Genomic DNA, 40,557 nt, shown 5'->3' on the forward strand with positions numbered 1-40,557 from the left:
AATGGATTTGGTCGCAGAACAGTAATTTTAACACAATAATACCCCTTAAGGGGTTATCAGTATCGATGCCCTTATAGGGCTTTATGCAAGCCTCCGGCTGGGCCGGAGGTCATGACTTTTTACCGATTAGGTAAAATATAGGGCTTAAAATCAAATTCACCGATATTTTTTAATAAATATGAGTTTAACATGCACAAGGTCAACATCTCATATTCGAATTGAGCCATTACAAATGTCAGGGACCCTGCTGGCGGGTGTATACGGTCTCATGGATCCCGAAGAAGGAAGGTCGGTTTAAGATGAAGCCTTAACCGGGTGGGGCAAGCTTTTATCAAATTCTGTACAAAATAGTGCTTGGTTTTTAAGGGTTTCAGTAAGCAACTGAAACCCTTATTGGATTCGATACTGTTTCAGCGAAATACCCCCTTCGTTCGTCATATTTGATGTATTCGATGCCGTTATACTGGCAAATGATTGAAATTATGGGTAACCGGTTTCATTAGGATTAATCTCTACTTCCATTACACGCCAGACACGACGGGAATATCTCGAGCTTTGACTGAAATAAATCCGCCCCTTCCCTTGGTACAAATGAATAAGCCGGGCATGGTCACTTCCATAATAAAACGGGTTGAAACTTTTACCGGTTATATGGCCGGTAGTGGATGTTGGATCCCCAACCAATGCATAGACTTCCTCAAGGCTCATTCCTTTCTTGATTGCTGACAGGGAATTTTTACCTGACTTTCGTTTGCCTTTTGACTTTTTTGAGGCAGGCACGGGAGATTGGCCCTTGGCCAGCTTTTTCTGCATGGCCTTCAAATTCACACTGCCTTTTTTATAAGGCTTCTTAGCTTTCCCTGCCGGCATTTTATCCAAAGATTGCTTTGCATATTTCCGAACCTTGGAATGTTTGGCATTTTTAATAACGGTTTTAAGAACATTCCGATAACGAGTATTACCGGACTGTCCCAATGCCTTACATGCCCAGGCAAGGGCATCCACCCCTATCTGACTGGTATCGTTATAGGTCTGCAACAATTTTTCAGCCAAAACATCCAGGACTACCCGTTCTCTCAGTCCATTATGGTAAATACTCTGGGATGCCCTACGCAAAGAAGACATGCCACCACCAACGATCTGGTTAATATGTCGTTCACCAGTCGGGCTAACAGCCATTGCAGGAATAGTCGGAATTAACAGAGCCACCATAAAAATAAAAAATATTATCTTGCGCATTGTGAATACCCTCCTGAAAAAATTAAAAACATAAATCTTCTTCCCGTCATGATTTTTCGAGGATCGCATTATACAATAATTCCCCCTAAAATTCAACAAAATCCGTTTATCATTTAAAAATTATACGGTTATCTCGAAATTTTTTCAAATTCTATAGTGGTTGTCAAAAAAACGTTCCGTTATCGAAATGTTTTTTTCTACAACCACTGATACCGCAATTCCAAATTTCGGAACATATTTATGGCAAGCGGTATAATATCATTTCAGATCACAACCTGAAAGCTTGCCTATTATTCAGAATTCAGCTAGCGAAACTATCGGGTCCTTTAAATTTAAAGTAATATAAGCTTCGCGAATGCGAGGTGTTGTGGGGAAGAAGAGAAAATTTCTTTTACTCAATTAGGCTGTGCAAGAATGATGGGGGGTTGTTAAAACAGGTACGAAAACCGTATATAGTAGCATTAAAAAAATAAAGAATTCGGTAACTATCCGAACCCCTTATGGATAATACATTATTGTGTCGAAGGCCGGATTTACCAAATAGCATATGATTACAATAAGATACTGATTTACAAGTGAGTTTGTGTGAGTTTAAACGAGTTATTGTACGCTCCTGGCCGCATAATCGCATATAAATCGCATATTATAAAATAAGAAAAATCATTCAGGCAGGTTTATTCCCCACAAAATTTGGGTTGTCTGGTCTATTCTGCATAATTTCGCGAACTTTATTGAAGCTAACCGGATAAAAATCGTTATTATCAACCCCGATGTCCCATTGCTTGCCGATTGGCGGCAGTTTGCCGTGGGAATGACCGTATAGCTGCCAGCTGTTGTAGTGTGACCGAGGCCAGGCACGCATGGCGAAATGACATACAACCACATAAAACCCTTCTATTTCCTTCTCCCAGATGACTGTGGCTGACTTTTTCAGCCAATAATCGTGACTGCCTTTCAGAAAAATATGCGTTCCGTTAAGCTGCCGAATGTAATTTTCGGCAAAAGGTTTTTTAGAAAGGGTAAAGTCTCCTGCATGAACCACAACATCCTTCGGTCCGACCATTTCATTGTGGCGGCGGATAATTTGCGCATCCATTTCATCAACCGAGGTGAAAGGGCGGTTACAATACTTGATGATGTTTGCGTGCCCGTAGTGTTCATCAGCAGTAAAAAAGAATTTGGAGGTAGAGTTCATGTTTTTTCCGTTGGAGCGCGTCAGGTGATCGCTCTGGCGATGCTTTTTTTGTCGGCACCCATAGCCAGCAAGGATTTGATAAGAAGGTCCACAGAAACGCTCGGATCTCCCTTTTCAATTTTGGCGACCCTTGACTGGCTGGATTTCAGCATCTTGGCTAACTGTGCCTGTGTCATTTTTTTTTGTTTGCGGCGTTTTGTCAGCGCCTGGCTGAGTGCCAGTTTCAGCTCGATGAATTCCGATTCTTCTCTACTCAGTCCAAGAAACTCTTCCACAGATTCGACCTTATACCCTTTAGATTCTAAATTTTTCTTTTTTTTCTGATCCATTTTATTTTTCCCATTCTTTAACATCTTTTTCATAGCGTTTGATTCTTTGTTTGCAAATAGCAATAATCGATTTTGGGGTTTTGTTTGTCTTTTTTTCAAAAACATCTATGATCAAAATCGCATCGGTATAGATTCGATACATTATTCGCCACGTCAAATTTTCATCATTTATTCTTAACTCATGACACCGAGTTCCGATTGACGGCATTGGGCGTGATTTTGGTAAAGATAATTTTATGCCTTTTTGAATTTGCCGTAATAAGTATCCCGTTTCTATTCGAGCGTTTGAAGAAAAGGGCGGAGTCGTGACCTCACCATGCATCCATACCAGCGGTTTGTCATTTGAACTCATATAGTCGACAATATGTCAGATGTGACATATTGTCAACTTGTTTTTTAATCAGAATTGTCGGGGCTTTGATTGTGAATTAGTTGGTGAACAGAAGCTTTCTGGATTGCGCTGATAACCTTTGGTGATTATAGCAGAAGCAAAAAAGGCACTTAAAATAAATTTAAGTGCCATAAAAAATGGTGCCGAAGGCCGGACTTGAACCGGCACGGATGTAATCCACTACCCCCTCAAGATAGCGTGTCTACCAAGTTCCACCACTTCGGCACTATTTGAAACACTATTTTGCTTCACCCGACTTCTCAGGGGCAGACTTTTGCTCAATTGGAGCTTTGGCGTCCTTCATAATAGAGCTGCCTTTCTTATGGCTGGAGTTATAGGCCAGCCACAGAGAGGTCACCATAAATATGATGGCAGCGATAGTGGTTGCTTTACTAAGAAAAGTGGATGCCCCTGTTGAGCCGAAAAGCGTTTGACTGGACCCACCGCCAAAAGCAGCGCCCATATCAGCGCCTTTACCGGTCTGGAGCAACACAATCATAATAAGAGCAACACAAACAACCACATGGACGATAATAAGTATAAGTGACATAATATTTTTTTACTTTATTGAGTTTTAAACAAAACAATTTTACTGAAAGTTTCCGCATCAAGGCTGGCGCCTCCTACAAGCGCGCCATCAATATCGGGCATTGCCATGAGCTCTGAAATATTTTCCGGCTTGACGCTCCCTCCATACAATATTCTGATCGATTGGGAAAAGGAAGCTCCAAATATTTTTGCCAGCAAGGAGCGTAAAAATTGATGAACCTCCTGTGCCTGGTCTGCGGTTGCGGTTTTCCCCGTTCCGATTGCCCAAACCGGTTCGTATGCAACCACAAGTTTTTCCAACTGGTCAGAAGAAAAACTTTTTAACCCTATTGTCATCTGTTTGTCAAGCACAGAAAAAGTTTCTTTTAATTCCCGTTCTTTTTCGGTTTCTCCCACGCAAAAAACAGGAATGAGCTGTCCATTTATTGCAGAGCTTATTTTTTTATTGACCGTATCATCCGTCTCCGCAAAATACTGGCGTCGCTCGGAATGACCAATAATCACGTGGCTGCAGCCGGCCGCCAAGAGCATTTCGGCTGAAATTTCACCGGTATAGGCGCCTTCTTTTTCCCAGAAGAGGTTCTGCCCTCCCAGTGAAACCAGGCTGTCCCTGACAACTTCAGATACAGGCGCAAGGGCGGTAAACTGAGGTGCAATCATAATATCAACATCTTTGGCACCTGCCACCAGCTTTACCAGATTCCGGGAAGTTTCCACAGCTTCAGCACAGGTTTTATACATCTTCCAGTTTCCAGCGATAAGGGGTCTGCGACTATTCATCTATATTCTCCTTTAAATCTTTTTTTAGTTGGAGCTGTTTACGACATCAAGAAAGTTTTTTCCTGAATGCTTCAACAAATAGGGGGTTGTGATAAGAATAAGCATGCTGCCCAAAGGGCCGTTAAAAAGCAAAAGCGTGATGGCCAGCAGCCAAAAACTGTTTCCCATAATACAACCCGAAGCATTTTGAAATATAACAAAAAATGCAACATCGGCGATACACAACAAAATGATTCCCCACACGGCCCATTTCCTTAAATTCCATACACCGATCCCGAGGATAAGCAAAGGTACCATACAAATAAGAAATTTTATTGTTAACAGTTTTATCATCGGGTCCGGACAATTTGGACTGGTGGACAGCCAGATCACTGCTTTAAATATGGCCAGCCATCCCACCGCCCAGATTTGCCAGGGAAAATCTGTATACATTCTCCAGTCGGGTAAGATAACAAATGAAGGCTGTGTGTTGTTTTTTATAATATCGTTATCCGCTTTTTTGCGTTTAAAATCTTTTTCTTGTTTCTTTTTTTTGGACAAATTGTCTATCTCCGAACCTTGAAAATTTGCCAAACCTCATAAGTCCTTCTTTTGGCTGTATCTTCAATGGATATGTTAAAAAGATAATTTCTTTTAATTTTAGAGTGAAACTCGTAACACGCAACCCGCAATTCGAGTTTTAAGCTTAAAAATTAAGCAGTTAAGTGCCGGCGGCAACAAAGAAGTATATCATGCCTGTGATTGGTTACAATTGAGCCCCTACCATTGCCGCTAAATCAACCATTCTGTTCGAGTAACCGGCTTCATTATCATACCATGAGAGCACTTTTACCATATTATCTATGACGTATGTGGTGGGGGCGTCCACAATGGATGATAATGGTGAGCCATTATAATCGGTAGAAACCAGTGGTATATCACTGTAACCAAGAATTCCGGCAAGTGATTCTTCGCTGGCTTTTTTCAGGGCATCGTTGATATCTGAGACCGTGATGCCTGATTTTTCAATGTAGGCGACCAGGTCAACGATGGACACATTGGGTGTTGGAACGCGAATGGATAAACCGTTGAGTTTTCCTGATAGCTCCGGAAGCACCAGAGAAACGGCTTTGGCAGCACCGGTTGTGGTCGGAATCATGGAAAGCGCTGCGGCTCTGGCACGTCGAAGATCTTTATGGGGGAAGTCAAGAATACGCTGGTCTCCGGTATACGAGTGTATCGTTGTCATAAGCCCGCACTTTATACCGAAATTTTCCAGAAGTACTTTGGCCACAGGCGCGAGACAGTTGGTGGTGCAGGAAGCATTGGAGATAATATTATGTTGTCTGGGGTCATAGGAATTTGAGTTTACGCCCATGACAATAGTAATGTCAGGATTACCGGCTGGTGCTGAAATGATTACTTTTCGGGCGCCTGCGGTCAGGTGTTTGGATGCACTTTCACGGTCTCGAAACAATCCGGTACATTCGGCGGCAATTTCAACCCCGAAATCATTCCAACGGAGTTTTTCAGGGTCCTTGATCGACGTAATGGCAACCGATTTTCCATCAACCTCAATTGAATCATCCTTAGCAGAAATATTCATATCGAGTTTGCCATGAACAGAGTCGTATTTTAAAAGGTGAGCCATGGTGGTTGAATCCGTAAGATCGTTAATGGCCACTACTTCAATATCAGGGTGATTCAGTGCAGCCCTAAACACAATACGTCCTATCCTCCCAAAGCCGTTGATACCAATTTTTACGCTCATAATACTTTCTCCTTTTTCCTATTTGTAAATTTCGTGCTTTTTTGGCAAAGTATTTTTGTTACACCTTGTGAAGCCCTTGTGGATATGATGCTGGATACTCGATACTGGATATTCGTTATTGGATAACGGTTTCCGGTTAAAAACGAGTATCGAACATCAAGCATCGAGTATCCAGTATCCAGCATCGAGCTCCTAGCAAAAATATTTAGCTTCGCTTATTTCCTTTTAAAATACCACTGGCAAGGGATATACTTTTTTTGCCGAAAGTTTCCAGGGTGGCGGCAAGCTCACTCAGCCCCATCTTTTTGCGAGTATTTACCGCCTTTATCAGAATAGGAAGGTTTACGCCGGATATGACTTCAATGTGCCCTTCTTCAAGAAAGGAATAGCTTAAATTTGAAGGCGTACCTCCAAACATATCCGTTAAAATCAGCACGCCTTCTTTTCTGTTCACCTTTTTTATTCCTGCGGCAATTTTTTCCCGTAATTTATCTACATTTTCATTCAAGTCTATTGAAACGGAAACAGTCGCTTCGGGTGTGCTGCCTATAATGAATTCAGAAGCTTCAATGAATGCAGACCCGAGCCGGCTGTGTGTGACGATGACGATACCTATCATAATAACATCCTGCCTTTGGAAACCCGTTAAAGGGTGTCGTTTTTTTAGTGTTTGAACAAGCCCTAAGTGCCTATCGGTTAATATCTCTGTGCTTGACCTCAATCTGATTTCGGGCTTTGCTGATATGATCAAAAATATATCGCGCAATGGCCACTGAACGGTGACGGCCACCGGTGCAGCCAACCGCAACTGTTAGATAGGCTTTCTGTTCTTTTTCATACAAAGGAATTAAATAGTCAATAAAATCAATATATTTTTTTAAAAATAGCCGAGTTTCGTCATTATTAAGTACATAATCTTTTACTTCCTGTGTTTCACCATGCAGTTCTTTAAGGTCAGGAATAAAATATGGATTTGCCAGAAAGCGGACATCAACAACCAGGTTGGCGTCTAGAGGAATGCCATACTTGAAACCGAACGAAAGTATGTTTATCCGCATGGACGCAGGTTTTATGGCTTTTTGTGCGATGAGTAAAATAATGGACTTGAGCTCGTGGACATTATAACCGGATGTGTTGATGACGCTGTCACTTGCTTTTTTAAGTCCCGCAAGGGCTTTCTTTTCCGCCTTGATGCCGTCTATAAGGCTTTTGCCTTGAGAAAAGGGATGTTGCCTCCTTGTCTGGTTATAGCGTTGTAATAGTATTTCTTCGTCAGCTTCCAGAAAAATTATTTCAAATTTATAACCTTTTTTCTTTAGTGATTCAAACACAGGCACGTACTTGGAAAGAAAGCCTTTTTCCCTCAAATCCATGACAAAAGCAAGGCCTGTAATTTCAAGGTCGTTTTCTATAGGCAATTCCAGGAACTTGGGGAGAAGTGCGACCGGCATGTTGTCAACGCAATAAAAATGAGCATCTTCAAATGCGGCAATAGCGGTACTTTTCCCTGAACCTGAAAGCCCTGTAATAATGAAAATTTTCAGGTTTTTCACTTTTAATCAGGCATAAAAAAATACTTGTTGCTGGAGATGTTTCACTAGCGGTTAGTTGAAGCAGCCGCTAAAAGTCCTCATCCTCTTCCTTGATGATGGACAAGATTTCATCAGTGTTTCCAGCGTTCAGAAGTTTTTCTTTAATTTGATCATGTTTTAGGATTCTGGAAATTCGGGCGAGCATCTTTAAATGGAGACCTGTTGAATTTTCCGGTGTGACTAGAAGGAAAAATATATGAGTCGGTTGATTATCCATCGATTCAAAGTCAACACCTTTTCGGCTCAAGCCGAACCCAAGCGCAAGTGATTCGAGCTGTTTTAATTTCCCGTGGGGTATTCCGATACCTCCACCTATGCCTGTACTTCCAAGTTGTTCTCTATCCATTAGAACCCGTACAAGATCCTTATGGCTTACTCCGGTAATACGGGCGATCGGAGCAACCAGCTCCTCAAGGATTCCTTTTTTATCCTGTGATTTCAAGTCACTGATGATCGCTTCATTTTGCAGAACGTCAAGAATTTTCATTTTTTATTAACCAAACAAGAGCGGCAGGTTTCTTATAAAATTATTCGCTTAATCAAATAAGATAAGACTTTTTACCATATTGTCAAAGGAAACATATCAATTACCATCCAACGAATTTATCGCTACTCATAATGCGATTTTCTGAATCTATTCGTTTCGCCGTCACATAAGTGTTACGGGTTATGAGTTTAGAGTTGTTGATCGGAAATAATCCTTTTTACAACCCGTAACTCGAAACACATAACCCGCAACCGCTACACATGGCACAAAAGAAGCCGCTGCTAAATAGGGCTTTTGAGTTACGCTGTCGGGTTAAAGTTATCACTCAATTTTCGCGCCCCGGTTTGGCGGGAAGTAATGCCCTGACGGCACGTAATATATAAAATCAGATGTGAATCGAAACGGTTATATTTTTTCTGTAAGGGGATATGTGGGTCATCTATTACCCCTTTTCGCCGTGTCCGGATATTTGGGATAGACCGTCCCTTTTATATTGTTTAGCAACGGATAGACTTTATCCCAAATATCCGGACACGCTGCAACTGATTCAATTCATACCCCCTGGAAGAAAATAATATAACTGTCTCGATTCACACCCTTAACACCAATCGGCGCTTTAACAATTCCGGCTCCACCGCTGATAAGGGGTGCGAAACTTGAGTTATCACTAATTGCTGGGCTGAATAAGCCCGAGATGGCCGTCTTTTCGATGATAAAGTACGTTTATTTTTTCCGTTCTTGAATTTGTAAATACGAGAAAATTATAACTTACCAGATCGAGCTGCAAAACCGCCTCTTCTATATCCATCGGTTTATATTCGATATTTTTTATTTTAATCTGCCCTTCAGCTTCGTCTTCAAAAGAAGCTGTTTCATCTGCAATGGTTCTTTTTGCTCTTGCCTGTGAGTTTTTTCGACGCCCCCTGATTTTCTGTTTACTTCTTTTTATCTGTTTTTCAAGTTTATCCAAGACCATATCTATGGCTGAATACATGTCGTTTGTTTCTTCTTTGCCGTTTATATTCAGTTTGTCACCGATTATGTTAACCTCAGCAATGTGACGAAACTTTTCAACGGAAAGAACGACCTTGGCTTCCGCAGGATTATTAAGCAACCTGTCAAAACGATCCAGTTTGTCCGCTACATAGGATCTTAAATTTTCAGAAGGGTCAAGGTTTTTAAATGTTACAGATGTTTGCATATTAATTGTCTCCCTATATTTGTTTGCGCCTGTTAGATGGCAGCACCTTGAGGATTTCCCGATACTTCGCAACAGTTCTTCTTGCAATACTGATGTGTGACTCTTTTAATAGTTTGGAGATTTTGTCGTCGCTGAAAGGATTTTTAGGATCTTCACCGGCAATGATCTGCCTTATTTTTTCCTGAACACTGGCAGATGCGATTGTACCGCCATGAACGCGCCTGATAGAACTGTTAAAGAAATATTTCAATTCAAAAATGCCCTGAGGAGTATATGCATATTTGTTGGTAGTCACCCGGCTGATTGTTGATTCATGCATATCTATGTCCTGGGCAACGTCTCTGAGTACCATCGGTTTTAAATGTGATATTCCCTTTTCAAAAAAATCGCGCTGGAATTTTAGAATACTTTCCATTACCCGGTAAATGGTCTTTTGGCGCTGATGAATGCTTTTGATGAGCCAGGCAGCCGAACGGAGCTTATCCTGAATATAATCTTCGACTTCGCCGGTGACTTTGTTTCCACGGCTGATCGATTTTTTATAAAAGGAACTCACCCGAAGTTTAGGCATGCCATCATCGTTTAACATCACCACGAAATCATTTTCCAGTTTATAAACATAAATATCGGGGGTGATATACTGCGGACTTTCATCGGAAAACTCTCGGCCGGGTTTCGGTTCCAGTTCCTGTATAATATTTACCGTAGCAATTACGTTTTCCATGCTTGTTTTTAAAGCCTTGCATATGGCTTTGTAATTTCTTTTTTCAAGATGACCGAGATGGTCTGTAATGATTTGAGTGACCAGGGTATCGTCAATTTTAAAATGCTTGGTCTGAATCAGCAGGCATTCTTTAAGGTCTCTGGCGCATATCCCAATCGGGTCAAATGTTTGTAAGCGGGACAAAACGTTTTCAACCTTTTCAGTATCCGAGTTACTCATTCTGGCGATTTCTTCCACGGAGATCTCCAGATATCCGTCTCTATTAAGATTCCCGATAATAAGACTGCCGATTTTTTTTTCTTTTCTTGACGGGGATGTCATCAGAAACTGCCAGAGGAGATGTTCGCTTAAAGATTCTTTTGAAGCGATGAAGGCTTCATATCTTGGCGTATCTTTGCTTTCGGCTTCAAAATTGATTCTTCCGGGAGAATTGTATTCATCAAGGTAATTGCTCCAGTCGATATCATCGTTGATTTTTTCTTCTATGGCGACTTCTTTTACGGGGGATTCCTCTTTTTTGTCTTTGTCTTTTGGATCGGCGACCTGTTCTTCCACTAGATTCTCATGGATCTCTTCAAGAGCAGGATTTTCCTCCAGCTCCTGGCGAACTGTATCCACCAGCTCCTGTCTTGAAAGCTGCAGAAGCTTTATTGCCATCTGGAGCTGTGGAGTCATGATGAGCTGTTGGGTTAATTTTAGTTGCTGTCTTAATTCAAGTGCCATTTTATAAGGTGAATTCGTCTCCCAGATAAATCCTGCGAGCAGTTTCGCTGGTGGTTATTTTTTCAGGTGTGCCAAACTCAATCACTTTCCCTTCGTTCAGTATATATGCCATATCACAGGCGCCAAGAGTTTCCCTAACATTATGATCAGAAATGAGAACACCGATACCACGGTTTTTAAGGTGATCGATAATTTTTTTTATTTCTACGACCGCCAGGGGATCTATGCCTGCAAAAGGCTCATCAAGAAGAATGAAAGATGGGTTAGTCGCAAGTGCGCGTGAGATTTCAAGACGTCGCTTTTCACCTCCGGATAAAAAAATGGCTTTTTGCGTGGAAAGGTGTTTTATACCCAGCTCTTCAAGGAGTGTATCGGCCCGGTCATTTTGCTCAGTTTTGGAAATGGGGAGGGTCTCAAGGATTGCCAGGATATTTTGTTTGACGGTCAGTTTTCTAAATATTGAAGTTTCCTGGGGCAGATAACCGACCCCCCTGCGAGCTCTTAAATACATGGGATAACTGGTAATATCCTCTTCACCCAGAAAGACGTTCCCCGCGTCAGGTTTGATCAACCCGATAGTCAGATAAAAGGTGGTGGTTTTTCCCGCGCCGTTTGGACCTAGCAGACCCACCACGGTGCTGCTTTCAATAGTTAAAGTCACGGAGCTTACCACCTGTTTTCCATTATAGGTTTTGCTCAGATTTTTTAGAAGCAATGTCGCCATATCAACTAGTATTTATTCGAAACCTTTGAAAAAACGCCTCCTAATTTCCTTGAAACTCAGCTTCAACACGCTTGTTGCCGCTACCGGTGACTGTAATACCCTCTTTATCCATGTAAAGGATTATTTGTGATCCTGCAATAGAATTTTGTCCGCTAATCACTTTTGAACCATGACCCGACAACATGATGGTGCCGGTCTGTTTAGTATATATTGCCCGAGAAGATATGGCAACCAGTTCATCGGATTTTATATGTACATGGCCTGTTGCGATGATTTTATCAATCATTTCTTTGGCTTCTGCCGGTTTAGATTTTCCTTTAAATAGTTTGTTATAATAAATTTTAAGACTGTCGGATTTCATGCTTAACGATTCACCGGTCACCCTAACATTTCCCGTAAATTGAGCCCAGCCATCTTCCATGTTGGAAATGAGTTTGTCCGCATTAATATGAATGATCCGTTGCTTATTTTTTTCTGTATCAACCGGCAGTCTATCATCCGCATATCCAATCCGTGTGATCATCAGGGTGATCAACGGGGCTTGAAAAAGAAAAGCGGTGTATAAAACAGACCATACCAGGCAGCGGGCCAGATTAGATTGCAAAATTCTCACTGAAGGCGCCCTCTACTCTCCCTTCAAGCACTGTCTGGTTTGTATTCAAATCAAAAGACATCCTGTCAGCTTTAAGCTGATATGCATCCCCCACAATTTTAACCGGAGCCTTTGACAAAAGTTGACGTCCGCTGTGTTTATATTGTAATTGTTCGGTAAAAAGTCTGGAGCTTTTATTTTTCACCATCACGTTGCCTGTAATTTCAATATTCTTTGAGTCTGTTTGTAAAATTCCCTTATTTGCTGTGAGAAAAACTTCCTGCTCATTCTTAAGAAAAAAGGTGACGGATAAATCGGTTAAAACCACCTCTTTTTTGGTGGCAGTATAATAGGCGGAAGCGGCGTCAAGGGTAAATTCTTTTACTCCGTTTTTTGTTGATGTTTGATGAATTTTGCCTATGGAAAGATTTGCATCCACCGGAAGAGAAGAAATAAGCGTTTCAGGATTTTCTAACAAGTGGCGCTCACTAATAAAAACAGCAATCACAGCAGTCAACGCAATGACCATAAATGCAAGTAAAAAGATTTTCAGCTTTTTGGGATTTTTATGTTTTATGACAGACATTATGAATACCGTTTAATGATCTTTTCCCACAGTCCTTTTGCTTTGAGTATGGCTTCGCTGATTTCTCTGACAGCTCCCTGGCCTCCTTTGGCTGTTGTCACTATCGATGCTTTTTTGATAACCAAGTGGTGGGCATCGGCCACTGCAATTGGAGTGTCCACCATGTTCATAATGGAGAGATCCATGAGGTCGTCACCGATAAATGCCGTTTCCTCAGACGTTGATCCTGTCTGCTTAAAGATAAGTTCAAGGAGAGAGCTCTTATCCGTCACTCCTTCGAAAACATGGTCAATGCCAAGATTTTTACAGCGATGTTTAAGGGCATCCGATTTTCTGCCGGTGATAATGTAAACCTTTATTCCAGCCTCAATTAAAAGTCTTATGCCGAGACCGTCTTTTACGTTGAATATCTTTATTTCCTCACCTCGGTCATTGTATATGATACTGCCATCGGTGAGGACACCATCTACATCGAGAAGCAGGAGATTAATTTTTTTTAAATTATTTTCAAGCATAAAATAAATTTAACCTTACAACAACATCTATCTCTAACTGCGGTCGCCTTTTATAAATTGTTTGTTTGGTGATCACATGATATTAAAAGGAGTTTCTCATAAAAACCGGCAAATTGTGTTGCAGGATTAGCTGCTTATGGCCTTTCTAATTGCCTTTAGGCGGTTAAGCAGTTCTTCAAGGTCGTCAAGTTTCAGGGAATTGGGGCCATCACAAAGAGCCTTGTCAGGGTCTTTATGTACTTCCATGAAAATGCCGTCAGCTCCCGCAGCAACTGCAGCTTTTGCCAGTACCGGAGCAAATTCCCTTTGTCCCCCGGATGTTTTCCCGGCTCCTCCTGGAAGCTGAATACTATGGGTTGCATCAAAAATGACAGGTCCAGCAGTATCCTGCATGATCTTTATACTGCGAAAGTCCGCCACCAGATTGTTGTATCCGAACATTGCACCCCTTTCGGTAATCAGTATCCGGCCATTGCCGGTGGATCTAACTTTCTCCACTACATTTACAATATCCCATGGCGCGAGGAATTGTCCTTTTTTAATATTTACCGGTTTTTCCGCTTTTGAGACCTCTATGATGAAATCAGTCTGTCGGCAGAGAAATGCAGGAATTTGTATGACATCCAGAACCTGTGCTGCGTCGGCAACTTCACTGATACTGTGGACATCGGAAAGTACCATGATTCCCAGTTTCTCCTTGATATCGTTTAAAATTTTAAGGCCGTCAACAATTCCGGGTCCTCTGAAAGAGTGAATAGATGTACGGTTGGCCTTATCATAGGACGCTTTGAATATAAAGGGAATGTTCAGCTTGTCAGTCAGTTCCTTTAGAAAGGATGCGATCTCAAACGTCGTTTCATAATCTTCTACCACGCACGGCCCCATAATGAACGCAAGAGGAGCGTTTTGACCTATGGACAGGTCTTGTACTTTAACGATTTTGTTCATGGCTTATCTGCATCTATCCGCTTTAGTTTAAGTTGTTATTCTCCGGAAAGTTTTAATTCATTTATTTGATCCTAAAAAATTTTATCCCGATGGCTGTGAAAAGTCAAGAAACGAAAAACTTTACCTTGATTATCATCATTATTGCTGGTAATAATTTGATCTTCTTCAGCCATGGAATCGGAAAAATAGACCGATGTAACTAGTTAAATCAAAAAGGAAAAGCTTTAATGAAAGAATACAAAGTGAACAAGACCTTTCAGGAGATAAATGAAAAGATAAAATCCGGGGAAGTGGTTGTGGTGACCGCAGAGGAGATTATTGATATCGTAAAGGAAAAGGGACCCATAGCTGCGGCAAAGCATGTGGATGTGGTGACCACCGGTACATTTGCTCCAATGTGCTCTTCGGGCGCATTTATCAATTTCGGACATTCAAAGCCTGGGATAAAGGCGTCGAAAGTCTGGCTTAATAATGTACCTGCATACGCTGGAATCGCTGCAGTCGATTGCTATATCGGGGCGACTGAGCCATGCGAGGATGATCCGCTTAACAAAGTCTATCCCGGTGAATTCAACTATGGGGGCGGGCATGTGATACAGGATCTTCTGTCTGGAGAAAAAGTTTATTTAAAGGCAAAAGGTTATGGAACAGATTGTTATCCCAACCGAATGATCGAGAAAGAAATTACCCTGCGTATGCTCCCACAGGCCATGCTGTGTAATTCAAGAAACGCCTATCAAAACTATAACTGCGCGGTAAATTTGACAAAAAAAACAGTTTATACCTATATGGGTGCCTTAAAACCAAAAGCAGCCAATGCGAACTATTGTTCGGCAGGCCAACTCAGCCCGCTTTTTAACGATCCCTATTATAGAACCATCGGTATCGGAACCAGAATTTTTCTCGGCGGCGCACAGGGATATGTTACCTGGCATGGTACTCAGCATAAGCCTTCTGCAAAGAGAACCAAAAAGGGAGTTCCCGTCTCACCGGCCGGAACGATGATGGTCATGGGCAATTTGAAGAAGATGAGTCCAAAGTGGATTATGGGGCTGAGCATACAGGGGTACGGATGTTCGCTGGCGGTGGGACTTGGGGTTCCCATCCCCATATTAAACGAAAAAATGGTTAAGTACACCGCCATATCGGATGAAGAGATATTTACCCAGGTTGTTGATTACGGGCATGATTATCCAAACGGAATTTCCAAAAGCTACGGTCAGGTGAGTTACGCGGAACTTAAAAGCGGTCACATAAAATTTAAAGGTAAAAATGTGCCCACTGCACCGCTTTCCAGCATGGTAAAGGCCCGTGAGATTGCTGAAATTTTGAAGAAAAAAATATCAACCGGGAAATTTTACCTTGGAGAGCCGCAATTTACGTTACCTTCAAGATAACGAGTCATAGATGTCTGATACCATCAGAGCGTTTATCGCCATTGAACTTCCTGAAGAAATTATCGCTTTTATTGGTAAGATTCAGCAAGATGTAAGATCATATGGATTCAAGGCGAGCTGGGTACGCCCGAAAAATATTCATCTTACCTTGAAATTTTTAGGGCCAATAAATAGGGAAGATATCAAAAAAGTCGGGGATGTCATCATTGGTACCGCATCAGAGAATATCCCCCTGTCTCTTGGTGTAAAAGGCATCGGGGTTTTCCCGGGTGTCAAACGCCCTCGAGTAATATGGACGGGTATTGCCGGCCAGACCGAAGAACTTTCAGATTTGCAGAAAACCCTGGATGGAAAACTTGAGACCGTTGGATTTCCCAAGGAAAAGAGACCGTTTAGAGGGCACCTTACAATCGCTCGGATTAAAGGAAGTATTGATGCCCGGCGGTTGATTGATGCCATGAAACAATTGGGAAAATTTGAATCAAAAAAATTTAGCGTTAATGAAATTGTTCTATTTAAAAGTGAGCTTAAGCCATCGGGGGCAAAATATACCAAGCTGATAAATGCACCATTAAACGCCAAATAAAAATAGATTCCATCACAGAATTCCCCGAGAACGCAGAGAATAATTTTTTAATTGGCTATCTTGGTGACCTCTGTGATGAAATCGATTTCCCCGAGTCCAGCAAAATTAAATCCCGGTGTATCCGGGCATGATTAAGGTTAATCCAGGTTATAAGGAGGAAATAATGAGCATTTCACCTGACAAGGAAAAAGCAGTAGAAAGCGCAATAGGTCAGATAGAGCGGCAGTTTGGCAAAGGCTCTATTATGAAACTGGGAGACAGACCTATTGCAGACGTGCCGGTCATATCGACAAGTTCAATTGCCCTTGATAAAGCGCTGGGAGTCGGCGGGCTTCCAAAAGGGAGGGTCATTGAAATCTTTGGACCGGAATCTTCAGGTAAAACAACACTTGCCCTGCATGTGGTGGCAGAATCCCAGAAACAGGGCGGCATTGCAGCATTTATCGATGCAGAGCATGCCCTTGACATAGGTTATGCCAAAAAACTGGGGGTCAATTGCGAAGAACTTCTGGTTTCCCAACCGGATACCGGAGAACAGGCTTTAGAGATTGGTGATATGCTGGTCAGGAGCGGAGCCATAGATATTATAGTTATTGATTCGGTTGCGGCTCTTGTTCCGCGGGCTGAAATAGAAGGGGAAATGGGAGATTCGCACATGGGCCTCCAGGCCAGGTTAATGTCCCAGGCTTTGAGAAAGCTGACCGGTACGATTAGCAAAACCATGACCTCGGTTATTTTTATTAACCAGATTCGTATGAAAATAGGGATTGTATTCGGAAACCCTGAGACAACCACCGGAGGCAATGCACTGAAGTTCTACTCTTCGGTAAGGCTTGATATAAGGCGAATAGGTGCGGTCAAGGATGGTCAGGAGGTTATCGGTAACCGCACCAGGGTGCGTGTGGTCAAAAACAAAATGGCACCTCCTTTTACCGATGCCGAATTTGATATTATGTACGGAGAAGGAATATCCATAATAGGTGACCTCATTGATACCGGGGTTGAGGCAGGGATCATCGAGAAAAGCGGTTCCTGGTATTCATACGATGGTGAACGAATGGGTCAGGGACGTCAAAATGTAAAGAAGTTTTTAGAAGAAAATTCAGATATTTATAACGCAATTTATGTCAAAGCAAGAGAAGCCTTTGGCTTTTCCGTCAATAAGGAAAAGAAGGAAGATACTAAGGATAAGAACTAAAGATAACCGTTCACGGCTCACAACCATCAATTATGAACCAATAAATATATAAATAAAATTACTACATGGAGTGTTATATGACAGGAAATGATATACGCAGAAAATTTCTTGAATATTTTAAAAAACATGATCACCGGATTGTAAGGAGCTCATCCCTGGTTCCTCAGGATGATCCCACGCTACTTTTTGTGAATGCCGGAATGGTCCAGTTCAAGCGCGCTTTCTTGGGGGAGGAAAACCGCGGATATCTGAGGGCGACCACTTCCCAAAAATGTGTACGTGCCGGAGGGAAACATAACGACTTGGAAAATGTGGGCTATACTGCCAGGCATCACACTTTTTTCGAAATGCTGGGTAATTTTTCATTTGGTGATTATTTCAAGGAAAAAGCACTGGAATATGGCTGGGATCTTTTAGTGAACGGATACGGGCTTCCGGAAGATAAACTGTGGGTTTCGATTTACCTGGATGATGATGAAGCCAACGATTTGTGGCAAAAACACATCGGCGTTCCGGAAGAAAGAATTGTACGATTCGGGGAGGAAGACAACTTCTGGGCTATGGGTGATACCGGGCCGTGCGGGCCATGCAGTGAAATACACCTGGATAGGGGAGAGGCATTCGGTTGCGGCAGACCTGAGTGCAAGTTAGGCTGTGAATGTGACAGATATCTTGAAATATGGAACCTGGTTTTCATGCAGTTCAACCGGGATGCCGACGGAAAAATGACACCCCTTCCGAAACCGAGCATTGACACAGGTCTGGGGTTGGAGCGTATGGTTTCCATCATTCAGGATGTACCGACAAATTATGACACAGACCTTATGATGCCCATTATGCAAAAGGCCCAGGACCTTTCCCACCATAAATTGGGAGAATCAAAAGAAGCGGATGTGGCCATAAAAGTCATTGCGGACCACAGCAGGGCGGCGGCTTTTTTGATTGGTGACGGGGTATTTCCTTCCAATGAAGGGAGAGGCTATGTGCTGCGCCGAATCATGCGAAGGGCGATCAGATATGGGAGAAATATCGGCCTGACAAAGCCCTTTCTTCATGAAACTGCGTCTGTGGTGTTTGATATCATGAAAGACGCATATCCAGAACTTAACGATGCTTCGGCTTTTATCACCAACGTGATAAAAAACGAAGAGACACGGTTTTCGGAGACTTTAGATCACGGACTGATGTTGTTAAACGATACCCTATCTGAAATAAAGGCAAAAGGCGGAAATGAGGTCCCTGGGGATATTATGTTTAAGCTGTATGACACTTACGGGTTTCCGGTGGATATCGTGAGAGATGTGGTCAGGGATGAAAAAATGACTCTGGATATGAAGGGATTTGACAAAGCCATGGATAACCAGCGCGCCATGTCCCGTTCTGTCGCTACATTTTCCGGAATTGGTGATGCGTATAAAAAACTTTCAGCGCAGGGGATAAAGATTGAATTTACCGGTTATAAAAACCACATTTATGACTCCAGGGTTCTTCTCTTGGTTGAAGACGGTAATGAAGTAAATCAGGCGTTGGCAGAAAGCAATATCGAAATTGTCACCGAAGCCACGCCTTTTTACGGAGAAGCCGGAGGGCAGGCGGGAGATACCGGAGTGATAACCGGAAAGGATCTTGAAATAAAGGTTTCCAATACCATAAAAGATCCCACCGGGTTGGTGATTCACCAGGGAAAAATCGTTTCCGGAAAGATAAAAACGGGTGAAACCGTCACCCTGAGCGTGGATAAAGATAAGCGAAAATCCACCGAATGCAGTCACACCGCTACTCATATACTCCATGCGGTCCTTCGCAAGGTCTTAGGGGATCATGTCAAACAGGCCGGTTCCCTTGTCGCTCCGGGGAGACTCCGTTTTGATTTCAGCCACTTCGCTATAATTGATCCCCGGACATTGGATAAGATTGAATCCCTGGTTAACCAACGGATACGAGAAAACATACCGGCTCACACTGAAGAGATGGATGCGGAAGAGGCATTTAAAACCGGTGCCACCGCACTTTTTGAAGAAAAATATGGTGACCGGGTCCGGGTGGTTTCCCTTGACGATTTCAGTAAGGAACTCTGTGGTGGCACCCATACCGAAAAAACCGGCAATATCGGGCTGTTTAAAATCTTAGGAGAATCAAGCGTTGCTTCAGGGGTAAGACGGATTGAGGCTTTGACCGGGAAGGCCGCCGTAGAATATGTACAGGAGAATATGAAAATTGTCCGGGATACGGCACGGCTGGTCAAAGAAAAGCCGGAAGTTATTCCAACAAGAATAGAGAAATTACTGGCCGACCAGAAAGCGCTGGTAAAAGAGATTGAAAAGCTAAAAGCACAAATGGCAGCCATATCTGCAGAAGATACCAAACAAGAGATCAAAACCATAAACGACATTCAGGTTCTGGTAAAAAAGGTTGCGGTGGATAGCCCCGCCGCATTAAGAGAGCTGGCTGACAGGTTCAAAGAGAAGATAAAGTCCGGCATTGTTGTTTTAGGAAGTGTTGCCGGCTCAAAGGTGCTCCTGATTGTGGTGGTTTCAAAGGATCTTGCTGGGCGCTACCATGCAGGCAATATTGTAAAACAGGTCGCAGCCGTGGTCGGTGGTGGAGGCGGTGGGCGGCCTGACATGGCCCAAGCCGGCGGAACCAAGCCGGAAAAACTGGATGCCGCTCTTGATAAGGCCTATGGGGTGGTTGAGACAATATCCGGGCTATAGAAGAATTTACGGCAGCTGGCGCTGTGGAAAAATCGATTTAGCCAGCAGACCGTTAATGGGTGTTTTTTTATATGTGATGTCCTGACAGCTTTTTGTATGAAGGAGGAAGAGATGTTTAAACGTATCATTGTTGCAGTCGATGGTTCTGAACATAGCAACCGTGCATTAAGCTGCGCAAAGGAACTGGCTGAACGCTTTGAAGCAAGTCTCTGGCTCGTCCATGCCTATCCCCAAACGTCGGATTTACGCAGTTATGACCAATTTGAAAAACTTGTTGCCCGGCGAAAAAAGGAAGGACAGTCTATTTTAGACCAAGCCCGTAAAATTATAGGTGAAATTAATAGTGAAATCAATGAAACGTTGCTTGAAGGACCGGAAGCAGAAGCGATTCTTTCCGTGGCTGAAATCCAAAAGATCGATTTGATTCTAATGGGTACTCGCGGGCTGGGCTCTTTCGAAGGCATACTGGTGGGGAGTGTTAGCCAAAAGGTGACCTATCATTCGTTTTGCCCGGTCATGCTTGTGCCTTAAATAAAGGGGCTTATCCAACCGTTATAAGGTAAACATTTCCATGAAAAAACCCACTTCCCGTTCCGATAAGTATGACGTCATTATTGTCGGAGGAGGCCCTGCCGGTCTGTTTGCGGCATACTATCTGTGCGAAAATTCAGATTGCCGGGTGCTGCTGATCGAAAAGGGCAAGGTTCCCGGAAAACGCCAATGCCCGATTAGCCAAACCCGGCATTGTATCAAATGTAAACCGTGCAATATCCTTTCCGGCATCGGAGGTGCCGGTCTGTTCTCAGACGGCAAACTTAATTACATCTGCAAGCTGGGAAAAACCGATTTAACGCAATTCATGTCTCTTCCGCAGGCCCGTGCAATTATTGACGAGACGGAAATGGTTTTCAACCGATTCGGCATGGATGGCCCGGTATATCCGTCCGATATGCAGGCGGCGCTAAGAATTCGCAAGCTGGCAAAGACCCACGGGATCGATTTACTTATTATCAAACAAAAACATCTGGGCAGTGACTGTCTGCCGGATCACATCACGGCCATGAGCGATTATATCAAATCGAAACAGGTGGTCATTCACACATCGGAGGAGGTCAAGGATGTGCGAGTCGACCATGAAAAGGTCAAGGGAGTCGTTACCAACCGCAAAACCTATGCCACCAACAATGTTATTCTGGCACCGGGCAGAGTGGGTGCAAGCTGGATCAGCGGTCTTGCCGAAAAACACGGAATCGGTTTGAAACAGCGTGGTATCGAAGTCGGTGTGCGGGTGGAGGTCCATAATGATATTATGCAAGATGTTTGTGACATCATTTACGATCCAACTTTTTTTATTCAGACCGCTAAATACGACGATCAAACCAGGACATTTTGTACCAATAAAGGCGGCTTTGTCACCCAGGAAAACTACAACAAGTTTGTTTGCGTCAACGGCCACGCCTATCACAACAAAAAGTCGGAAAACACCAATTTTGCCCTTTTGTCAAAGGTGGTGCTTACTGAACCGGTGACCGACAACCAGGCTTACGGCGAATCCATCGGCAGTCTGGCTTCATTAATCGGAGGTGGCAAACCGATTTTACAGCGGTTTGGTGATTTAAAACGCGGCAGGCGCAGTACCTGGAACCGGGTACACAAGGGTTACATTGAACCGAGTCTGAAGGGCGTGGTTTGCGGCGATATTGCCATGGGGCTGCCCGAACGGATTCTGACTAACATTATTGAAGGCCTGGAAAAGCTGAATCCCGTTATTCCAGGTGTTTCCAACGATGAAACCCTTTTGTATGCACCGGAAATCAAATTCTTTGCTACCCAGATTGAAACCAATGGAAACCTGGAAACCAAAATAAAGGGCATGTATGTGGCCGGAGACGGTCCCGGAGTAGCCGGAAACATCGTATCCGCCAGTGCCACCGGCCTGATTCCCGCCAAAGCGATCATCGCCGGCAGATAAATTTCCTCACCATACAGACGATACACCGATCATTTTCCCCAGCGTGGCTTTACAATTTTAAGTAATAGCGGTTCCAGGGGGTTGACATCTTTGAATTAAGTCACATAGTTAGTTGAGAGATCGGGGCGTTTTTCAATCTCTACTCAGTTCGTCCGGAGAAGCGCCCATTTGCCCGTATCCGCCTTAACAATCATTTCGGGAAACCGGCGTTCGGTCCGCCTAGGCGGACTGAGATTCAATTCGAACCAGCCCCAAGGGACAGAACCCCACGGCAGCGTTGGTCGTCTCTGCCGGTATGGATTTAACTGAGAAGATAGGGGGCGTGTACAGAGTGCCGGACTTATTTGTTAAGGCCGATACGGGCAAATGGGCGCTTCTCCGGACGAACCTCTATCAAACATTAAATCACAAACGGTTCACCAAACAGGCCATTGATAAGAAACTCCCCGATCAGTTAGTTAACAGTATACAATATAGGCATTCCATAACCAACAGAAACTATAATCATTTCGAGGAGAATTCATGAAGACCAAAAAACAAACCCATCAATTTAAAACCGAAGTTCAGCAGATGCTTAACCTTATTATCAATTCGTTATATTCTGATAAGGATATTTTTTTGCGCGAGTTGATCTCCAATGCTTCTGATGCAATTGACAAGATGAAGTTCAAGGCTCAAACCGACCCGGACATCCTGGGCGATGACGCGGAATTTAAGATCAAGCTGCGTCCAGACGGTATTGCGCAGACCTTTGAGATTTCGGATAACGGGATCGGCATGACCTATGAAGAAGTGATGGAAAATATAGGGACTATTGCCAAAAGCGGAACAGGCGATTTTTTAAAGGCTCTGGAACAGGCCCAGAGCAAGGATGCGCTCACACCGGAGTTGATCGGGCAATTCGGTGTCGGTTTTTACAGTGCTTTTATGGTGGCAGATAAAGTCACCATCATTACGCGGTCGGCTGAATCGGAAAGCGGAGTTCGCTGGGAGTCGACCGGCGACGGAGGCTTTACCGTTGAAGAGGTAAAGAAAGAAGCTCGCGGTACCACCGTTATCCTTGATTTAAAGAAAAAGAAAGATGATGAAACAGATTATACCGATCAATGGGTGGTGCGCAACATTGTCCGCCGGAATTCAGATTTTGTGGCCTATCCAATTGTCATGGATGTGGAAAAAGATGAGGACATTCCTGAAAAGGAACTCATAAAGGACAAAGATGGAAAGCCCGTGGGAAAAACCACCCGGAAAGTGATCCGCGAAGAAACATTAAACTCCATGAAGGCCATCTGGGCCCAGCCAAAAGATCAGGTGACAGACGAAGAGTATGAAGAGTTTTACAAGCATCTGTCACATGACTGGAATCCACCGTTAGAGCGGTTGCATTTAAAATTTGAAGGAACCACCGAGTACAATGCATTACTCTATATCCCTTCCAAGGCTCCCTTTGATTTGTTTCAGCTTGAGCGCAAGCACGGTATTCAGTTATACTGCAAGCGGGTCTTTATCATGGATGACTGCAAAGAGTTGATGCCGGAATATCTGCGTTTTGTTAAAGGGGTGGTGGATGCATCCGATTTAAACCTGAATGTGAGTCGTGAAATTCTACAGCATGATCGTTTGGTGGTGAACATTCGCAATAACCTGGTAAAAAAGGTACTTGAGCTGCTCGCCAAAATGGATGCTGAAAAATATGATCCATTTTACAATAAATTCGGTTCCGTTATAAAAGAAGGCATTCACACCGAACCGGGCAGGCGGGAAAAAATTGCTGCCTTGGCCCGTTACAAAACCACGAAATCAGACGGCAAATGGGTCTCACTGGATCAATATATTAAAAACATGCCGCCCGATCAAAAAGAAATTTATTTCATTACCGGAGACAATACATCCACCTTGGCCAACAGCCCCCATTTGGAGAAACTAAAGTCCAAGAATTATGAAGTCCTGCTCATGAGCGATCCGGTGGACGAATGGGTGGTGCAGTCTTTGACCGAATACGATGGTAAACCGCTCAAAAGCGCTGAAAAGGGCGATCTTGACCTTGAAAAAATCGATGACAAGCAAAAAGAGGAGTTTACTTCCCTGTTTAGCTTCATCAAAGCCCAGCTCGAATCAAAAATCAAGGAAGTCAAACCCTCTTCCAGGCTCAAGGATTCAGTGGCATGCCTTTCCGGTGAAGCATCCGACATGAGTGCCTATATGGAAAAGATCCTGAAATCATCCGGTCAGAAGCAACCGGAGGTAAAAAGAGTGCTGGAGTTAAACATGAATCACCCGGTGATGACCAAATTCAAAACCCTCTATGAAACCGAACGTAACCACTCATCTCTGAAGGATTACAGTCAATTGCTTTACGATATTGCCACCATCAGTGAAGGCGGCAAACTGGAAAATCCATCACATTTTTCAAAAACGGTCGGTGAACTAATGGTGGCTTCGCTGGATTCGGCGGGAAACTGAATCAAATAACCACAGCTTTGGACTGCCATTGACGGATTAACCCACAAAGTGAATAAATTAAACGGTTGGAGGCTAAAATGATTCTTTCATCGTCATTAATATGGTTTTTTGTCGGGGTGGCATTTTTGATTGCCGAGTTAGTATTGCCGGGGATAATTTTGATTTTTTTTGCTGCCGGCAGTTGGATGGCGGCAGTGGCTACATGGATATTTGATATTGAATTAACCAACCAAATATTAATATTTTTAGTGTCATCATTAACGCTGCTCTTTACTTTACGGAAGTACAGTTTGAAAATATTCAAAGGAAAAACCCGCGATAGTGTTGATGATCACTATACGGATTCCAAGATAGGGAAAACAGCGCTTGTTACCAAAACAATAGCTCCCAATATACCTGGTGAAATAAAAGTGATGGGGAGTTTTTGGAGAGCTATTGCGGATATGGAAATTGAAGAGGGGCGATCTGTTTTGATAGAAAGTCAACAGTCCGAGGACGGACTCACTTTTAAGGTTAAACCTGTATAAGGAGGGAAGAATGAATGAGTCATTGATTATTGTAGGTGTGTTAGCTGTTATTGTTATTGTTCTGTTAATTAAAACAGCCGTTGTGGTACCGCAACGATCGGAATTCATTGTCGAACGACTCGGCAAGTACAGCAAATCTCTTAGCGCAGGCTTCCATATTCTCATCCCTTTCCTTGATAAAGTTGCCTACAAGCGTACCCTTAAGGAAGAGGTGATGGACATCCCTTCACAGGATTGCATTACCACCGACAATGTATCTGTTTCCGTTGATGGTATTTTATATCTACAGGTAATCGACAGCAAGCTGTCCTGTTACGGAATCGATGACTATAGGGTTGCGGCAAGCCAGCTGGCCCAAACATCACTGCGTTCAGTGGTTGGCAAAATTGAACTTGACAGAACATTTGAAGAAAGGGAAAGTCTAAACCAGCAAGTTGTGTATGCAATTGATGAAGCAGCTCAGAATTGGGGAGTTAAGGTTTTGCGTTATGAGATTAAGGATATCACTCCGCCGAAAACTGTAATGGATGCAATGGAAAAACAGATGAAAGCTGAGCGAGAGAAACGTGCGGCCATTGCAACGTCAGAAGGTGATAGACAATCCCGCATAAACCGTGCCGAAGGGTTAAAGAAAGAAGCAATCGAGGTATCAGAAGGTGAGAAACAAAGGCGTATAAATGAAGCGGAAGGACAGGCAAAGGAAATCGAAGTCGTTGCCCAGGCAACGGCCGAGGGTATTAAGAAAATTGCTGAATCGTTAAGTCTGGCCGGCGGTGAAACAGCTGCGAATTTAAGGGTCGCTGAAAAATATATCGCCGAGTTCGGAAAACTGGCCCAAGAAAATAATACCATGATCATCCCCGCAAACATGGGGGATGTTTCAGCGATGGTTGCAACGGTGATGTCTGTGCTCGGACAGGCAAAACAAGGAAGTGAAACCCAGGCTGTGTGAGGCTATTTTTAACGCCAGGGACCCTGCCGAGGCAAGGTCCCTGGCGGTTATTCCCGCTCAAAGTCCGTGATCTTTGTTTTAAGAGTGGAAAATATTTTTCCGCAGAATTTAAATTTCCTTATCTTTACCGGTTTTTGATAATTGCTTCAATATGTTCTCAAGTTTTTGCAGTTCTCTTCCATATCCTGCCCAGTCTCCTTTCCGCAGGTAATCCTTGGCATTGTTGTAGTATTTCAGGGCCAGGGCTCCAAGATCAGATATCTTCCCTGTTTCGGGTATGATTGGGGATACCTCTCTTTTATGGGTGGACACGGCTCCTAAAACCTGGCTCAATGCGGCTTCAAGTGTTTCCTCCATGGCAACCCGATTGCCTATGGCTGCAATCACCCTTTTTAGTTCGGGCAGGGCTGCAGTTCTTGCAATCTCCTTTGCAGGTTGTCTTCCCTGTTGTCTCCGGCCAGCTGATTGGCCCTGAGCTGAAGCAGAGGTTTGTTGCTCCTCTTGTTTTGCTTCCAAATAAATAGGCTCTACATAGATGAAAGAGTCGCCCACCGGGATGGCTAAAAGATTACCCCTGATGACCCTGGATCCACGCTGGCCCCAGAGGCTGAGTTCACGAGATATTTCCGTTTGTTGATCGATTCTGGCCTCAATCTGCATGGGACCGTATGCAAGTTTATCTTTGGAAAGTTTATAAACCAGAAGGTTGCCGTAGTGGGGAAGGTCGCTTCTGGCTGCCAGCCAGCCAATCATGTTGTCCTTCTTGGAAGGGGTATAGGGGAGCATCAAAAGAAATTCCTCTTTATCCTCTTTTGGCAGTTTTACGATGATATAGTAAGGTTTCATCTTCTGCCGGTTGTCACCGTACATCTCATACGGAGGTTCCCACAGGTCTTCCTGATTGTAAAATACCTGGGCATCCTGCATGTGGTAGGTGGCATATGTGTTTACCTGGATATCAAATAGATCATAGGGGTACCGGATGTGTTTTTTCAGGTCTGCGGGCATCTCATCAAAGGGCTTAAACAGAGCGGGAAATATCTTGGAGTAGGTCTTGAGAATGGGATCTTTCTCGTCAATCATGTAGTATGCCACATTCCCGTTATAGGCATCTATGATCACCTTAACGGAATTTCTTATGTAGTTGATCCTCCTGTTCATGAAAGGACTCTTTAACCGTTTGGAATAGGGATACATGTTGGAGATGGTATAAGCGTCCTGAATCCAGAAGAGCTTCCCTCCAGAGATCACCATGTACGGATCGGTATCGTATGCAAGGAACGGGGCGATGGCTTGCACCCTCCGGCGGATGCGGCGATTGAACATGATCCTGCTTTCAGGTCCCAGATATGTGGTGAGCAGTATCTGCGGATCCATAAATTCAATGGCAAAGAGGAGCCTTCTCATAAAGGAATTGATGGGAACACCGCCTTTTCCCTGGTAAGTGGCATAAACGTTCTTGTCTCCTTTGGGAAAATCGAACTCCTTGGCACTTGTTTTTGTCAGGACATATTCATTTGTTTTTTCACCATAATAAATTTCGGGGCGGTCTATGTTCAGATTCACGCCAACAGATGGGGGGAGGTCTTTAATCATGAGTTGCGGAAGGCCTTCCGGGGTGACTTTGTTGACAGGGCTCATGGCCAGTCCGTAGCCATGGGTGTAAATCAGGTGCATGTTGACCCAGGTCTTTGCCTGGGGTGGAAGCTGGTCTACCACCAGTTCCCGTGCGGCCAGCATAACCTGACGATATTGTTGGTTAATCAGATAACGGTCAACGTCCACATTGTTAAAATCGTAGTATAGCCTGATGGATTGAATTTGTTTGTAGGTTTGAAGTAGAGGTCTTTCGTCCCATATCCTGATGTTCTGAATGGTGGCATCATGATCTTTAATTTCTTCAGAGCTCAGGCTGTCATTGACCTCAAAATCGACCTCTTTAATATGGTTCAGGTTGTACGCCTTACGGGTATAATCAATGTTATAGGAGATGAAGGGTGATTCTTTAGCCAACTCATTGGGTTTAACCACAATTTTTTGCACCAGTACCGGAAGACCACCGGCCAGGATTAAAATAACGCCCAACCATATTATGCCGCTGATAACGAGCATCTTCATCCTTGGTTTGAATACGTTATATATGATAAACAGAACCCATAGAAAAGATATCACCATCAAAGCCTTGTAAACCGGGATCTTGACGTGGATATCCGTGTAGCTGGCCCCAAAGGCGGGGCCTTGGGTGGAATAGAGAAGACCATAGATCTTTAGATAAAAGCCCCAGGCGATAAGCAGGACCACGATCGCACCGAGCACCAGAAGGTGTTTAACGACCTTCGGCGAAATTTTAATTTTGGGTATACCGGTGGGTTTGTTTTCTGTCAGAAGAAATTCACCGATGATCTGAAGCCCGCCGTTTTTTAAATACCAGACGGCGGTCACAAGTCCGGCAAACAGAAACAGGACAAGCAACTCTTCCTGGGCAAACATATAAAAAGGAAGCGAGAACACATAGAAGCCGATATCTTTGTTAAATAAAGGATCATTGAGGCCGAAGGGTTGCTGGTTTAGATAACTAAGTACCATGTTCCAGCTAGCAGAGCCGCTTGACGCAATAACAAAACTAACGATTAGAATGGCGGCCAGGATAATCGTGTTCAAGGTTTTGCCGGATAGAGGCATTCCAGCGATTTCTGTGGGTCCCTGCACGCTCACAGGATGAAAACACTGTGCAGTGTAAAGATTGACGGACAGCATAATGATTAAAAGAAGCCAGATTATTGTGGCAAGCCCGAATTTACCCAGCACCATGGTCCAGAATACGGGGGCGAAGTTAAGATTTTGAAACCATAACCAGTTGGGATATATAGAGATAACCGCCCATAGCAGGACCAGTGGCAGAAGGCCTAGTAAGATCGTTATATTCTTCATTTTCATAATGTTAGACTCCAAGGTATAAGGTTGGCAAAAAAGCATCAAAGATTTATCTGGGAGGCGATAATAGGACTTAGCAATATATAATGCAAGTGTTAAAACAGAGAGTGTTTTTAAAAAGTCTTACATGGAGGTCAAGGTCGGGATTACTGGGTCTTTCTTTCACAAACGTTATTTAACGAATTATCACAAATCATTAGACTTAAACAACTTACTGGTATATAAACTGAGCGGTCGGGGAGTTTTTCAATCTCTACTCAGTTGGTCCGGGGAAGCGCCCATTGGCCCGTATCAGACTTAACAATCATTTCGAGAAACTGGCGTACGGTCCGCCTGAGGTGAACTGAGATTCGATTTGTACCAGCCCCAAGGGACAGAACCCCACGGAAGCGTTGATCGTCTCTGCCTGTATGGGTTTTACTGAGAAGATAGGGGGCGTGTACAGATGTCGGACTTATTTGTTAAGTCTGATACGGGCCAATGGGCGCTTCCTCGGACCAACCATTCACAATCATTAAAACGCAAACTGTTCACAAAAAAGGCTATTGATAAGAAACTTCCCGACACCTCATATAAACTTGTTAAGCCGGGACGAGACCAAAGCCGCACCCGGATATTTTATAAGGGAGGAGATGGTGTCTATTCGTTCATTTGTCTTTTATACTGTCCTGTTGATCATGTTGCTGACCGGCTGTTTTGGTCCCTGTAAAGTCCCGTTGGAAGTGCTCAAATATGAATCATCTCCAACCAGAAACAAAAATCTCATTGTCTTTCTGCGTGGGATGGGCGGTACCCTGAATTGTGTTTTTGACGGCCATCAATGCTTCGAGAAGGAAGGATTCGTCGAAGCCGTTCGGATAAGGGGGCTTGGCTATGATATGGTCGCACCCAATGCCCATTTTGGCTACTATAACGATCGCACTCTCATGACCCGGATAGAAGAGGATATTATTCAGCCGGCAAAGGCAAACAAATATGAAAAAATCTGGCTGGTGGGGGCATCCATGGGAGGGCTTGGATCAATGCTATACTTGAAAGAACACACGGAAAATATAGACGGCGTTCTTCTGCTTGGACCTTTTTTAGGCGAAAAATTTATTATTGATGAAATATACTCCGCCGGTGGGATAGATCAATGGGAACCGGGAGATTACGATGAACAAGACGACTGGCAGCGCATGCTCTGGCACTGGTTGAAAGAATACAACCGGCCCGGCAACATTCATCCACCGATATATCTGGGCATCGGGAAAGAGGATTTTTATTATCGGGCCCAAAAGCTGCTGGCATCCTCCCTTTCTTCCGGGCATGTAATCGAAGTAAATGGAAAGCATCGTTTTTCAACCTTTAAACGCATTTGGGATATCTTTCTTGATAGACAGATACTGAAATAATAAACAGTTTAGACGATACTGTTTCTAATCAATATTCTGTGATCCAAGAGATGATAGACAAACCGACCATAAAACGATAGCACATAAAAAAAGCCGATAGAGGATTTCTTTTAATAGTTATTGAGATTCAAGTGAAATACTGGAGGGATAATATGTCTTTGCAAAAACTAAATGATGCCTTACAACTGGAATTGGACGGCCTGTATAAAACCGGAAGTGCAAAAGGCAAGGAAATGGTGATCACCGGAGTAAAACCTGCCGACGATAATAAAGGTCCAAGATATTATGTGGAAGGCGAGGGAGACAAAGAGTTTCTGAAAATGAACGCTAACTCTTATCTGGGGATGTCGCTGCGAAAAGATGTAATCGAAGAGGAGGAAAAAGCAGCCAAGAAATTCGGTGTCGGCCCCGGTGCCGTTCGTTTCATAAGCGGCACGTATAAAGCGCATACCGTGTTGGAAGAGAGGCTGGCAAAATTCCACCAACGGGAAGCGGGTATGATATTTTCCTCGGCTTATGTGACCAGTTTGGGTGTGCTGTTTCCGCTTATAACCAAGGATACCGTGTTAATAAGCGATGAGCTGAATCATAACTGTATCATTATTGCGATTCGGCTTTCCAGGCCGGCGGTCAAAGGCATATACCGGCACAATGATATGAGTGACTTTGAAAAAAAAATTTCCCAAAATATCGGGAAAGGCAAACGGGTCATTGCGATTACAGATGGCATTTTCAGCATGAGGGGCGATCATGCTCCTTTGGATAAATTTGTACGGATTTGCCAAAAGTACAACGATAAATTTGAAGAGGGGATTATTTCCATTATAGACGATTCTCACGGTGTCGGCGCTTTTGGAAAGACCGGAAGAGGAACGGAAGAATACTGCGGCACCACGGTAGATATCGTTATCGGTACGCTGGGTAAGAGTTTTGGCGTGAACGGTGGATACGTGGTGGCCTCAAAGCAAATTATTGAGTATCTTCGGGAAAAGGCGCCCATGTATATTTACTCAAACCCGATTACAGTTTCAGAAGCCTCGGCCGCTCTTAAGGCGCTAGAAATTCTCGACAGTACGGAGGGGCTTAAAATTTTGGAGCATCTTCGCAATATGACCAAGAGGTTTGAAAACGGCCTGAAAGAAGCGGGCTATGAAACCATTGAAGGAGAACATCCGGTGGTCCCCATCATGGTCCGGGATACAAAAAAGACATCCCGACTGGTAGAATGTTTGATTGAAAACGGAATACTGGCCACCGGGTTGAATTACCCGGTCGTTCCCAAAGGTGATGAAGAAATCAGAATCCAGATTTCAGCCAGTCATACCAAATATGATATCGACTATGCCATTGGGGTATTGAAGAAGTTCAAAGCGAAACAATAGACCAGCCAACGGTGTGTAAAGAAAAATACCTGGGTTTAAATTTATTATAGCTTGCAAAATTGTCCGACCCCTATGGCCGGTCAGGGGTTTGGCCGATTGAAATCACACCCCTTTCAACACATCAATCATGGTAAACACCTTTCCCGCAGCTCCTTCTCCTATTTTGTTAGACAGGTAAAGGACGGCATCAAGGGTGCCCTGGGCATAGATGTCCCTGCCGTTCACGTTATGGGTGAATTGGAAACGGACGGTTTGGTCTTGGGAAACAAGAGTGTAGGTGTGCCAGCCGTGTCCGGCCAGATACTTTTGGGGAATGCCCCAAACCGTTTGCTGGGTTTCAGGATTACGTTCCTTGATGATATCGTCTTCTGAATAAGGGGTTCCCAACGCATTAAAATAACCGGTCATGGCCCTGGCCGTGCCGCTTGTATCTGCTTTCCCTTTTTGGTGACTTTCCTTAATGGAAAGTGAATATCCTTTGAAAAGATCGGGGAATGTGTTTGATGCATACTCCATCATGGCCTGAAATCCGACGATCTGTTTGGCCATATTGGGAGCAATGACAGCGGCAATTGACGATGAGTTTACCGTATCTTCAAGCAGCTTTCGGTCACCACCCGTTGTTCCCATAACAAAAGGGAGGGCGATTTTGCAGTAAAATTCGGCATTGCGGTTAACGGCGGTTGGATGGGTGTAATCGATGCTGATAAAAGATGTGTATTGCTCCAATACCTCAGTTATTTTTTTTTCGCGTAGTTCCGGCCTGATGAGTTGTACCACGGATGTTTCTACCTCATGTTCGGCAATCGTTATTTCAGGGCCGGTGAGTGAATACGGAATAAGTTGGAGTTTGGGGTCGGACAGGACATGCTTTGCCACCGCCTGTGCCATATTTCCCGGAATACCGTTTACCATTACTTTGATTGGGTTCATTTTAAACCTCCTTAAAGCTTTTTAAAATGGGACACGGATGAATACGGATTACACAGATATATTTTTTTATTTATCGGAAAAAGGAAGTTCAAGCATGACTTCAATCTGGGAAATTCCATACAAATGTGTGTCCTAATTTCAAAGGGTTGGTGTATCATTTATATTTTCTTAACCATTGATGTTAGCTTTGGCAATTTAGGGTTGCCAATTGAAAAAAGATTCTTTTTTAAAGTTTCAACCGCTTTGGGGATATAGTTGGCAAAATAGGCTTTATGTTTGACTTGGCTGAGATATCCAAAAGCACCCAGTATCTGGAGGTTTCGCGTCAGCGAGCAATATTTGAAACAACTGCGAAATGTGTCGGTATCAAAATCAACACGAGATATCAGCTTTTCAAGACAATACTCAAGGAGTCGATTTTGAATAGAGCAGGGGAGACTTACATATGGATCGATAAGGAGTGATGCAAGATCATACTCGATGGGTCCCAGACGTCCCCCCTGAAAATCGATAAAATAGCAATTTTCATTTTTTACCATAACGTTGCGTGACTGCAAATCTCTGTGCATAAAACCATTATATGATGAGACAAGCGCGTGGTCGGCCAGGAGTGAAAACTCATCTGTTAGATCTTCAAAATTTGCATGGATACCAAGGTATCCGGTTAAAAATGCTTCGACAAAGTAACGGCATTCCTTTTGCATGATTAGGTTTTTATCATAAATGTCAGACTGATATGTCCAAGACAAATCAAAACCGGTCGAACCTGACACAGACAGGTCAATCAAATGGTTTATCACCGATTTATAAAGGGAAAAGATGACTTTCGGGTTTTCTGCTTTTTGGACCAGTGCTTGAAGGTTTATATCTCCCAAGTCTTCCACAAAAACCAGGCCGGAAAATGTATCGTACAGATGTATGTTTGGAACCGGTAGGTTCGCCTTATGCAGGTGACGGCCTATGGCGGCAAAAGAGTCCACTTCGCATGCCTCATTGCTTTCCCTGATGCCGTGATCTGCCATGACCAGTGATTTGCTTCCCGCAGTCAGTCGATACCACTTTCTCTCAGAGCCGTCACCTTTCAATTTCGTTTGCTTAATTTTGTGGGGCCGGTTGGGGGGAAATGCCCTTTTAAACGCTTCAGGCGCCATTATATCAAAAACCGCCTGCTGATAACCGGCTGGTGTCCCGATATCCTGCCAGTAGTCTTTTGCTGATATGAACCCTTTTATTTTTTTGCCCAGGGATATCATCTTTTTATAGGCGTCAATGATGCTGGAAAAAACATGGTCCGGTATGAAATCAAAAACCTCGGGATCAATCACCTGAATACCGGTAAAAGTCATAAGATCTCTGGATGGTGTAGAAGATTCCTTTGCAAAATCGATGATAAATCCGTTTTTATTGAGTGAAACAGAGTTGAAGAAATGGTTATCACAAAGAACCAGGGTGACCGGATATGTATGATTTAAATGATAGTCATATACCTTTTTAAGATCAATATCGGTCACAATATCACTGTTAACCACCATAAATGGTTGGTTACCGACAAAATCGATTACATTTTTTATGCCCCCGCCCGTTCCAAGAATTGCCGGCTCGTAGCGTGTATAAATGGGTATGCTGTATTCTATTTTCCTGATAAATGATTCAACCTTTTGATGCAGATGATGGGTATTGATGATAATTGCGGTTGATCCCGCATGCATCAGTTTGCGTATGATAATATCGAGCAAGGGTTGTCCGGCAACCGGAAACAGAGGTTTGGGTGTTTTTTCGGTATAGGGGAGAAGCCGCGTACCCATTCCGGCGGCCAGTATCATAGATTTCATAGTTACAGATGATTCATATATTGTTGCAGTACATCGGCATAGTAATCAATTTGTTCATTATCATCGGAGCCTTTGACTCTATGAGTGGTGAAAAATTCGATGGCGTTTTGATAGGTGACTTTTGAAAGGGCTTCCTTCCGTTCGATTACCCTGCTTTTATACATACGATTTCCACTTGCCTCGATTTTTTTCAGGCGTTCTTTAGCATTTATTGCATTTTTAGGATGTTGCATGAGAAAGTTTAATACAATCAGGTACGACTCAAAATAGGTTTTGAGGAAATTGGAATAAAGTTTCAATTTCCTGAAACCGGCCGAGGTCAAATGATAGGTATCCGGTAAGGTCTGATGGGGCACGAGCATGGCGTCATCAATAAATGTCTTGATGCTTTTTCGCACGAAGTATTCCGGTGTCAGGTTAATATCGTAGGCGAATTCGTTCTTGAAGAATTCCTGGAGAAAAGCATACCCGGAGTGAAGCTCTGAGGCGGAAAATTGAAATGCATCCATTTTAAGGATTTCAATTGCAGTAAAGGCGGCCGGTATAAAAAAGGCGATGCAGTTGTTTTTATAATATTCAAGTCCCGGTCTCTTGTTTTCATTGATCACATATTCGGTTTCTAAATAGCGATTTTCATTTTCCTTTGAAATCGGTTCAATGAATTTACTTTGGACATAGGAATCAAGAGCATGCCCGACAGCATGGCCGTGATCTTGAACAAGGGTATCGGCCAATCTGGCATCTTGGGTATGAAGGTAATTGATATATGTTTCCACATTCGATTTTAAGGCATTATAAGAAAATTTCTTAGACGGGTAGTTTAAAATAGCACTCGCCACAAGACCGTACGAAGTCACCACCGTCACCTCGTTTATGGAGTTAATTATCCGGTGTCCCAGATTTCGGCAGAACGCATTCTTTTCTTTGGATTTCATATCGTTAAGCGAAGAACCGGATTGTGATAAAAGGTCATTTAACGAGATGGGATCGTGAAACTGAATGTATATTTTTCCATACCGATTTTTTAGAAACTTTCTTGCCTTGATCACCTGCAGGAAATTTTCCTTTTCCTTTTGTCTTCCTTCGAGTTCATCAATATACGCGGTCTCTTCAATCACACGGTCATATCCGATGTAGATCGGTACAAATATCATATCCTCGCAGGCTTTGTTTTTATATGCATCAAGTAAAATGGATAAAAGCCCCAGCTTGGGCATGATTAGCTTACCTGTGCGGCTTCGGCCGCCTTCGATAAAGAATTCGATGTTAAAACCTTCCTGGAGCAGTTTATGGATATACTCGGCAAACACTCTGGCATAGAGTACGGCTCCCCTGAAAGTTCGCCTGATAAAAAAAGCACCCCCACCACGAAAAAGAGGACCCATGGGCCAGAATGAAAGGTTTTTTCCTGCAGCAATGTGCGGGCATGGCATGTTACTGTGATACAGAAAATATGACAGAATCAGGTAGTCAATATGGCTTTTGTGATTAGGGATGAGTATCAGCGGCCCTTTTTGGGACATGGTCTTTATCCTGGCCAGGTCATCCGTATTCACGATGACATCTTCAAACATGGTTCTTAGAAACCAACCGACGATAACTTCTGCGATTTTAATTAAGCCTGGGCTGTATTTGGCCGCAATTTCATCAAGATATGCATCAGCCTTCCGGCGAACTTCGCGCAAGGGAATATGTCGGGATTTGGAATGACTTGCCATGAATTGTTGAAAACGATCGTTTGTCAGGATGCTTTCTTTCAATTCTTCGCTCGATTTCAGAACCGGCCCGGTGATGCTACGGCGATGGCGATTGAATTGAACCAGAAGACTGCGTCTCAAGGATAAAGACTGGTGATCAATGTCCCGGTCTTGGTTTTGTGGGTTTTTAAGAAATTGTATCAGGTTTACCGGTTCGGATGTTTCTACAAAGACTTTACCCGGGCTCCTAAAAAGAGTTGCCAGACGTCTGATTTTTCCGGGTTTATCTTCAGGTCCGAAGAGAATGTCGGTAATTGTCGGTTGTGATCGATGGGGATTTTTGCCAAAGAACATCAATTGTGGAACAATATATATGGGGCGGTCGATCGATTTTTGCATTTCGATAAGATATTGGACGGGATCTGTCTTTGCTTTGACAAAGCGGCGGTAAAAACCTTTTTTTTCAACTATGGATAAAAAACCGGTACGACCGCTTATTAATTCGCTTTTTATGTACCCGCTGTTATAAGGATCGGGCCATGCCATGTTTTTAAAAAAGAAATCAAAGTGCGCCAGCAGTATTTTAAATATTCGGGCAACCGGTTGCCACAGGATAACCTTGTAGTCAAAACCAATTTCAGGATAAGGCAGGCCGTAAAGCTTGTAGCGGGTATGATAAAAAAGATAGTCGAATTTACTTTTATGTTTGGTTGCATAAACAATAATGGCATCTTCGGGGATTTCCTCAATGGCGGAAGACTGGTTCTTTCTCACTTTTACCCCGGAGAAAAAAAGTTTAAGTATGGAGGATGAAAAGCCGGAATTACCCGGAAAGAAACAGCTAAAGTGGTTGTCTGTTCCTTCTAAAATATGATTGATTCGCTCTCTTAATTTCATAATGATTAACTTGTGTTTGGTGTCTGTTTGAAATCAGAGTATTGATTTTTTCCATCACAGAGTCAGTTTCGAAATTGGACATTCTGAAATTGGCTCTCATTTTATTTGGCTTATGAAGCTATCAAACTACTGCCCTGTTTGCAATATTTTCTTTATTTCCCCTGCGCAATTTGACTTGTATTAGAAAATGTGCTGTGTTAACTACCAAATGTCCCGGTTCCTAACAAAACCATATGTGCCCACTTCGATGTCAAAGAATACAGTAATATATAATTATATTAAGTAGATAAAATTATAAACTCCGTACCTCTGAAGCAATTTCGACTTTTTACCAATGCAGCGAATTATCGGCTTGAAAAAATGGTGGTCAGGTCTTAATTTATCACTTCTAACGCACTAAAAAACGAAAAAACAAAGGAGGGTGATATAAATGAAAACGTTAATTGGTGGCGCTGTGGCAGCGGCATTGGGTCTGATCGGGCTGGTGATCTGGTGGGGATCGTTTTTAATGGTTTTAAAAGGAACCATACCGATCATGCTTTTGTTAGGGGGTGGTCTAGCCATATATCTTGGGCTTGATGAGCTCAAAGACTCGTGGAAAGAAGAAGCTGCTGATACCGATTCAGTTGAACAGGGCGAGGATGTCCAAAAATACAAAAAAGAAATCAATGATCTGAAAGAAGAAATAGAGACGCTAAAAAAAGATTAGGGATTGAAGAGCGTCCATTGAGGACTTGAGGAGCACCACCGCGTGGCTTAAAGAGATACCTTCTGCTGCATGCTTCAAGTAAAGCGCTCATCGAGCAAAGCGCTCTTCCATCAATCACCTATGTTCTCCCTTTTTTTTGCTTTACACGGTGCCTTCTCAAGGCGAGGAGGGGTATTTTTATAGCGTTACTTTTTTATGTTGTTTTTTATCGCTGAAGTTGCCAGAAAATCCGCCCGTTCATTCTCCGCATGACCGGCATGGCCTTTCACCTTGATCAGTTTTAAGTCTTTGAATTTTACTATGGTATCTCTGATAGCCTTTACAAGGTCCGGATTCCTTTTTGCTTTCCAACCTAAAGAGAGTACCCCGTGTGCATAACTGCTGTCAGTGAAAATTCTCACCGGTATATCGGTCTTTTTCAGCTCTGCAAGTCCTATCTTTATGGCTTTAAGCTCTGCAATATTATTGGTGGCAATACCGATATATTTTGATATTTCCTTTTGGTGTTCGCCATACTTCAGCAGTACACCCACTCCGGAGGGGCCCGGATTTCCGGCGGAAGCGCCGTCTGTAAAGATGCAAACCGCACCAGGTGGGATGGGTGCTTCAAAGGGTTTACTTTTGCCCTTTATTTTTGCAGCCGGTTTTTTTTCGCCTGTTTTTTGGGTGGGTTTGCTATCCAGGGGTCTGACGTTTTGTTGGTGAACCCAGTACTGGTAATCTTGTTTAATCTGGTATTTTATCAGTACCTTACCACTTTTAACTATCGGCTTTTTTGATTCGTCCGTCGCCACCCAAACCTTATTTTGCTTAAACCACATCCGCTTCCATCCGGCTTCATTTATATTGGCTTCATGCATTTATAATCCTTTTTTGTCGTAATTACTCAGCCTGTCCATCTGAGCAGCTCTCCTATTTATACAGATGAAACTTCCTGCTCACCTTTTTAAAATCATCAAGTTTATTCTTCCACGATTTTTCTATTTTATCTAATTGATCAAGGCGTTCGACACCAAGGCGGATATCTCTGTCCCCAATGATAAGGTCGATTGGCTTTTTGTGGTACTCATATTCGTAAGGCGGGTGAGCGAATTCAAACCGGTCCTGGTGGCAGGCAATAACCGCCTGAAGAAGCCTTAACGTGGTGATATAAGGTCTGTATTTGTTCGGATTGGTGATGTGAAGCTGGAAACCTGCACATGATTGATTTTTCCATTTGTTGGATGTGGGTTCAAAAAAGGTTTGTCTGAGAAATCCACCCGGAACTTTATTTCCCTTAAGCGTTGTAAGAACACTTTCTGTATCGATAAATGGGGCACCGAAAAGTTCAAAGGGCTGGGTTGTTCCTCTTCCTTCGGAGATGTTGGTTCCCTCCCATAGTACCTGACCTGGATACACCATGGCGGAAACCGGTGTGGGAAGATTGGGGGAGGGAGGAATCCAGGGAAGGCCCGTGTGGGTAAAATACATGGCTCGGTTCCATTGTTTCATTGGGATGACTTCCAGGTCGCATCCGATACCGAAATGGCTGTTAAATAAAAGTGCCAGTTCACCGATGGTTAATCCGTGGCGCATGGGTATGGGATATCGACCGACAAAGGAGGCATAATCCATGGATAAGCAATTGCCTTCAACCGTCATACCGTTAATCGGATTTGGCCGATCCAAAACAATCACTTTTTTGTCGAAGCTTTTTGCAGCTTCCAGACAATAAGACAGGGTATAAATAAAGGTATACACACGGGTACCCGCATCCTGCAGGTCAACGATAAGAACGTCTATCGGTTCAAGCATTTTTGGGGTGGGTTTTCGTGTTTTCCCATATAAACTAAAGACAGGAACCTTTGATATCGGGTCGGTTATATCGACGGATTCGATCATGTTATCCTGCTTTTCAGCAAAGAAGCCGTGCTGGGGTGAATACAACGCTTTCAACTGTCCGGGAAAGCGAATATTGATGAGATCGCGTGCATGGGACAGTTGCCTGTCCACCGATGCCGGATTGCTTAAAAGCCCCAGCCGTTTTCCCCGAATCCATTTGGGAGATGTTTTAATAAACCTTTCGAGTCCGATTTGTACGGTATCCATTTTTATCTTCCTGAAAGCCGACAAGTGGTGGATGGTATTGTAAAAAGCTCCATCTACTGATTTGCAGCTGTTTTCAACCATCCGGCATCCGACGGGTATTTCCTTATCTATAAAAAATAACCGTGCCTTGAATAGAGAACTTTATAGTTGACCCACGGTGATACGTTTCACCGGACCATTGGTAATTAAAGGAAAACGAAATCTATTTACAAGCACTACGGTAGAGTCAATTTAGGACAGTATAAACCAGTTGAACAATATAAATCAAGAGATCAAGTTCGGCAGACGCATCTTAGCTATAATAGATAGATAAATTGCCTGGCGGTGTTATAATATTCTACACGCATGCGGGTAAAATGTCGAGAATGATCTGCTGGATTACATCTTTAACCTGAGGTCATTCCTGGATTTTTTCATTGACAAATAGCCACTATTTTTGTTCATTAGTGTCCGGTTAAAATTTTATAAAAGCTTCTAACTAATTAATATAATACGATTTAGTGACGATATCAAGAGGGATCGATTTGAAATCAGCTTATTAGGCCTGATATTCCTTT

36 protein-coding genes and 1 tRNA gene are annotated in these 40,557 nt (G+C 43.2%); 12 read left to right on the plus strand and 25 right to left on the minus strand.

What is annotated here, in order from left to right; all coding sequences use genetic code 11:
- Positions 1–480: 480 nt before the first annotated feature.
- The 19 genes from SWH54_05795 to kdsA form a co-directional block, all read right to left on the minus strand.
- A complete protein-coding gene (locus SWH54_05795) occupies positions 481–1,239 on the minus strand; it encodes a hypothetical protein (protein ID MDY6790765.1) in 759 nt (252 codons plus the stop codon).
- Positions 1,240–1,903: 664 nt separating this feature from the next.
- Positions 1,904–2,434, minus strand: a complete 531-nt coding sequence (locus SWH54_05800; GenBank protein ID MDY6790766.1) for a metallophosphoesterase — start codon at positions 2,432–2,434, stop codon at positions 1,904–1,906.
- A gap of 20 nt (positions 2,435–2,454) precedes the next feature.
- The gene (locus SWH54_05805) at positions 2,455–2,763 is read right to left on the minus strand and encodes a helix-turn-helix domain-containing protein (protein MDY6790767.1); all 309 of its coding nucleotides are present in this window, start codon (positions 2,761–2,763) and stop codon (positions 2,455–2,457) included.
- Position 2,764: 1 nt separating this feature from the next.
- Positions 2,765–3,115 carry a type II toxin-antitoxin system RelE/ParE family toxin gene (locus SWH54_05810; GenBank protein MDY6790768.1) on the minus strand — a complete coding sequence of 117 codons (351 nt, stop codon included), beginning with the start codon at positions 3,113–3,115 and terminating at the stop codon, positions 2,765–2,767.
- Positions 3,116–3,292: 177 nt separating this feature from the next.
- A tRNA-Leu gene (locus SWH54_05815) sits at positions 3,293–3,379 on the minus strand.
- 13 nt (positions 3,380–3,392) lie between these two features.
- The gene (gene secG, locus SWH54_05820; GenBank protein ID MDY6790769.1) at positions 3,393–3,704 is read right to left on the minus strand and encodes a preprotein translocase subunit SecG; all 312 of its coding nucleotides are present in this window, start codon (positions 3,702–3,704) and stop codon (positions 3,393–3,395) included.
- Positions 3,705–3,718: 14 nt separating this feature from the next.
- Complete coding sequence (tpiA, locus tag SWH54_05825; GenBank protein ID MDY6790770.1) at positions 3,719–4,483, minus strand: triose-phosphate isomerase; 765 nt, start codon at positions 4,481–4,483, stop codon at positions 3,719–3,721.
- A gap of 24 nt (positions 4,484–4,507) precedes the next feature.
- Positions 4,508–5,023, minus strand: coding sequence for a hypothetical protein (locus tag SWH54_05830; GenBank protein MDY6790771.1), 516 nt, complete (start codon positions 5,021–5,023; stop codon positions 4,508–4,510).
- Positions 5,024–5,228: 205 nt separating this feature from the next.
- Positions 5,229–6,233 (minus strand): type I glyceraldehyde-3-phosphate dehydrogenase, encoded by a 1,005-nt coding sequence (gap, locus tag SWH54_05835; GenBank protein ID MDY6790772.1) that lies wholly within the window; start codon positions 6,231–6,233, stop codon positions 5,229–5,231.
- Between the two features lie 205 nt (positions 6,234–6,438).
- Positions 6,439–6,852 carry a PTS fructose transporter subunit IIA gene (locus tag SWH54_05840; protein ID MDY6790773.1) on the minus strand — a complete coding sequence of 138 codons (414 nt, stop codon included), beginning with the start codon at positions 6,850–6,852 and terminating at the stop codon, positions 6,439–6,441.
- A gap of 70 nt (positions 6,853–6,922) precedes the next feature.
- Complete coding sequence (gene rapZ / locus SWH54_05845) at positions 6,923–7,786, minus strand: RNase adapter RapZ (GenBank protein ID MDY6790774.1); 864 nt, start codon at positions 7,784–7,786, stop codon at positions 6,923–6,925.
- 67 nt (positions 7,787–7,853) lie between these two features.
- The gene (locus tag SWH54_05850; GenBank protein MDY6790775.1) at positions 7,854–8,312 is read right to left on the minus strand and encodes a PTS sugar transporter subunit IIA; all 459 of its coding nucleotides are present in this window, start codon (positions 8,310–8,312) and stop codon (positions 7,854–7,856) included.
- Positions 8,313–8,979: 667 nt separating this feature from the next.
- Positions 8,980–9,513 carry a ribosome-associated translation inhibitor RaiA gene (gene raiA, locus SWH54_05855; protein ID MDY6790776.1) on the minus strand — a complete coding sequence of 178 codons (534 nt, stop codon included), beginning with the start codon at positions 9,511–9,513 and terminating at the stop codon, positions 8,980–8,982.
- A gap of 13 nt (positions 9,514–9,526) precedes the next feature.
- Positions 9,527–10,960, minus strand: a complete 1,434-nt coding sequence (rpoN, locus tag SWH54_05860; protein MDY6790777.1) for an RNA polymerase factor sigma-54 — start codon at positions 10,958–10,960, stop codon at positions 9,527–9,529.
- 1 nt (position 10,961) lies between these two features.
- Positions 10,962–11,684, minus strand: a complete 723-nt coding sequence (gene lptB / locus SWH54_05865; protein ID MDY6790778.1) for an LPS export ABC transporter ATP-binding protein — start codon at positions 11,682–11,684, stop codon at positions 10,962–10,964.
- Positions 11,685–11,724: 40 nt separating this feature from the next.
- Positions 11,725–12,297: an LptA/OstA family protein gene (locus SWH54_05870; GenBank protein ID MDY6790779.1), complete on the minus strand. Its 573-nt coding sequence runs from the start codon at positions 12,295–12,297 to the stop codon at positions 11,725–11,727.
- The gene (gene lptC, locus SWH54_05875; GenBank protein ID MDY6790780.1) at positions 12,278–12,862 is read right to left on the minus strand and encodes an LPS export ABC transporter periplasmic protein LptC; all 585 of its coding nucleotides are present in this window, start codon (positions 12,860–12,862) and stop codon (positions 12,278–12,280) included. Before lptC ends, SWH54_05870 begins: the two co-directional genes overlap by 20 nt.
- Positions 12,862–13,377 (minus strand): HAD-IIIA family hydrolase, encoded by a 516-nt coding sequence (locus SWH54_05880; GenBank protein ID MDY6790781.1) that lies wholly within the window; start codon positions 13,375–13,377, stop codon positions 12,862–12,864. The genes lptC and SWH54_05880 overlap by 1 nt, the downstream gene beginning before the upstream one ends.
- Positions 13,378–13,503: 126 nt before the next feature.
- Positions 13,504–14,325: a 3-deoxy-8-phosphooctulonate synthase gene (gene kdsA / locus SWH54_05885; protein ID MDY6790782.1), complete on the minus strand. Its 822-nt coding sequence runs from the start codon at positions 14,323–14,325 to the stop codon at positions 13,504–13,506.
- Positions 14,326–14,552: 227 nt separating this feature from the next.
- Here kdsA and SWH54_05890 point away from each other — a divergent pair, with 227 nt between their 5' ends.
- From SWH54_05890 to SWH54_05930, 9 genes are all read left to right on the plus strand, one after another.
- Positions 14,553–15,722: a homocysteine biosynthesis protein gene (locus tag SWH54_05890; GenBank protein ID MDY6790783.1), complete on the plus strand. Its 1,170-nt coding sequence runs from the start codon at positions 14,553–14,555 to the stop codon at positions 15,720–15,722.
- A gap of 10 nt (positions 15,723–15,732) precedes the next feature.
- Positions 15,733–16,308, plus strand: a complete 576-nt coding sequence (thpR, locus tag SWH54_05895) for an RNA 2',3'-cyclic phosphodiesterase (protein MDY6790784.1) — start codon at positions 15,733–15,735, stop codon at positions 16,306–16,308.
- Between the two features lie 163 nt (positions 16,309–16,471).
- Complete coding sequence (gene recA / locus SWH54_05900; protein ID MDY6790785.1) at positions 16,472–17,506, plus strand: recombinase RecA; 1,035 nt, start codon at positions 16,472–16,474, stop codon at positions 17,504–17,506.
- Positions 17,507–17,583: 77 nt separating this feature from the next.
- A complete protein-coding gene (alaS, locus tag SWH54_05905) occupies positions 17,584–20,220 on the plus strand; it encodes an alanine--tRNA ligase (protein ID MDY6790786.1) in 2,637 nt (878 codons plus the stop codon).
- 111 nt (positions 20,221–20,331) lie between these two features.
- Positions 20,332–20,751, plus strand: coding sequence for a universal stress protein (locus tag SWH54_05910; protein ID MDY6790787.1), 420 nt, complete (start codon positions 20,332–20,334; stop codon positions 20,749–20,751).
- Positions 20,752–20,791: 40 nt separating this feature from the next.
- The gene (locus SWH54_05915) at positions 20,792–22,192 is read left to right on the plus strand and encodes an NAD(P)/FAD-dependent oxidoreductase (protein ID MDY6790788.1); all 1,401 of its coding nucleotides are present in this window, start codon (positions 20,792–20,794) and stop codon (positions 22,190–22,192) included.
- 522 nt (positions 22,193–22,714) lie between these two features.
- Complete coding sequence (htpG, locus tag SWH54_05920; protein MDY6790789.1) at positions 22,715–24,655, plus strand: molecular chaperone HtpG; 1,941 nt, start codon at positions 22,715–22,717, stop codon at positions 24,653–24,655.
- A gap of 77 nt (positions 24,656–24,732) precedes the next feature.
- Positions 24,733–25,182, plus strand: a complete 450-nt coding sequence (locus tag SWH54_05925; protein MDY6790790.1) for an NfeD family protein — start codon at positions 24,733–24,735, stop codon at positions 25,180–25,182.
- A gap of 10 nt (positions 25,183–25,192) precedes the next feature.
- Positions 25,193–26,134 (plus strand): stomatin-like protein, encoded by a 942-nt coding sequence (locus SWH54_05930; GenBank protein ID MDY6790791.1) that lies wholly within the window; start codon positions 25,193–25,195, stop codon positions 26,132–26,134.
- A gap of 108 nt (positions 26,135–26,242) precedes the next feature.
- Here SWH54_05930 and SWH54_05935 read toward each other — a convergent pair whose 3' ends face one another.
- On the minus strand, positions 26,243–29,071 hold the full coding sequence (locus SWH54_05935; GenBank protein MDY6790792.1) for a UPF0182 family protein: 2,829 nt from the start codon (positions 29,069–29,071) through the stop codon (positions 26,243–26,245).
- Positions 29,072–29,700: 629 nt separating this feature from the next.
- Here SWH54_05935 and SWH54_05940 point away from each other — a divergent pair.
- Together SWH54_05940 and SWH54_05945 are read left to right on the plus strand one after the other, a co-directional pair.
- Entirely contained in the window at positions 29,701–30,462 is a 762-nt protein-coding gene (locus SWH54_05940) for an alpha/beta fold hydrolase (protein ID MDY6790793.1), read from the plus strand.
- Positions 30,463–30,614: 152 nt separating this feature from the next.
- The gene (locus SWH54_05945) at positions 30,615–31,844 is read left to right on the plus strand and encodes an aminotransferase class I/II-fold pyridoxal phosphate-dependent enzyme (protein MDY6790794.1); all 1,230 of its coding nucleotides are present in this window, start codon (positions 30,615–30,617) and stop codon (positions 31,842–31,844) included.
- Between the two features lie 102 nt (positions 31,845–31,946).
- On the opposite strand, the gene dapB is transcribed toward SWH54_05945, so the two are convergent.
- The 3 genes from dapB to SWH54_05960 all read right to left on the minus strand — a co-directional run bounded on the left by dapB (position 31,947) and on the right by SWH54_05960 (position 37,203).
- Positions 31,947–32,777: a dihydrodipicolinate reductase gene (dapB, locus tag SWH54_05950; protein MDY6790795.1), complete on the minus strand. Its 831-nt coding sequence runs from the start codon at positions 32,775–32,777 to the stop codon at positions 31,947–31,949.
- Positions 32,778–32,935: 158 nt separating this feature from the next.
- Positions 32,936–34,609 (minus strand): sugar phosphate nucleotidyltransferase, encoded by a 1,674-nt coding sequence (locus SWH54_05955; protein ID MDY6790796.1) that lies wholly within the window; start codon positions 34,607–34,609, stop codon positions 32,936–32,938.
- Between the two features lie 2 nt (positions 34,610–34,611).
- Positions 34,612–37,203: a 1-acyl-sn-glycerol-3-phosphate acyltransferase gene (locus tag SWH54_05960; protein MDY6790797.1), complete on the minus strand. Its 2,592-nt coding sequence runs from the start codon at positions 37,201–37,203 to the stop codon at positions 34,612–34,614.
- Between the two features lie 430 nt (positions 37,204–37,633).
- Between SWH54_05960 and SWH54_05965 the strand changes: the two genes are divergently transcribed.
- Positions 37,634–37,912 carry a hypothetical protein gene (locus SWH54_05965; protein MDY6790798.1) on the plus strand — a complete coding sequence of 93 codons (279 nt, stop codon included), beginning with the start codon at positions 37,634–37,636 and terminating at the stop codon, positions 37,910–37,912.
- A 185-nt stretch (positions 37,913–38,097) separates the two neighbouring features.
- Here the strand turns inward: SWH54_05965 and SWH54_05970 are convergent, their stop codons facing one another.
- Complete coding sequence (locus SWH54_05970) at positions 38,098–38,772, minus strand: ribonuclease H (protein MDY6790799.1); 675 nt, start codon at positions 38,770–38,772, stop codon at positions 38,098–38,100.
- Between the two features lie 52 nt (positions 38,773–38,824).
- Positions 38,825–40,000, minus strand: coding sequence for a DUF1343 domain-containing protein (locus tag SWH54_05975; protein ID MDY6790800.1), 1,176 nt, complete (start codon positions 39,998–40,000; stop codon positions 38,825–38,827).
- Positions 40,001–40,557 lie beyond the last annotated feature (557 nt).

The organism is Thermodesulfobacteriota bacterium (assembly GCA_034189135.1).
Classification (GTDB): Bacteria; Desulfobacterota; Desulfobacteria; order Desulfobacterales; family JAUWMJ01; genus JAUWMJ01.

Bases quoted from the DNA above. Each gene is read 5' to 3' on its own strand.
- SWH54_05930 (MDY6790791.1), top strand. From the start codon at position 25,193: ATGAATGAGTCATTGATTATTGTAGGTGTGTTAGCTGTTATTGTTATT.
- kdsA (MDY6790782.1), bottom strand. From the start codon at position 14,325: ATGAACAAAATCGTTAAAGTACAAGACCTGTCCATAGGTCAAAACGCT.
- SWH54_05910 (MDY6790787.1), top strand. From the start codon at position 20,332: ATGTTTAAACGTATCATTGTTGCAGTCGATGGTTCTGAACATAGCAAC.
- SWH54_05810 (MDY6790768.1), bottom strand. From the start codon at position 3,115: ATGAGTTCAAATGACAAACCGCTGGTATGGATGCATGGTGAGGTCACG.
- lptB (MDY6790778.1), bottom strand. From the start codon at position 11,684: ATGGCGACATTGCTTCTAAAAAATCTGAGCAAAACCTATAATGGAAAA.
- SWH54_05890 (MDY6790783.1), top strand. From the start codon at position 14,553: ATGAAAGAATACAAAGTGAACAAGACCTTTCAGGAGATAAATGAAAAG.
- dapB (MDY6790795.1), bottom strand. From the start codon at position 32,777: ATGAACCCAATCAAAGTAATGGTAAACGGTATTCCGGGAAATATGGCA.
- SWH54_05935 (MDY6790792.1), bottom strand. From the start codon at position 29,071: ATGAAAATGAAGAATATAACGATCTTACTAGGCCTTCTGCCACTGGTC.
- SWH54_05975 (MDY6790800.1), bottom strand. From the start codon at position 40,000: ATGGATACCGTACAAATCGGACTCGAAAGGTTTATTAAAACATCTCCC.
- SWH54_05840 (MDY6790773.1), bottom strand. From the start codon at position 6,852: ATGATAGGTATCGTCATCGTCACACACAGCCGGCTCGGGTCTGCATTC.
- SWH54_05955 (MDY6790796.1), bottom strand. From the start codon at position 34,609: ATGAAATCTATGATACTGGCCGCCGGAATGGGTACGCGGCTTCTCCCC.
- raiA (MDY6790776.1), bottom strand. From the start codon at position 9,513: ATGCAAACATCTGTAACATTTAAAAACCTTGACCCTTCTGAAAATTTA.
- thpR (MDY6790784.1), top strand. From the start codon at position 15,733: ATGTCTGATACCATCAGAGCGTTTATCGCCATTGAACTTCCTGAAGAA.
- SWH54_05960 (MDY6790797.1), bottom strand. From the start codon at position 37,203: ATGAAATTAAGAGAGCGAATCAATCATATTTTAGAAGGAACAGACAAC.
- SWH54_05800 (MDY6790766.1), bottom strand. From the start codon at position 2,434: ATGAACTCTACCTCCAAATTCTTTTTTACTGCTGATGAACACTACGGG.
- SWH54_05945 (MDY6790794.1), top strand. From the start codon at position 30,615: ATGTCTTTGCAAAAACTAAATGATGCCTTACAACTGGAATTGGACGGC.
- SWH54_05805 (MDY6790767.1), bottom strand. From the start codon at position 2,763: ATGGATCAGAAAAAAAAGAAAAATTTAGAATCTAAAGGGTATAAGGTC.
- alaS (MDY6790786.1), top strand. From the start codon at position 17,584: ATGACAGGAAATGATATACGCAGAAAATTTCTTGAATATTTTAAAAAA.
- SWH54_05970 (MDY6790799.1), bottom strand. From the start codon at position 38,772: ATGCATGAAGCCAATATAAATGAAGCCGGATGGAAGCGGATGTGGTTT.
- SWH54_05940 (MDY6790793.1), top strand. From the start codon at position 29,701: ATGGTGTCTATTCGTTCATTTGTCTTTTATACTGTCCTGTTGATCATG.
- rpoN (MDY6790777.1), bottom strand. From the start codon at position 10,960: ATGGCACTTGAATTAAGACAGCAACTAAAATTAACCCAACAGCTCATC.
- SWH54_05850 (MDY6790775.1), bottom strand. From the start codon at position 8,312: ATGAAAATTCTTGACGTTCTGCAAAATGAAGCGATCATCAGTGACTTG.
- SWH54_05965 (MDY6790798.1), top strand. From the start codon at position 37,634: ATGAAAACGTTAATTGGTGGCGCTGTGGCAGCGGCATTGGGTCTGATC.
- tpiA (MDY6790770.1), bottom strand. From the start codon at position 4,483: ATGAATAGTCGCAGACCCCTTATCGCTGGAAACTGGAAGATGTATAAA.
- SWH54_05925 (MDY6790790.1), top strand. From the start codon at position 24,733: ATGATTCTTTCATCGTCATTAATATGGTTTTTTGTCGGGGTGGCATTT.
- SWH54_05880 (MDY6790781.1), bottom strand. From the start codon at position 13,377: ATGCTTGAAAATAATTTAAAAAAAATTAATCTCCTGCTTCTCGATGTA.
- gap (MDY6790772.1), bottom strand. From the start codon at position 6,233: ATGAGCGTAAAAATTGGTATCAACGGCTTTGGGAGGATAGGACGTATT.
- recA (MDY6790785.1), top strand. From the start codon at position 16,472: ATGAGCATTTCACCTGACAAGGAAAAAGCAGTAGAAAGCGCAATAGGT.
- SWH54_05915 (MDY6790788.1), top strand. From the start codon at position 20,792: ATGAAAAAACCCACTTCCCGTTCCGATAAGTATGACGTCATTATTGTC.
- lptC (MDY6790780.1), bottom strand. From the start codon at position 12,862: ATGTCTGTCATAAAACATAAAAATCCCAAAAAGCTGAAAATCTTTTTA.
- htpG (MDY6790789.1), top strand. From the start codon at position 22,715: ATGAAGACCAAAAAACAAACCCATCAATTTAAAACCGAAGTTCAGCAG.
- SWH54_05795 (MDY6790765.1), bottom strand. From the start codon at position 1,239: ATGCGCAAGATAATATTTTTTATTTTTATGGTGGCTCTGTTAATTCCG.
- secG (MDY6790769.1), bottom strand. From the start codon at position 3,704: ATGTCACTTATACTTATTATCGTCCATGTGGTTGTTTGTGTTGCTCTT.